Annotated in this window: 59 protein-coding genes (2 of these 59 running past the window's edge); 26 read left to right on the top strand and 33 right to left on the bottom strand. The window is 50.7% G+C overall.

Translation table 11 applies throughout. The annotated features are described in order from the left end of the window. Positions 1–147 carry the 5' end (the start) of a signal peptidase I gene (locus tag FVF72_RS04360; RefSeq protein WP_147671307.1) on the bottom strand. Its footprint begins 291 nt before the window's first position, so only the first 147 of its 438 coding nucleotides appear in the window; the start codon lies at positions 145–147; its stop codon lies beyond the left edge, outside the window. An 8-nt stretch (positions 148–155) separates the two neighbouring features. Beyond that, a complete protein-coding gene (gene ilvD / locus FVF72_RS04355) occupies positions 156–1,805 on the bottom strand; it encodes a dihydroxy-acid dehydratase (RefSeq protein WP_147671306.1) in 1,650 nt (549 codons plus the stop codon). Positions 1,806–1,889: 84 nt separating this feature from the next. On the opposite strand from ilvD, the gene FVF72_RS04350 reads away from it, so the two are divergent. Continuing rightward, positions 1,890–3,125, top strand: a complete 1,236-nt coding sequence (locus FVF72_RS04350) for an MgtC/SapB family protein (RefSeq protein WP_255503805.1) — start codon at positions 1,890–1,892, stop codon at positions 3,123–3,125. A gap of 64 nt (positions 3,126–3,189) precedes the next feature. Here the strand turns inward: FVF72_RS04350 and FVF72_RS04345 are convergent, their stop codons facing one another. Next, on the bottom strand, positions 3,190–3,507 hold the full coding sequence (locus tag FVF72_RS04345; RefSeq protein WP_147671304.1) for a cupin domain-containing protein: 318 nt from the start codon (positions 3,505–3,507) through the stop codon (positions 3,190–3,192). Positions 3,508–3,514: 7 nt separating this feature from the next. After that, positions 3,515–5,002 (bottom strand): hydroxylamine reductase, encoded by a 1,488-nt coding sequence (hcp, locus tag FVF72_RS04340; RefSeq protein ID WP_255503804.1) that lies wholly within the window; start codon positions 5,000–5,002, stop codon positions 3,515–3,517. A 75-nt stretch (positions 5,003–5,077) separates the two neighbouring features. Here hcp and FVF72_RS04335 point away from each other — a divergent pair, with 75 nt between their 5' ends. The 4 genes from FVF72_RS04335 (at position 5,078) to FVF72_RS04320 (ending at position 8,967) form a co-directional block, all read left to right on the top strand. After that, positions 5,078–5,824: a TrmB family transcriptional regulator gene (locus FVF72_RS04335; RefSeq protein WP_147671302.1), complete on the top strand. Its 747-nt coding sequence runs from the start codon at positions 5,078–5,080 to the stop codon at positions 5,822–5,824. Positions 5,825–5,974: 150 nt separating this feature from the next. After that, the gene (locus FVF72_RS04330) at positions 5,975–7,792 is read left to right on the top strand and encodes a threonine--tRNA ligase (protein WP_013294880.1); all 1,818 of its coding nucleotides are present in this window, start codon (positions 5,975–5,977) and stop codon (positions 7,790–7,792) included. 103 nt (positions 7,793–7,895) lie between these two features. Further along, complete coding sequence (locus FVF72_RS04325) at positions 7,896–8,663, top strand: ParA family protein (protein WP_013294881.1); 768 nt, start codon at positions 7,896–7,898, stop codon at positions 8,661–8,663. A gap of 4 nt (positions 8,664–8,667) precedes the next feature. Beyond that, positions 8,668–8,967: a hypothetical protein gene (locus FVF72_RS04320; protein ID WP_013294882.1), complete on the top strand. Its 300-nt coding sequence runs from the start codon at positions 8,668–8,670 to the stop codon at positions 8,965–8,967. 1 nt (position 8,968) lies between these two features. Here the strand turns inward: FVF72_RS04320 and FVF72_RS04315 are convergent, their stop codons facing one another. Then, on the bottom strand, positions 8,969–10,075 hold the full coding sequence (locus FVF72_RS04315) for a radical SAM protein (RefSeq protein ID WP_147671996.1): 1,107 nt from the start codon (positions 10,073–10,075) through the stop codon (positions 8,969–8,971). A gap of 646 nt (positions 10,076–10,721) precedes the next feature. On the opposite strand from FVF72_RS04315, the gene FVF72_RS04310 reads away from it, so the two are divergent. From FVF72_RS04310 to FVF72_RS04285, 6 genes are all read left to right on the top strand, one after another. After that, a complete protein-coding gene (locus tag FVF72_RS04310) occupies positions 10,722–11,102 on the top strand; it encodes a hypothetical protein (protein WP_147671995.1) in 381 nt (126 codons plus the stop codon). A gap of 94 nt (positions 11,103–11,196) precedes the next feature. After that, positions 11,197–12,552 (top strand): Ni-sirohydrochlorin a,c-diamide synthase, encoded by a 1,356-nt coding sequence (gene cfbB, locus FVF72_RS04305; RefSeq protein WP_147671301.1) that lies wholly within the window; start codon positions 11,197–11,199, stop codon positions 12,550–12,552. After that, entirely contained in the window at positions 12,542–13,624 is a 1,083-nt protein-coding gene (locus FVF72_RS04300) for an oligosaccharide repeat unit polymerase family protein (RefSeq protein WP_147671300.1), read from the top strand. Before cfbB ends, FVF72_RS04300 begins: the two co-directional genes overlap by 11 nt. Positions 13,625–13,655: 31 nt before the next feature. Next, on the top strand, positions 13,656–14,642 hold the full coding sequence (locus FVF72_RS04295; RefSeq protein ID WP_255503803.1) for a hypothetical protein: 987 nt from the start codon (positions 13,656–13,658) through the stop codon (positions 14,640–14,642). Between the two features lie 221 nt (positions 14,643–14,863). Next, complete coding sequence (locus FVF72_RS04290) at positions 14,864–15,277, top strand: cysteine peptidase family C39 domain-containing protein (RefSeq protein ID WP_147671299.1); 414 nt, start codon at positions 14,864–14,866, stop codon at positions 15,275–15,277. Positions 15,278–15,445: 168 nt separating this feature from the next. After that, on the top strand, positions 15,446–16,276 hold the full coding sequence (locus FVF72_RS04285) for a F420-dependent methylenetetrahydromethanopterin dehydrogenase (RefSeq protein ID WP_147671298.1): 831 nt from the start codon (positions 15,446–15,448) through the stop codon (positions 16,274–16,276). Between the two features lie 180 nt (positions 16,277–16,456). Here the strand turns inward: FVF72_RS04285 and FVF72_RS04280 are convergent, their stop codons facing one another. The 9 genes from FVF72_RS04280 to FVF72_RS04240 form a co-directional block, all read right to left on the bottom strand. Then, a complete protein-coding gene (locus FVF72_RS04280) occupies positions 16,457–17,248 on the bottom strand; it encodes a class II glutamine amidotransferase (protein WP_255503802.1) in 792 nt (263 codons plus the stop codon). Between the two features lie 231 nt (positions 17,249–17,479). Beyond that, complete coding sequence (gene hisB, locus FVF72_RS04275) at positions 17,480–18,055, bottom strand: imidazoleglycerol-phosphate dehydratase HisB (RefSeq protein ID WP_147671296.1); 576 nt, start codon at positions 18,053–18,055, stop codon at positions 17,480–17,482. Beyond that, a complete protein-coding gene (locus tag FVF72_RS04270; RefSeq protein WP_147671295.1) occupies positions 18,021–18,251 on the bottom strand; it encodes a 4Fe-4S binding protein in 231 nt (76 codons plus the stop codon). The genes hisB and FVF72_RS04270 overlap by 35 nt, the downstream gene beginning before the upstream one ends. Before the next feature lie 19 nt (positions 18,252–18,270). Then, positions 18,271–18,942 (bottom strand): TOBE domain-containing protein, encoded by a 672-nt coding sequence (locus FVF72_RS04265; RefSeq protein ID WP_147671294.1) that lies wholly within the window; start codon positions 18,940–18,942, stop codon positions 18,271–18,273. Between the two features lie 40 nt (positions 18,943–18,982). After that, on the bottom strand, positions 18,983–20,539 hold the full coding sequence (locus FVF72_RS04260; protein WP_147671293.1) for an oligosaccharide flippase family protein: 1,557 nt from the start codon (positions 20,537–20,539) through the stop codon (positions 18,983–18,985). Positions 20,540–20,615: 76 nt separating this feature from the next. Next, a complete protein-coding gene (locus tag FVF72_RS04255; protein ID WP_147671292.1) occupies positions 20,616–21,200 on the bottom strand; it encodes a flavodoxin family protein in 585 nt (194 codons plus the stop codon). 18 nt (positions 21,201–21,218) lie between these two features. Beyond that, complete coding sequence (locus FVF72_RS04250; protein WP_013294896.1) at positions 21,219–22,439, bottom strand: bifunctional 5,6,7,8-tetrahydromethanopterin hydro-lyase/3-hexulose-6-phosphate synthase; 1,221 nt, start codon at positions 22,437–22,439, stop codon at positions 21,219–21,221. A gap of 12 nt (positions 22,440–22,451) precedes the next feature. Continuing rightward, positions 22,452–22,739, bottom strand: coding sequence for a hypothetical protein (locus FVF72_RS04245; protein ID WP_013294897.1), 288 nt, complete (start codon positions 22,737–22,739; stop codon positions 22,452–22,454). A gap of 164 nt (positions 22,740–22,903) precedes the next feature. Beyond that, on the bottom strand, positions 22,904–24,190 hold the full coding sequence (locus FVF72_RS04240; protein ID WP_013294898.1) for a TrpB-like pyridoxal phosphate-dependent enzyme: 1,287 nt from the start codon (positions 24,188–24,190) through the stop codon (positions 22,904–22,906). A 147-nt stretch (positions 24,191–24,337) separates the two neighbouring features. On the opposite strand from FVF72_RS04240, the gene FVF72_RS04235 reads away from it, so the two are divergent. The 7 genes from FVF72_RS04235 (at position 24,338) to FVF72_RS04205 (ending at position 32,310) form a co-directional block, all read left to right on the top strand. After that, entirely contained in the window at positions 24,338–25,357 is a 1,020-nt protein-coding gene (locus FVF72_RS04235; protein ID WP_048901250.1) for a DUF1786 domain-containing protein, read from the top strand. A 40-nt stretch (positions 25,358–25,397) separates the two neighbouring features. Next, positions 25,398–26,060: a PHP domain-containing protein gene (locus tag FVF72_RS04230; RefSeq protein ID WP_013294900.1), complete on the top strand. Its 663-nt coding sequence runs from the start codon at positions 25,398–25,400 to the stop codon at positions 26,058–26,060. Further along, the gene (locus FVF72_RS04225; RefSeq protein WP_013294901.1) at positions 26,050–26,841 is read left to right on the top strand and encodes a DUF63 family protein; all 792 of its coding nucleotides are present in this window, start codon (positions 26,050–26,052) and stop codon (positions 26,839–26,841) included. The genes FVF72_RS04230 and FVF72_RS04225 overlap by 11 nt, the downstream gene beginning before the upstream one ends. 149 nt (positions 26,842–26,990) lie before the next feature. Then, on the top strand, positions 26,991–28,508 hold the full coding sequence (locus FVF72_RS04220) for a 2-isopropylmalate synthase (RefSeq protein WP_013294902.1): 1,518 nt from the start codon (positions 26,991–26,993) through the stop codon (positions 28,506–28,508). 8 nt (positions 28,509–28,516) lie between these two features. Then, on the top strand, positions 28,517–29,701 hold the full coding sequence (locus tag FVF72_RS04215) for a nitrogenase component 1 (protein ID WP_147671291.1): 1,185 nt from the start codon (positions 28,517–28,519) through the stop codon (positions 29,699–29,701). A 79-nt stretch (positions 29,702–29,780) separates the two neighbouring features. Next, positions 29,781–30,056: a DNA-binding protein Alba gene (gene albA / locus FVF72_RS04210; RefSeq protein ID WP_013294904.1), complete on the top strand. Its 276-nt coding sequence runs from the start codon at positions 29,781–29,783 to the stop codon at positions 30,054–30,056. A gap of 367 nt (positions 30,057–30,423) precedes the next feature. Further along, a complete protein-coding gene (locus tag FVF72_RS04205; protein ID WP_013294905.1) occupies positions 30,424–32,310 on the top strand; it encodes a hypothetical protein in 1,887 nt (628 codons plus the stop codon). 50 nt (positions 32,311–32,360) lie between these two features. Here FVF72_RS04205 and FVF72_RS04200 read toward each other — a convergent pair whose 3' ends face one another. From FVF72_RS04200 to FVF72_RS04180, 6 genes are read right to left on the bottom strand one after another with little or no spacing between them, the layout of a single operon-like run. Beyond that, entirely contained in the window at positions 32,361–33,305 is a 945-nt protein-coding gene (locus FVF72_RS04200) for a pyridoxamine 5'-phosphate oxidase family protein (protein WP_147671290.1), read from the bottom strand. Positions 33,306–33,341: 36 nt separating this feature from the next. Then, entirely contained in the window at positions 33,342–33,902 is a 561-nt protein-coding gene (locus FVF72_RS09405) for a PQQ-binding-like beta-propeller repeat protein (protein WP_255503813.1), read from the bottom strand. Positions 33,903–33,909: 7 nt separating this feature from the next. Next, a complete protein-coding gene (locus tag FVF72_RS09400; protein WP_255503801.1) occupies positions 33,910–34,551 on the bottom strand; it encodes a PQQ-binding-like beta-propeller repeat protein in 642 nt (213 codons plus the stop codon). Positions 34,552–34,579: 28 nt separating this feature from the next. Continuing rightward, on the bottom strand, positions 34,580–35,737 hold the full coding sequence (locus FVF72_RS04190; protein WP_013294908.1) for an ABC transporter permease: 1,158 nt from the start codon (positions 35,735–35,737) through the stop codon (positions 34,580–34,582). Positions 35,738–35,742: 5 nt separating this feature from the next. Then, complete coding sequence (locus FVF72_RS04185; protein WP_147671289.1) at positions 35,743–36,792, bottom strand: ATP-binding cassette domain-containing protein; 1,050 nt, start codon at positions 36,790–36,792, stop codon at positions 35,743–35,745. After that, positions 36,789–37,211, bottom strand: a complete 423-nt coding sequence (locus FVF72_RS04180; protein ID WP_147671288.1) for a PadR family transcriptional regulator — start codon at positions 37,209–37,211, stop codon at positions 36,789–36,791. Before FVF72_RS04180 ends, FVF72_RS04185 begins: the two co-directional genes overlap by 4 nt. A gap of 291 nt (positions 37,212–37,502) precedes the next feature. On the opposite strand from FVF72_RS04180, the gene FVF72_RS04175 reads away from it, so the two are divergent. From FVF72_RS04175 to FVF72_RS04165, 3 genes are all read left to right on the top strand, one after another. Then, a complete protein-coding gene (locus FVF72_RS04175) occupies positions 37,503–38,249 on the top strand; it encodes a sugar phosphate isomerase/epimerase (protein ID WP_147671287.1) in 747 nt (248 codons plus the stop codon). Positions 38,250–38,275: 26 nt separating this feature from the next. After that, a complete protein-coding gene (locus tag FVF72_RS04170; RefSeq protein WP_147671286.1) occupies positions 38,276–38,446 on the top strand; it encodes a TMEM175 family protein in 171 nt (56 codons plus the stop codon). Between the two features lie 73 nt (positions 38,447–38,519). Next, on the top strand, positions 38,520–38,717 hold the full coding sequence (locus tag FVF72_RS04165; RefSeq protein WP_147671285.1) for a hypothetical protein: 198 nt from the start codon (positions 38,520–38,522) through the stop codon (positions 38,715–38,717). Between the two features lie 167 nt (positions 38,718–38,884). On the opposite strand, the gene FVF72_RS04160 is transcribed toward FVF72_RS04165, so the two are convergent. From FVF72_RS04160 to ala, 6 genes are all read right to left on the bottom strand, one after another. Beyond that, entirely contained in the window at positions 38,885–39,235 is a 351-nt protein-coding gene (locus FVF72_RS04160) for a DsrE family protein (protein ID WP_147671284.1), read from the bottom strand. A gap of 101 nt (positions 39,236–39,336) precedes the next feature. Continuing rightward, positions 39,337–40,761, bottom strand: a complete 1,425-nt coding sequence (locus FVF72_RS04155) for a bifunctional UDP-sugar hydrolase/5'-nucleotidase (RefSeq protein ID WP_255503800.1) — start codon at positions 40,759–40,761, stop codon at positions 39,337–39,339. 46 nt (positions 40,762–40,807) lie between these two features. Next, on the bottom strand, positions 40,808–41,599 hold the full coding sequence (locus tag FVF72_RS04150) for an HAD family hydrolase (protein WP_147671283.1): 792 nt from the start codon (positions 41,597–41,599) through the stop codon (positions 40,808–40,810). A gap of 50 nt (positions 41,600–41,649) precedes the next feature. After that, positions 41,650–42,267, bottom strand: coding sequence for a LysE family transporter (locus FVF72_RS04145; protein ID WP_147671282.1), 618 nt, complete (start codon positions 42,265–42,267; stop codon positions 41,650–41,652). Between the two features lie 9 nt (positions 42,268–42,276). Beyond that, entirely contained in the window at positions 42,277–42,477 is a 201-nt protein-coding gene (locus FVF72_RS04140; protein ID WP_147671281.1) for a hypothetical protein, read from the bottom strand. 72 nt (positions 42,478–42,549) lie between these two features. Further along, positions 42,550–43,542, bottom strand: a complete 993-nt coding sequence (ala, locus tag FVF72_RS04135; protein ID WP_013294919.1) for an alanine dehydrogenase — start codon at positions 43,540–43,542, stop codon at positions 42,550–42,552. Positions 43,543–43,747: 205 nt separating this feature from the next. Here ala and gatA point away from each other — a divergent pair, with 205 nt between their 5' ends. Together gatA and FVF72_RS04125 are read left to right on the top strand one after the other, a co-directional pair. Continuing rightward, a complete protein-coding gene (gatA, locus tag FVF72_RS04130; protein WP_147671280.1) occupies positions 43,748–45,100 on the top strand; it encodes an Asp-tRNA(Asn)/Glu-tRNA(Gln) amidotransferase subunit GatA in 1,353 nt (450 codons plus the stop codon). Positions 45,101–45,111: 11 nt separating this feature from the next. Beyond that, positions 45,112–46,581 (top strand): AAA family ATPase, encoded by a 1,470-nt coding sequence (locus FVF72_RS04125; protein WP_147671279.1) that lies wholly within the window; start codon positions 45,112–45,114, stop codon positions 46,579–46,581. A 176-nt stretch (positions 46,582–46,757) separates the two neighbouring features. On the opposite strand, the gene FVF72_RS04120 is transcribed toward FVF72_RS04125, so the two are convergent. The 4 genes from FVF72_RS04120 to sepS are packed head-to-tail and all read right to left on the bottom strand — an operon-like array spanning position 46,758 to position 50,187. Next, positions 46,758–47,486 (bottom strand): ATPase domain-containing protein, encoded by a 729-nt coding sequence (locus FVF72_RS04120; RefSeq protein ID WP_013294922.1) that lies wholly within the window; start codon positions 47,484–47,486, stop codon positions 46,758–46,760. 11 nt (positions 47,487–47,497) lie between these two features. Then, entirely contained in the window at positions 47,498–48,172 is a 675-nt protein-coding gene (ribB, locus tag FVF72_RS04115; RefSeq protein ID WP_013294923.1) for a 3,4-dihydroxy-2-butanone-4-phosphate synthase, read from the bottom strand. A 28-nt stretch (positions 48,173–48,200) separates the two neighbouring features. Then, positions 48,201–48,587, bottom strand: coding sequence for a DUF120 domain-containing protein (locus FVF72_RS04110; RefSeq protein ID WP_147671277.1), 387 nt, complete (start codon positions 48,585–48,587; stop codon positions 48,201–48,203). Positions 48,588–48,591: 4 nt separating this feature from the next. Continuing rightward, entirely contained in the window at positions 48,592–50,187 is a 1,596-nt protein-coding gene (gene sepS / locus FVF72_RS04105; RefSeq protein WP_147671276.1) for an O-phosphoserine--tRNA ligase, read from the bottom strand. Positions 50,188–50,410: 223 nt separating this feature from the next. Between sepS and tfrA the strand changes: the two genes are divergently transcribed. Beyond that, positions 50,411–52,054 (top strand): fumarate reductase (CoM/CoB) subunit TfrA, encoded by a 1,644-nt coding sequence (gene tfrA / locus FVF72_RS04100; RefSeq protein WP_147671275.1) that lies wholly within the window; start codon positions 50,411–50,413, stop codon positions 52,052–52,054. Positions 52,055–52,063: 9 nt separating this feature from the next. Here tfrA and FVF72_RS04095 read toward each other — a convergent pair whose 3' ends face one another. Both FVF72_RS04095 and FVF72_RS04090 read right to left on the bottom strand, forming a co-directional pair. Beyond that, entirely contained in the window at positions 52,064–52,735 is a 672-nt protein-coding gene (locus FVF72_RS04095) for an HAD family hydrolase (protein ID WP_147671274.1), read from the bottom strand. A 9-nt stretch (positions 52,736–52,744) separates the two neighbouring features. After that, entirely contained in the window at positions 52,745–54,034 is a 1,290-nt protein-coding gene (locus FVF72_RS04090; RefSeq protein ID WP_013294929.1) for an amidohydrolase family protein, read from the bottom strand. Between the two features lie 160 nt (positions 54,035–54,194). On the opposite strand from FVF72_RS04090, the gene hisG reads away from it, so the two are divergent. Both hisG and FVF72_RS04080 read left to right on the top strand, forming a co-directional pair. After that, entirely contained in the window at positions 54,195–55,058 is an 864-nt protein-coding gene (gene hisG, locus FVF72_RS04085; RefSeq protein WP_147671273.1) for an ATP phosphoribosyltransferase, read from the top strand. Positions 55,059–55,068: 10 nt separating this feature from the next. Next, positions 55,069–55,842, top strand: coding sequence for a fumarylacetoacetate hydrolase family protein (locus FVF72_RS04080; protein WP_147671272.1), 774 nt, complete (start codon positions 55,069–55,071; stop codon positions 55,840–55,842). A gap of 112 nt (positions 55,843–55,954) precedes the next feature. Here the strand turns inward: FVF72_RS04080 and leuS are convergent, their stop codons facing one another. Further along, positions 55,955–56,901, bottom strand: the final stretch of a protein-coding gene (leuS, locus tag FVF72_RS04075) for a leucine--tRNA ligase (RefSeq protein ID WP_147671271.1). The gene runs 1,903 nt beyond the window's last position; only the last 947 of its 2,850 coding nucleotides appear in the window; its start codon lies beyond the right edge, outside the window; the stop codon is at positions 55,955–55,957.

Below are 56,901 nucleotides of genomic sequence, written 5' to 3'. Positions count from 1 at the left end.
TTCGATTATCACTATGTCTCCCCTGTAGAAGACGGGCTCCATGCTTCCTGATACAACCACGTTCATGTGCTGTGATGCAACAACAGCAAGTAAGAGGAGGAGAATGTATGCTGCTGCCTCAAGCAATTCCCTCTTATCGTCACTCATACTTACACCTATCTTAGAATGGCACCTGTATCTGCTGAACCTGCGAGTTTCCTGTAGCGTGCAAGCCATCCCTTAACGTGGCGTTCCGGTTTTTCTGCAGATTCAATCCTTCTTCTGATCTCATCTTCTGCCAGATCAACCTCAAGTTTTCTTGAGGGTATATCTATCCTTATTGTGTCCCCATCCCTCACAGCTGCTATGGGTCCATCCTCCATTGCCTCAGGGGATACGTGACCCACGCATGGCCCCCTGGTACCGCCTGAGAACCTTCCATCGGTTATGAGGGCCACCCTTTCAAGCCCCATACCTGCAATTGCAGAGGTTGGGTTCAGCATCTCCCTCATCCCAGGGCCGCCCTTGGGTCCCTCGTATCTTATGACGATAACATCTCCCTCGGCTATCTCCCCACCGAATATTGCCTCAACACATTCGTCTTCACTTTCAAATACCCTGGCTGGACCCTCATGGACCAGCATATCTTCTGCAACGGCTCCCTGCTTCACCACGGAGCCCCGGGGTGCCAGGTTACCCCTGAGTATGGCGAGGCCACCCTCATGGTGGACCGGGTCATCCAGGGGCCTTATAACCGTGGCGTCCCTCACCCTGGCATCTTTCATGTTCTCAGCGACGGTTTTTCCTGTGCAGGTGATGCAGCTGGTGTTGAGGTGATCCCTGAGGGTTTTCATGACAGCCTGTATTCCCCCTGCCCTATCAAGGTCTATCATCATATGCTCACCTGCCGGTGATATTGATGCTATGTGGGGTATTCTACGGCTCAGCTCATCAAAGACGTCAAGGTCGATGCCAAGGCCCTCTATCTCAGCTGCTATGGCCGGGATGTGGAGTGCACTGTTGGTTGAACCCCCAAGTGCAAGGTCCACCATCACCGCGTTCTCAAATGCCTCCCTGCTCATTATATCTGTGGGTTTGAGGTTTTCATTCACCATTTCCACTATCCTGTGGCCTGAGAGCCTTGCAATCTGTCTCTTTTTTGAGCTTACAGCATGGGCGGTTGCGCATCCAGAGAGGCTCATACCCAGGGCCTCTGTGAGGCAGGCCATGGTGTTGGCTGTGAAGAGTCCGGCACATGAACCTGGACCTGGACAGGCGCATCTTTCGAGTTCGGCGAGTTCATCCTCACTCATTTCACCTGCACTCACTGCGCCTACACCTTCGTATACATTTATGAGGTCAACCTTCATTCCCTGGAACTCTCCGGGTAGCATGGGGCCGCCGGTGACCACTATTGATGGTATGTCAAGTCTTGCAGCGGCCATCAGCATACCAGGGACTATCTTGTCACAGGTTGGGAGAAGGACAAGTCCGTCAAGGGCGTGGGCCATTGCCATGCTCTCCACGGTATCTGCGACTATCTCCCTTGATGCGAGGGAGTACTTCATGCCCTCATGGTTCATGGCTATCCCGTCGCATATGGCCATGGTGTTGAATTCAAATGCAACTCCACCTGCAGCGTTGATTCCAGCCCTGACCTCATCTGCAAGTTCTCGAAGGTGGAGGTGGCCTGGCACGATATCCGTGTAACTGTTGGCTATCCCTATGAATGGCTTTTCAAAGTCCCGGTCTGTCAGGCCACATGCCCTGAGGAGGGAGCGGTGGGGCGCCCTCTGTATTCCCCTTTTTATGGTATCACTTTTCATGGAATCACCGTTATTATCATCACCCTGATTATTATTAATTATCATGGAATAAATAATATTAATTTAACTGTCATATATTATAACATGGATTTCCCGGTAATTAAGTTTTTGATAGCCCTTGCCATAGGGGCCCTGGTGGGTATTGAGAGGGAGAGGCGGACCCAGGGGACTGAATTTGCGGGTATAAGGACCTTCATCCTGATATCACTCATGGGGGCCCTTTCAGCGTATCTATCAGGGATTTTCCCTCTGATGCTTCCTCTTGCCTTTCTGGGGCTGGTTGCCATAGTATCCGCAAGTTACATTGTGAGCACGAGGGATGATGGGGATATCGGGATAACAGGGGAGGTCGCAGCTTTTATAACCTTCATGCTTGGGGCCATGTGTTTTTCAGGTGATTACAGACTTGCAGCAATGCTTGCCATCATTGTAACGGCGCTCCTTGCCCTCAAAAGGTACATTCACATTGCCGTAAGGAGGATAAGTGAGAGGGAGATGATAGATACAATAAAATTCCTCGTAATAGCCTTTGTGGTTCTCCCTCTTCTTCCGGATACATCACTTGGCCCGTGGGGGGTTTTCAACCCCTATCAGGTCTGGCTGATGGTTGTTTTCATATCAGCCATAAGCTATGCAGGTTACATTGCCATGAAGATAGCAGGGCCAGACAGGGGCCTTAGCGCCACCGGAATAATAGGGGGGCTTGTATCAAGTACAGCTGTGGTTACGGCAATGGCGGGGCGTGTGAGGGAATCTGGTGATCTCATGATGCCAGCGGTGTTTGCGGCGGTTGTTTCAAGTTCAATGATGTTTTTCAGAATCCTGCTGGAGGTCTCCGTTATAAACCCCTCACTGATGGGGTACGTTGCACCCCCAATGCTTGCCATGGGGGTAACCGGGATGGCCCTGGGTGTTCTGTTCATCAGGTCACCATCGAAGATTGATCAGGATATTAAAATTCAAAACCCATTCTCTGTTAAGCCTGCAATCATATTCGGGGCGATTTTCCTGGCAATTCTGTTCCTATCCAAGGCAGCGAACGTCTACCTTGGTCGTGGGGGTGTCCTGGCAGCGGCTGTGATTTCTGGGGTTGCTGATGTTGATGCAATAACTGTGAGCATGTCTTTACTGGCAGCAGGTGGTTCTGTAAGTTCATCAACAGCTGCAGCTGCCATAACCCTCGCTGGAGTCTCAAACACAATTATAAAGGGCGGAATAGCCTTTGCACTCGGCACAAAAATGTTCGGGAAAAGGGTGGGGACCCTCTTCCTTGTCATTGTGCTCACAGGTCTCGTGGCGGTTGGCCTTATGGGGATCTAGTTATTTTTGATTTGTCAGGCTTGATGGTGTTGACGCCCCTTCTTAATTTGAATCCAGCACACACTCATGACCTTATCATGGTGAGGAGCATCTTGAAGGGTTCCACCGCCATCACCGCATGGGGCTCATTGGCCGGCATTATTATCATCTCCCCTGCGGCCACACGGTTCTTCTCTCCACTTATTGTAATTTCCGCCTCACCCTCAATCACCTGGACCATGGCATCAAAGGGCGCAGTGTGTTCACTGAGACCCTGACCCCCGTCAAAGGCAAAGAGGGTCACGGTACCGGTGTCCTTTCTGATGATCTCCCTGCTCACCACTGAATCGTCCTGGTAGTCAATCAGTTCATTCAGTTTCAGAACCTTTCCCTTAATCTCCATTTGTTCATCACCCCATCATTTTCTTTATATCCTCTTCAGGGTCACCTATTGGTGTGAGTTCATATTTATCAACGAGCACATTTATGATGTCATCGTTGGCCCATCCAGGCAGTATGGGACCTATGTACATGCCCCTGAGGTTAAGTGATAGGAGGCTCCAGAGTATTGCAGCGGCCTTCTGCTCCATCCAGCTGAGGACTATGCTGAGGGGCAGCTCATTCACGTCCATACTGAAGAGGTTGCTCAGTGCCTCCACAAGCTCCACTGCCACTATGGAGTCGTTGCACTGGCCCAGGTCTATTAGCCGGGGAATTCCATCTATGTCACCCAGATCCATTGAGTTGAAACGGTACTTGCCGCAGGCCAGTGTGAGAACCACGGTATCCTCAGGGAGCTTCCTCACAAATTCGGTGTAGTACTTTGCCTGTGGCAGGGGTGAATCACAGCCACCAACAAGGAAGAACCTCCTGATTTTACCCTCCTCCACCAGTTCCTTTATTTTATCTGCAAGTGAGAGGATTGTTGAGAGCCCAAACCCTGTTGTTAGTGTCGCGGAGTCCTCCTCTTTAAGGGGTGGAAGCTCAAGGGCCCTCTCTATCACCGGGCTGAAGTCGTAGCCATCCACATGTTCAACCCCCGGGAGCCGGGCAACACCACAGGTGAACATCCTATCCCTGTAGCTGTCACGTGGAAGGAGCACACAGTTTGAGGTTCCAAGCACCGCGGCGCTGTAGCGTGAGAAGGTCTCCCTCTGGTCGAACCAGGGGCCGCCGAGCTGCCCGGCAAGGTGCGGGTACTTCCTGAGGCCAGGGTAACCATGGGCTGGGAGCAGCTCCGAGTGTGTGTACACATTCACACCGGAACCCTCAGTCTGCTTGAGCAGCTCTTCAAGCGCCTTCAGGCTGTGGCCTGTTGCTATTATGGCGGGACCATCAAGGGCCCCAACCCTAACCTCTGCGGGTTCAGGTTCCCCGTAGGTATCCATGTGGGCCTTCTTGAGGAGCTTCATGGTCCTGAGGTTCATCTCACCAGCCTCAAGGGCTAGGCTTACGAATTCCTCTGCATCGAAGTTCACGTTGGTGAGTGTTGAGTAGAATCCCCTCTCAAGGAAGGCATCCACAACTTCATCGGTGTATCCGAGTTCCCGGGCATGGTAGAGGTAAGCCGAGATACCCTTAATTGCAAATAGAAGGTTGTCCTGGAGTCTTGCCACGGTTGCTTCCTTTCCACAGACTCCCTTTACTGTGCAGGCCTTTCCACGGACGGTCTGGGAGCACTGGTAGCAGAACATGTCTATATCCTCTGGTCGCACGTGTTTTATTTCACCCTTGAGGGGTTCGAACTGGTCCTTCCCCACATTGCAGACCGGGCAGAGCCAGTCCTCTGGAAGTTCCTCGAAGGGCGTCCCTGGTTTTATACCTGATCTGGGGTCACCCACATCGGGGTCGTATATGTAGTCACATACCTTGCAGCGGTACTTCATTTCAATCACCATATTAAAAACTGACAGCAAATTATATATAATTTTTGTCACTATTTGAGTATAAAATGTAACAAAAAAGGTGTCTGGATGGAACGGAAGGTAATGAAGGCACTTAAACTCATGGGACTTACGGACTATCAGGCGGCTGCATACACTGCAATGGTGTCACTGGTATCTGCGGGGGCATCGGAGGCCGCCAAGGCATCGGGAATCCCAAGGTCAAGGATCTATGAGGTACTGAGGCAGCTTTCAGACAGGGGATTTGTGGAGGTGGAGCGCGGCAAACCCCTCAGGTATCATGTGGTTCCCCCTGCAGAGGTTTTCAGGAGGGAGAAGAGGAGAATAATGAAGGAACTGGATGAGGCCATGCACCAGCTCAGGCGAACCTACGAGGACCAGGTTGCGAGGGTACCGGCCCCGGTATGGCTCATACACGGACAGGAGAAGATAATGAAGAAGGAACTCGAGATAATATCAAGGACAAGGTCCGAACTCAAAATGAGGATGGGTTTCATATTCAGGGGTGAGCTGAGGGAGCTGCGCCCCGCAATTGAGAGGATAGTGGATAGAGGTGCTGATGTAAGGATAATGGCCCCGGAGGACCTTGATCTCCCATGTGAGGTGAGGGTCGTGAGCATGCCGCCTGTCCGGATGTTTGTGAGGGATTCGGGGGAGATGATGTGGATATTCTCCAGGTTCACACCTGAGGGGTCCCCGATACCTGAGACTGCAATGGGTATATGGAACCAGTACCCTGAGATAGCAGAGAACTATTCAAGGATATTTGACAGCATATGGTACGGGAAATCCAATGGGGGCACCGGAGGTATCTAACCACAACACCTATTACAGCAATCTGCATGTCTTCAGAACAGACTCAGAGGATATGCAGTATTGCGGAGTTTTATCACTGTTGCCATAGGCAATATTTAAAAACCTCCGCCTTAAAACAATAACATTATATTATTCTTACAAGGTGATGGCATGAGGATACTGTTAATTCACTCTGATTACCTGGAATACGAGACAAAGAACAAAACAGGGATAGCGGAGGAAATACCTGAAGATAAAATGAAGGGACACTTCACCGAGTCCCTTGTGGTCTTCACAGCGGTGGAGGCTGAGGATGAGGAGAACCCGGATTCAGTCATTGAAAATGCGGTAAATGAAATAGTAAGGGTTTTTGGCGACGTTAAGGCTGATAATGTGGTTATATATCCATATGCGCACCTCAGCTCCTCACTGAGCTCCCCAAAGACAGCCCGCAGGGTTCTTGAGGGAATGGAGGAGGCACTGAGGGAGCGGGGACTTGAGGTCTCAAGGGTCCCCTTCGGCTGGTACAAGGCGTTCAGAATATCCTGCAAGGGCCACCCGCTATCGGAGCTCTCAAGGACCATAAGGCCGGAGCCCCTCAAAGAGGAGGAGGAATCAGAGGAATCAGAGTGGTTCATACTCCATAGGGGCCAGAAAATCAGACCGGAGGAATTCGACTTCACCAGCAGGGACCTTGAAAACCTTGTGAAGTATGAACTGGGTGAGCTTGAATCATCCGGCGAGGAGCCACCACACGTTAGACTCATGAGGGAGAAGGGCCTGGCGGATTATGAGCCATCAGCCGATGTGGGACACCTCAGATGGTACCCCCGGGGAAGGCTGATAAGGGATCTTCTTGCAGACTACGTTTACATGCTCGTAACCAGTGAGGGGGCCATGCCGGTTGAGACCCCCATAATGTATGACCTTGAGGACGAGGCCATCAGGGTCCATGCAGAGAAGTTCGGTGAAAGGCAGTACAGAATGAAGAACAAGAAGGAACTCATGCTGCGATACGCATGCTGCTTTGGGGCCTTCAGGATACTCTCAGATTCCTTCCTCACATGGAAGAATCTCCCCGCCTCAATATATGAGCTCTCCACCTACAGCTTCAGGCTTGAGAAGAAGGGTGAGGTGGTTGGCCTCAAAAGGCTCAGGGGCTTTACAATGCCCGACCTTCACACTGTATGCGCCGACCTTGAACAGGCCCTCACCGAGTTTGCAGGGCAGGTGGAGATGTGCATGAAGACCGGTGAGGACCTCCAGGTGAACTATGAGGTGATATTCAGGGCCACCAGGGAGTTCTATGAGGAGTACTCTGACTGGGTGCACTCAGTGGCCGATAGGATAGGGAAACCGATACTACTTGAACTTCTGCCCTCAAGGAAGCACTACTGGATTGCCAAGATGGACTTTGCAGCCATAGATTACCTTGGAAGGCCAATAGAGAATCCAACAGTGCAGATAGATGTTGAGAGCGGGGAACGATTCGGCATAACCTATGTTAACAGTGATGAGGAGGAGGTCAACCCCATAATCCTCCACTGCAGCCCAACAGGAAGCATAGAGAGGGTTATCTGCAGTTTACTTGAAAAGACGGCCATTGAGATGGATGAGAAACCACCCATGCTACCTGTCTGGCTTTCACCGACACAGGTAAGGGTGCTTCCAATTGCCGAGCGCCACCTTGAATTTGCAGAGTCCCTTGTATCAGAGATGACTGCAAATGATGTGAGGGCGGACCTTGATGACAGGGCAGAGACCCTTGGTAAGAAGATAAGGAACGCTGCCCAGGACTGGGTACCCTATGTTGTGGTTGTGGGTGACAGCGAACTGGAGGGCAAACTCACAGTTAACATCAGGAGCACAGGTGAAAAGGTTCAGATGGATCTCCAGGAGCTCATCGAACTCGTCAGATCAGAGACCCGGGGGATGCCATTCAGAAGGCTGCCCCTCCCTGTCAGGCTTTCAGAGAGAATCAACTTCTAAAAATATTTTTTGACCCATCTTCTTATAAGTTATAACTTATAAGATATAATTTATAAGTTCTAAATTCTAAGTTCCAAGTGATCATCCTAAATCAGGTGATTAAATGGGAGAGATAATTTCAATCATAAACCAGAAGGGGGGCTGTGGCAAGACAACAACCGCAGTGAACCTCTCGGCAGCCCTTTCACTACTTGAGAGGAAGGTGCTGGTGGTTGACATGGACCCCCAGGGTAACGCAACAACAGGGTTCGGTGTGAATAAATCTGAACTGGACTCAACCATCTACACAGTACTCAGCAGAAAGGCATCCCTCACGGATGTGATACTGCCCGCCGAACTTGAGGACCTGTACCTTGCACCGAGCAACATATCCCTCAGCGGTGCAGAAATCGAACTCAGCAGCGAGATAGGATACCACGCCATCCTCAAGGAGGCCCTGGGGGATGTGAGGGATGAATTCGACTACATATTCATAGACGCCCCGCCCTCACTTGGGATCCTCACACTCAACGCCCTAGTGGCATCCGACAGCGTCATAATACCGATACAGGCAGAGTACTATGCCCTGGAGGGAATGGCCGATCTCCTAAGGACAATGAACCTTGTTGAGGAACGTCTCCAGAGCCCCTGCCCCATAAAGGGGATACTCATAACCCTCTACGACTCCAGGACACGCCTTGCAAGGGACGTGCAGAGGGAGGTTGAAAGGTTCTTTGGTGAAAGGGAGAATATCTTCAGAACAAGGATACCGAGAAACGTACGCCTTGCAGAGGCCCCCAGCCATGGAAAACCATGCATCACCTATGACCCTGAAAGCACAGGAACGGGGGCCTACATGAAACTCGCAGCCGAAATACTGGATATGGAGTGATATGATGACACAGAAGAAGGGCCTTGGAATGGGACTCGATGCACTCATCCAGTCAAGGACAAGGAAGGAATTGAAGGAGACCTCCGACTCAGTGGGTGGAGATGTGCAGGTTGAGGCTGTTATAAGGGAGGTTAAACGCAACCCCCGCATAACCCTCTGGTCTGCAAGGTCTGCAGCGGTACTCAGGTACCTGAAAAAGACACAGCCAGAGTTCAGCATAAGCAGGGAGGCATCGGACCTCATAGAAAGGGCCGTGAAGGAGAAGTACCCTGAAATATGGGAGATGTTCTCTGAACTCCAGTAATTCAATCACTCTTATTCCAGCTGCTGAGGGTTGTCTGGGATCCGTCAAGGTATATGAAGGGCTCGGCCCTGCCCAGTCTCACCCCCATTCCCTTCAGGATATCCTGGGTGAGGTTAACCTTACCCCTCAGTTCAATTATTTTTCTGGCTGACCTGGGTCCTATTCCAGGGACCCTGATGATTTCATGATAGGGGGCGGTCTTGAGGTCCACCGGGAAGATATCCATCTCCATGGCTGCGGCGTACTTTGGATCCACAGAGGTGTCCAGGTAGCCCCCACTGAACCTCAACTCATCAACACCGAAACCATAGGACTTAATGAGGGAGTCTGTCTGGTAAAGTCTGAAGACGCGCCGGGGATCTGCTTCGGCCCTTTTCTCAAGCTCAGTCCCTTCAATGGGCTGAAAACCACTGAAGTACACCCTTCTGAGGGAATATTTATCGTAGATCCACTTAACACGTTTAACTATATCCTCATCTGTTTCATCAACAGCCCCCACCATCAGCTGGGTGCTCTGGCCTGAGGTTGCAAGTTCGGGGTATCTCTTTTTGAACCTGCTGATCCACCTCATTCTCCGCAGGATGTCAACAGTGTAGTCCTTGGTGGATGAAAGTTCATCAAGACCATCCCTGGTCGCGGTCTCAAGGTTGATGCTCACACGACTTGCAAGTTCCATGGCCCTCCTTACAGTGTCCATGGATGAGCCCGGTATGATCTTGAGGTGTATGTAGCCGCCATAGCCCTCAAGCCTAAGGATTCTGAGTGTCTCCAGGAGCTTCTCCATGGTTTCATCAGGGTCCCTGCTCACCCCGGAGCTGAGGAAGAGTCCATCAACGTAGCGCCTCTCATAGTAGTCAAGGAATATCCCTGCAATTTCCTCAGGTTTCAGTTCAACAGGCTCTTTCTCTGCACTGTTTATACAGTACCTGCAGTCGTTGCAGCACCTGTTGGTGAGCAGAACCTTAAAGAGGGGCACCCTGCAGCCCCTGTAACTTGTGTAGTAGATACCCGGCACCGAGGGGTTCCTCTGGGAGGGATCTGCACTGTAGTCGCAGAGGTCAAACTGGGCACTGTCACTCAGCACCTGGACCCTTTCAGCAAGACTCATGGTGAATAGTATGTCCATGATTCTATAACTAATTTTATCAGGGGGCTCGTGGGATCCGCAGTGATTCTGATGGGGGAGATAGTATGAATGATCTGAAAGGATTATAATTGCTTTTAAGCCATAAAAAAGATTTAAATTAATTTTTAACCACAAAAAAATATTTAAAATTCAAAATAATCCATTTAGTCCCCTGATATGAAGACGGGTCTTTTTTCATGTTGCGCATCCTCTCAGGATGGCGCCTCTGCACTCCCTTAAATAAACCATCAGATCATTCAATTTAAAAAACGGTTTAATATGGCTTATTTTTTGAAAAAAGGAAATAGTAGTGTCACAGTGATTTAAAGAAGAAATTAAAAGATCACACCCATCACTTCAATTTTTAAAAAGTAATTAGAAGGCTCTGATTGAAAAAAAGAGTTCTAAAACATCTTATTTTTCAATTCTGAGGCAAAATATTTATATATGATGTCACAGTTATATTCCTAACATCCAGAGGGAGCAGCAAATATCTTTCTGGATTGGAGGCGGTAAAATTAAGAGACTTTTTATTGCATCTTTATTTCTATTCTCCATAGCTGCAGCGGGCATAACCGCTTCTGAGGTGGAGGATAGAGGAACTGAGATCAGCGCAAAACCCCTGAAGGTGGATGCGAAGAAGTATAATAAGAAGTACACCAAAAAGAGGATCCACACAAAGGCATACTATAAAAAGAGGGTCCTCAAAAGGAAACATGTGAGGGCCTACAGACGCACATCAAGGGATGTGGGAGCATCATTCCACACTGTAACTGCGGATTACGTTGAGGCCAGTGGCAGGTGTTCATGTTCACTCCATGGGGATTACAGAGAGCATAAATCACGGTTCAGGAATTACTGCCCCTTCTGTGGCAGGCACGGAACACTGAGGTATGAAGAGGGCCCCACATGTCCAGAGGGGATGTGGTTCTGCAGCAGATGCGACGCCGACTTCTGCCTTGTCCATGGAAAGTCACACACATCAAGGGCAAGATACCTTCTCAGATGAAATTTCTGACAAATCCTTTTTTTAATTTCTGGGAAAACAGAGGAAAGCTGCTATTCTCCCAAAATTTAAATAAATGTAGCATCGAGTTTCATATATGAGACTTGTACTTGCAGGGACAGGGAGCGCAGTTGGCAAGACCACCATAGCAACCGGGATAATGAGGGCACTCTCAGATAGGGGCATCCAGCCCTTCAAGGTGGGTCCGGACTACATAGACCCATCATATCACACCATGGCCACAGGCAACATCTCAAGGAACCTTGACTCCTTCTTCATGACAGATGCCCAGATAAGGGAGGCCTTCACAAGGGCAATGAAGATATCTGGAGCCAGAATGGGTATAATAGAGGGCGTCAGGGGACTTTATGAGGGTATAAGTGCAACCGGGGACACTGGAAGCACAGCTTCAGTTGCAAAGGCCCTTAAATCCCCTGTGGTTCTCATAATAAATTCAAGAAGCCTTGTTAAAAGCGCAGCGGCCATGGTGCTGGGTTTCAGGTCCCTTGACCCTGAGGTTAAAATCAGGGGGGTTATCCTGAACCAGGTTAAGAACAGGAGACACTACCTCAAGACAAAGGAGGCTGTGGAGGAACTCACAGGGACTGAGGTGGTGGGGGGGATACCAAGGAGTGCAGAACTGGAGGTTGAGCAGAGACACCTTGGACTTGTACCTGCCGTCGAAAGGGAACAGATAGCATCCTACATTGAGAGATGGGGCAGTGCAATGGAGGAGTACCTGGACCTTGAGGCCCTTGAGGATATAATGGCGTCTGCAGGGAAAATTGATGGACAAAGGGAACCCCTGTGGCAGAGAGGAAATAAAAGGAAGGTTAAAATAGGCGTGGCATTTGATGAGGCCTTTAACTTTTATTACAGGGAGAACATGGAGGCCCTTGAGGATAACGCGGCTTCGGTTGTCTACTTCAGCCCCCTCCATGATGAGGAGCTGCCTGATGTTGATGCGGTATACATAGGTGGCGGCTACCCTGAGGTCTTTGCAGGGGAACTCGAATCCAACAGATCCATGAGGATGTCGGTGAGGAAGTTTCACGCAGACGGCAGACCCATCTTTGGGGAATGCGGCGGCCTGATGTACCTGATGAAGTCCATTGATGGCCGTAAAATGTGTGGTGTGTTCCCATACAGTGCTGAGATGACTAAAAACGTCCAGGGACTGAGCTACGTGATCTCTGAGGCGGTCTCTGACAACCTTATAACAGAGGAGGGGGATGTATTCAGGGGACATGAGTTCCACTACTCAAGGGTCTCAGTCACCGGAAATGCGCAATTTGCCTTCAGGGTGCTCAGGGGAAGGGGTATAATGGATTCCATGGATGGAATAACCTCTGGATCGGCCCTTGCAAGTTACGTGCACATACATGCAGCATCATGCCCCACCTTTGCCGCAAACTTCACAAGGAATGCATGGGAGCTCCAGGATGAGGTTTGATATATTCTCCCCATATTCTGTCATCATAGCACTACTCATATACCTTGTACTTGCCCTTTCAGGGACACTGATGGGCATCAGGGGCCTGAGACTTCCATCATGGCTTTCAGTTCTCTATATGGTCCTGGGTGCCAGCATATTCATCCTTGGAGCATATATGTCTGGAAGGATACGAACAGAGAAACCTGCCAGTCCAGGAAATCCCCGGGAAACACTTCTGGTCCTTCTTGTCACATTTGGAATCATTCTACAGGCACTGAACCTTTATCTTCTGGGGGGAATTCCACTCCTCAGCGGTTACCTCAAGGCAAGGGCGGTCACGAAGATATGGCTTCTCTCATACCTCATATTTCTCCCATCAATTAACATGCTTCTTGCAGCTTATCCCAGGAGGAGGTACTGTATTCCACTTATACTTGGCGCCACACTCTTTGCCCTCACAGGCTACAGGACAACCGTTGTGGTTATACTCCTGAGCGGTATCATAACCATCTACTACTCTGCAAGGCCATCCCCCCGCCAGATGGGCCTCCTACTATCAGCTCTTGCCATTGTGGCAATATCAGTTGGCTACATTGCTGTTAAGTCAATTGAATGGCAGACCTGGACCCTCAATCCACTGGAACTCCTCCTCTACAGGGCAGGCTACACCCTAATGGTATTTGACAGGCTTCTGGACCATCAGGGGGCAACTGCAGGTAAACTCCTCTATTACACCCTTACAGGATACCTGCACTCAACGGATCCACGGGCAATCGTCGGTGAGGCCGTGCTTGGCTACAGGCACTCAACAACATCACTCATATTCGGACCCCCCCTCCTGGACTTCGGGCTTCCTGCAATGGTTATCCAGATGTTCCTCCTGGGTCTGATTCTTGGATTAATGCACAGGATTCAGATATCGCTGAATGGAATCTTCACAGGTATCTATTCAGTGATTCTGGCCCATACCCTAATCTGGGTTGAAACAGGCCCAACAGACCTTGTGGTCTGGTTGTTCTACATGGTCGCTGTCATATCAATTATATACGTCCTCTGGAGGTGTTATCCTGAAACTGGCGGTTGCGGCTGAACTTGCACCTGCAAAGACCTTCCATCCACTCATGCAGGAATCTGGACATGAGTACCACTGCCTGTGCCATGGTGGGGGGGTGGGGGATGTCCTTGGGAACCTCTGCCAGGAGTACTATTCCATGGGAACCAGCAGGAGCAGATCGGGGGGTAAGATGGAAATCGCATACCTTGTCCTGAGGGATATTGCAACTACCTGGCGCCACCTTGGAAAAATAAACCCGGATCTTGTGCTCACATGCGGGAATGCAGGGGATGTGAGGAAGGCCATCGCAGCATCATATCTCAGAGGGAAGGGTGTCCTTCATATTGAACAGGACATCTACAACCCCATTGAAATGATAGCATTTGCAGACATTGTAACGGCACCATCCACCCGCTACAGGGATTACCTTGAGGATGAGTACCTCCTTGAGAATGTTGAGGTCATAGGTGGCTACCCCCATGCCCTCTATGTGAGCCGCCTCCAGACTGAGGATCCAGGTATTGGGAATTACACGCTCCTGGTCCTTGGAGGCGACCTGCGAAGGGAGGATATACCTGGCCTCATATCGAGAGTTGAAGCACTTGGAAGACGCATTATAGTGGTACCCTTCCGCTTCAGTCCACATTATGTGAGGAGTTTCGTAGGTTCAGAGGATACGGAGGTCCTTGAGGGGTTTGTTGATCTTCCATCCCTCATGGCCTACGCTGACCTTGTTATATACGGGGCAGGAATGGGCCTCACCATCGAGGCCGCGGTGCTGGGTGTTCCGGCAATTAAGCTCAGGGGTTTCCATGAGAGACACGCGAGTGTGGACCTTGCAGGTGAGGTGGGGATACCTGTGGTTGATTCTGCTAGCCTCAGTGAGGTGGCGGATGATGTGAAACCACCTGAATCATCAGGAATTGTAGGGGATGCTGAGCGGGCCGTCAGAAAATTGATAGGGCTCATTGATGATTTCCATGAGGTCGCGGGTCCCAGGGGCGGATTGAGGTCTATGAAGCGCATCTGGGATGCCCGAAAAGGTTTCAAGTAGCTGATGGGTACCTTCAGGCCATTGATTCCTTGGGGAACCCCTATTCTTGGCGATGGTTAGGGCGTTTGCTCGCTGCTCATTCAAGCTCTTTTTTCATTTGAAGCAAGACCACCGTGCGTTATATGAGCTCATGGGTTTCTGTTTCACCTCAACCACATACATTTATTAATAATAATTAATAATTTATTATGAAAACTGGTATTAAAGTGGAGGTTTTTGATATGAAATCGTCTCTGGGTGATGAGGTTATAGTGAGGCAGAGCAGCGGATACAGCTGCGGACCCGCGGCACTTGCCACGGTTCTCAGAAACCTTGGAGTTCACTGCAGCGAGGCAGAACTGGCCGCGCTTGCAGGTACAGACGAATCAGGGACCACCATGTATGGGCTGATACTCGCAGCAACCTCGAAGGGGTTGAGGGCAAGGGGTGTCAGGATGGAGATATCAGATCTGAGAAGGAATCACATCGCATTCGTAAGGTACGGTGACACGGCACACTACACCGTTGTTCTCGCGGTTGATGATAGAAACATCACCCTGGCTGACCCTGCCATGGGGAGGATCAGGATAAGGAGGGAGATCTTCTCAAAAATATTCACAGGCAATGTTCTTGTGGTTGAAAGGGATGAGGATTAATAAACCTGATATTAAATTAAATGATTAAGATATTAACTACAATTTAAATTTTAATCATTATGATCCCAGAAAGGGTAAAAAATATACTACTGGTATAAAAGCTTAATCATAATCTTTAAATCATAAAGTACTTAATAAGGCGCAAAATAATAAGATTCTGGTGATCTAATGGTTGTAAAAATTGGTATAATAAAATGTGGTAACATCGGGACCTCACCTGTGCTGGACCTGTTACTTGATGAGAGGGCAGACAGGCCAAACATAGATGTCTGTGTCGTGGGTTCAGGTGCAAAAATGAACCCCGATGAAATCGAAAGGGCAGTACCAACCATGCTTGAAATGGAGAGGGACTTTGTTATATTCATAAGCCCAAACCCCGGTGCACCTGGCCCTGCAAAGGCAAGGGAGCTCCTTTCAGCGGCTGATGTTCCAGCCATGATCATAGGTGACGCACCAGGCCTCAGGGTCAAGGATGAAATCGAGGAGCAGGGACTTGGATACATAATAGTAAAGGCCGACCCGATGATAGGGGCAAGAAGGGAGTTCCTGGACCCAACAGAGATGGCATCCTTCAACTCCGACGTTATAAAGGTCCTTGCATTCACAGGAGCATACAGGGTTGTGCAGAACACAATCGATGCAATGATTGCAGATGTTGAAGCCGGAAAGGCACCTGAACTTCCACAGGTGGTAATAGACACAGATAAGGCGGTTGAAGCAGCAGGCTACACCAACCCATATGCAAAGGCCAAGGCAATGGCCGCATATGAGATAGCAACCAAGGTGGCTGACATAGACGTCAGGGGCTGCTTCATGGTACAGGACCCTGACCAGTACATACCAATCGTTGCCTCAGCACACGAAATGCTATCTGCAGCTGCCAGACTTGCAGTTGAAGCAAGGGAAATCGAAAAGGCCAACGACACCGTGCTGAGAACACCACACGGTAAGGAAGGCGAAACACTTAGCAAGAAGGATCTTCTGGCCAAGCCAGAATAGACCTTCAACCACTTATTTTTTCTGATATATGAGCCTTTCAATAGGGATCTAATTCTCACCTTTGCAACGTTCCAGAGCATGGTTTATATTCAGGATGCTTAATATCACTGGTCCAGCGGCCCATGCTATAAATTATAGATGGCATGGATCTTGGTTGAAATGGGCTGTCGTTTACCGTCGTCAGATACTCTCCTCACTGACCCTGAAGATTAACTTCCCATCTCTGTAGACCCTCAATTCTCCTGGAATGAAGACCTCCCATTTTTCACTGGTCAGAGGTCTGCTTGCAATGATGTAACCCTCCTGATCAGGCTTCTTCTCATGGGCGAGGTCTATCTGGTAATCGTCATCAAGGAGTTCAACAGGACCATAGGGCGCCTTTCGATGCAACTGGTAGAGACCCTTGTATCCCTCAATGTCATGATAGGAGAAAAGATGCTTACCATCGGATAGGAGGCAGTTAAAATCTCCATAGCCGTTGATATCATTCATGACACTCCAGAGCCACTTGTAATCCTCGTCATCCCTGAATTTAACGCCCTCCTCACTGATGCGGTTCATGATGTGGCAGAATGCGATCTCGGAGTCAGTTGTTCCAACGGGCTTATACCTTCCACCCTCAGGGTTATCAATATAGAGGGTACCGTTGTGGGCGAACACATAGTCCCGTCCATTCCATTCCCTCTGGAAGGGGTGTGTGTTCCTGTGGGACTCCTCCCCCCTGCTTATCCGACGTATATGGGATATTATGATCCTGGAACCTATGGGTTCATAGTTCTCCAGGAACTGGGACAGCGGACTCTCCTTTGATGGGCAGGGCTCTTTGTAAACCTGTACCGATTCATCTGGATAGAAGGCCAGCCCCCAGCCGTGAGGGTTATCCTCTGACCTCATCCTGAAACCCCTGAGGGAAAAGGATGGTTTCACCTTCCGGTTAAAACAGAACCCCAGAAGTTCACACAAACCAATCACTCCCCTTAAATTTTGTAATGAGATCCTTCTGTGATGATTGTGATGCAGCCTGAGGTCAATATCAGGTCTTAGACGGCAGATTAGATTAATTTAAGCGAAAACCTCATAAATTGCATCCATAACCTAAATGCGTATCTACAATGATATGGCATGTCCTGGACTCCCATATGCGAAAATACTAGGTCCAGTAATGAAATGACCTTAAGGTGCACGTCGCCATCCACAGATTCTCTACAATCTGCCCTTTGTGCTTGGAATCATATCGTGTTCAACCCGTACAGCGTCCCTCAGTGCCATTGCAAGTGCCTTGAAGAGTGCCTCGGCCTTATGGTGGTCGTTACTTCCCCTCACAGATGCGTGGATGTTAATGGCCGCAGAAGCCGCAAATGATTCAAAGAAATGCCCTATGTTATCTGATGATACGTCCCCAATCTTTGCACGGCTGAAATCAAGTTCAAGTACTGTGTAGGGTCTTCCACCCAGGTCCAGTGCAACGGTGGCCAGGGACTCATCCATGGGGACCATAGCATGGGCCATCCTCCTTATACCCTTTCCATCACCGAGGGCCTCCCTGAGAGCCTCGCCCAGTGTCAGCGCAACGTCCTCAACCGTGTGGTGGTCGTCAACCTCCAGATCTCCCCTTGCCTCCACCTCAAGGTCCATGAGCCCGTGACGGGCCAGTGATCCAAGCATGTGGTCAAGGAATCCAAGACCTGTATTCACATTTGACCTTCCACTACCATCAAGGTTAAGATCAACCTTCACATGGGTTTCAAGGGTTTCCCGGGTCTTCAGACTTCTTCTCATAGTTATCATCCCTTATGATCCTTATGGCGCCTTCAGGACATTTACTTGCACATATCATGCACTGGTGGCAGAATTCAAGGTTTGAGGCCCGGGCAGGATTTCTCCTGTCTATGGCCCATATCCTTCCCCCCTTGGGACAGGCCTCACGGCACTCACCGCATCCGGTGCATTTATCTGGATCCACAATGATCTTCAATTAAATCACCACCAATCCGTCATATCTTAAGAACAGTAACAGCAACAGCCTTAAAACCAGCATATACATCGGATCCAGGGTTCAGTTTCATTTTACGCTGAGATTCCCGTGTTATGCGGGTCTTGAGTTTAATGTCCCCTGCATTGATCCTGACAGTCACAGTGTCCCCATCAAGTTCAAGGCCTGTAACAGTTCCTGGAATGATGTTCCTCATGCTGGTATCGTACCTTTCACCCATGAGCACAATGTCCTCAGGGTCAACGAGGAGTATGACCTCATCTCCAGGGGATAAACCCTCAACCATTGGTGCCTCCATGAGGGAGTTCCCCACTCTTATCCTTGAACCATCCCCTGAAATCTCCTCAACAGTTCCCCTGATTTCGTTACTGGAAATCTGCCTTTCAAGGGCCCTCTTTAATTTAAGATACTCAAGGACGACCCTGATGCCTGTTTCTGTGAGCCTGCTACCTCCACCCCCACCTTTACCGCCCCTTCTGGTTTCCACGACCTCTTCACCGAGGAGTTCCTCAAGGTTCTTTATATAGGCAAGGGCGCTGCGGTAGGGGATACCAGCCTCCTCTGCTGCTCTGCTTATGGAACCCCTGCTCTGGATCAGCCTGAGAAGTCTGAACCTTCTCTCATCCACGGGGACTTCGGTTCCGTCAATGGCAATTCTGCAGCTGAAGCTCATTGTAGAACCTATGGATCTTGTTCTTTATATTCTTATGCCATCACCTTGCCCAGCGGTCCATGAGGTCAGCCACCCTGTTCATGGCTCCTGAGAGGGGACCCATCCTTGATGCAGACTTCCTCAAAAGCCTCACGTCCCTCTTCTCAACACCACCTATAAGGAGCAGGCTCGCACCGTAAACCAGGGGACTGAGGATTATTGCCAGAAGGAGCCCCATTATGGTCTGGGGAAGGAGCAGCATGAAGACACCCATAACCCCTGATGCGAATCCTATCCTGAGAAGTGAGAGGCCAGGTGGCTTCACACCGGTTATCTCTGAGGTCTTCCAGAGGATGATGATCATTATGATAAGTGCTGCGATTGTTGTTGCAAGGGCTCCCCCCTCGATTCCAAGTAATGGTACGAGGGCAACGTTCAGTGCAAGGTTTATGACAGTTCCAGCAACCAGCACGTACATTGGAAGACGGGGGTAACCTATCCCCTGGGCGATGCTTGAGGATATCATGAAGAGGGTGTAGAAGCTCATCCCAACAACCAGTATGCTCAGGGCCCCGGCACCGAAGATGAAGTTGCTCCCAAAGAGGAGTTCAAGGAGGGGTTCTGAGAAGACGGCTATGCCAACACACATGGGAAGTACAAGGAGAGTCACGACCCTGTATGACTGTACAATGTAGGTTTCAAGGAGCTTCCTGTCATTCAGGGCGAAGGCCTCTGAGGCCGCAGGAAGAACAGCAGTTGCCACAGAGAGTGATACTACAAGAGGAAGCCTTGCAACAGGATCAGCCGCAGTGTAGTACCCCACAGAGGTTGTCGCCATGAAAACCCCTATCACAAATACACTTATATCATATATTGCCATCTCAGAGAGGGCGGTGATTATAACGGGGATGGAGAATGAGAGAAGCACTTTCACAAGCCCCAGCTCCTCCCTGAGGGTCAGCCTCTTTTCTGGGGGAGCAGGCGGGAAGTAGCTGTTCATCAGCCTTTTGAATATCAGGATAGCTGATATGGCCGAGGCAAGAAAACCCATGGCGGTACCCATAACCGCCCCTGCTGCATAGAAACCAGCCATCACAAAGACAACTGCGAGGGTTATCATGAAAACCTGCTCAACCGCCCTTGTAACCACGACGTACTCCATCCGGTATATGCCCTGAAATGCGCCCCTGAAGGCACCCACTATAACACTGAAGGGTGTTATAAGTGCAACAGCCTGCAGGGGGTACTGGGCTGCTGGTTTATGGAAGAACTGGTTTGCAAGCCAGGGGGCTGTGAAGAACATTACGAGGGAAAACGTCAGACCAAGAAATATCATGACCTTCAGCGCGGTTACAACAACCTGCCTGGCCATCTCATCCTCCTTGAGGGCCCGGTGCTGGGCCACATACTTGGCTATTGCCGGCGGCAGACCCCCGGCGGCCAGTATCTGGAATATCCCCTGGAATGGGAGTGTCAGTCCCAGGAGTCCGTAGCCCTCGGGTCCGAGGAGACGTGTCATTAGAACCCGGTAGATGTATCCACCCACCCTGAAAAGGAGGTTGCCGATTATTATAAAGAAGCTGCCCTTTAGAAGTTTGGAGGTACCTGAAGATGCCATTGAATCACCGGAAAAATAAATCTGATAGCGCCTTAAATAAGCCTTTGGGTCGAAGTTGCCATGATAAAAAAATAGCTTATGGGGCCCGGGAATTCAGAATTCTCTTAAACATTTTGAGGGTTTTATCAAGGGTTTTAAACCCGTAGGAGTCCTCCTTAACGCCCTCGACGGTGTCCCTTGACCAGAGACACGCACCCAGGTTTGCTCCGAAGGACCCCCCGCTTACTGGTATTACTCCGTTGAGGATGTAGAAGGTGTGTATCTGCATGAGGGCGGGTTCCTGCCCCCCGCACCTGTCACCACCAACAGCTATACCCATGCCCACCTTTCCCCTCAGGGAGTCGTAGTCCTCTGCGCCAAGCGCCCGGCAGCGGTCCATTATGGCCTTCACCTGGGCGCTGACACCGCCATTGTAGACAGGGGTTGCAATTATGATTCCCTGGGCCCCCCTAAGGAGGTCGTAGAGTGGGTACATGTCGTCCTTCAGCACACACTCCCTGTTCCTGAGGCAGTAGTCACAGTGCCTGCAGGGTGAGATGTTCTTACCCCTTACAGTGAAGAACTCTGTTTCAAAACCTTCATCCTCCAGTGTTCCAAGAGCCCTCTCAAGCACGTAATGGGTGGCCTGTTTCCTGGGGCTTCCACATATACCCACTATCATACGCAACCCCCTTCCCGGCTAGATTGACTCGTCCTCGTCAAGGGGCAGTCTCATGGTGTCGGGGTCCTGGGGCATGTGCTCCAGGAAGTCCTCGGCGGCCCTCCTCACATCCCTTGAGCCGATTATGTACCTTCCAACCACTATTATGTCGGCGCCGCTATCAAGGGCCTCCTGCATCTTGGATGGGGTTATACCGCCTGCAACGGCCACAAGACCCCTGGGGCCAAGTATATCCTTTATTTCCCTGATGTTGCCCCATTCGCTCATTTCACCAATATCCTCTCCACGCTCTGCCCTGAGGGTTTCAAGGTCCACATTCCTGTGGAGGAGGACGATGTCTGGCTTATATCTGAGGCCCCTGAGTTTATCAACGAAGTTTTCAACATTCATCATGTCCAGTATGGAGTATATGCCCTGTTTCTGGGCCTCGTGGATGGCCTTCTCAATGGATTCAACGGTTCCAAGACCTGATATGGCCACTGCATCAGCCGTCTCATCTGCGGCCATCTTAACCTCTATTCTGCCAACGTCAAGGGTTTTGAGGTCGGCTATTATGAAGGCGTCCCTTCGAAGCTCCCTTATCCTGCTCACGACACCAACACCGAACTTCTTGACGAGGGGTGTTCCGGCCTCGAGGAGTATCCTTTCCCTGTTGGGGAGAGCGTCAATGATCCTCTCCATCTCCTCAATGCTGTCAAGGTCAAGGGCAACCTGCAGGTAGGGGGGGTTCCACAGTCTGACTGCCCTGAAACCCATGATTGGGTGGCTTCCCCGGTCCTTTTCACTGAGGACCTTCCTTGCTGAGGGGTAGTTCTCCATGGCCCTTCTGAGGGCCAGTTTGGTTGCCCCGTAGTTGTACTGGTATATCTTGCGGTAGTCCTCTGCCTCTGGGTGTATGAATACACTGACAATTACCACGAGGTCCTCAACCTTTTCCTCGGGGATTATTCCCTCCTCAACCGCATCGGCAACTGCACGGGCAACCGCTGTCTGAGCCGGCCCGAAGACCTTGTCGGCGTCCTCAAGGCAGCTCACCGTAACCTTGGGTACTATGAGGGTTGCGGGTTTTGTCATGAGGTTGGGCCTTATAACCGATAGAAGTGGTGTATGACCAAGGGAAAGGCTGGTGAGGCCATTTGCAAAGGCTGCCCCCGCGTTTCCCTCCTTATCACCTATGATGAGATCTATATGGGCAACCTCATTGCCGCTTCCTATGAGTGCTTCACCTATTCTGTACAATCTTTATCCTCCTTATGTGGTTTGATTTTGAGCCGGTGGTTCGGGTTCTTCAGGTGCTGTGGTGTTTCCTTCACCTGGTGTGATGTTTGTCCTGGTTCTCTTTGTGGTTTTTATGGTGTTGTCGGTGCTGACCGGTGCAGGGGATTCATTTGCAAAACTCATATCCGTTGTTGCGTTGTCAGCCCAGTCCAGCTGGGTCACGTTCTGTTCCTGGGCCCCCATGTACAGGGCAACATTGAAACCGACCATCAGTGCTATGATAAGGATCATGGCACCGATAACGATATTTCTGTAGTCCATCAGATCACCTTGATGAGATTGATATAAACTAATTTAGTGTAGGTGATGATGGTATTTATATGTATTGAAGAAGAAGATACGGGATTTTTCATGGCTGAAATCCAGTGGAGTTCCATGTATCATGGAGTTTCAGCCATAAATCCCCATGAATTCAATCGGGGCTATCAGATTTTGCCCTCAAGATAGTCCCCGTAACCCTTGAGGTCCAGGAGCCCGTGGCCAGAGAAGCTTACGACTATGGTTTTTTCCTCACCGGTCTCTCTGCACTTTCTGGCCTCATCCATGGCAACACTTATGGCGTGGCAGGTCTCTGGTGCAGGAACAACCCCCTCGGCCTTTGCAAATTTAACACCGCTCTCAAATATTTTATGCTGTTCTACGGCCCGGGCCTTGATGATGCCCTCCTTCACCAGCAGTGCAACCTGCGGTGACATTCCATGGTACCTCAGACCGCCTGCATGTACAGATGGGGGTACAAAGTCGTGGCCTAGTGTGTACATCTTGAGGAGTGGTGTCATACCAGCAGTGTCACCAAAGTCATACCGGTATTCTCCCTGGGTGAGGGTCGGGCAGGATCTTGGTTCAGCTGCTATGAATTCACAGTCGAGCTTACCATCAAGTTTATCCTTTATGAATGGAAAAACCGCCCCGCCAAAGTTGCTGCCCCCACCCACACATCCTATCATGACGTCAGGTGTTTCACCTGCTATTTCCAGCTGTTTCTGTGTTTCAAGACCTATCACGGTCTGGTGTAGCAGAACGTGGTTGAGGACGCTTCCAAGGGAGTAGTAAACGTTTTCATACTGGAGGGCCTCCTCCATGGCCTCTGATATGGCTATACCAAGGGAGCCCGGGTGTTCTGGGTCCTCACTGAGTATTTTCCTTCCGAATTCGGTATGGTCACTTGGTGATGGGACAACCTCGCCACCATAGAGCTGCATTATTGTTTTCCTGAAGGGCTTCTGGTTGAAGGAAACCCTGACCATGTAGACCTTGCACTGGAGGTCCATGAGTGAACATGCAAGTGAGAGGGCGGTTCCCCACTGTCCAGCGCCTGTTTCTGTTGTGAGCCTTTCAGCTCCATCTTCACGGGCATAGTATGCCTGTGCTATCGCGGTATTGAGCTTGTGGCTTCCTGTGGGTGAATAATCCTCCCTCTTGTAGTATATCCTGGCGGGGGTGTCAAGCATCTCCTCAAGGCCCTTTGCTCGAAAGAGTGGGGTGGGTCTTCCGATCATCTTGTAGACATCTCTGACCTCACGGGGGATCTTTATCCAGCGCTCCATTGACATCTCCTGCTCAAGAACCCCCCTTGAGAACACCCTTGGAAGGTTCTCTATGTTCTCTCCGCCCTCAGGGTTTCTGGGTTCTGGTAGTGGTGATGGCAGGTCCGGGTTGATGTTGTACCATTTTTTTGGTATTTCATTTTCGTCAAGAACAATCTTGTTCATGGTATCACCTTAGATTTCATGATAAGGTCATGTTATCATCAGCATTTACATGCATGATGTCTCTTTAAAGAACTATTTAAAACTTTACAGTACATATCTGTACATTTAGGAAATGGTTAATAAATGGGGGGAAGATATGATTCCCACATGAAGATACTTGCAGTTGATGTGGGGGCAGGGACCCAGGATATAATGTACCATGATACTGCAGTTGATAGAATTGAAAATTCCATAAAGATGGTACTGCCCTCACCCACAAGGATAATCGCAGAAAGGATCAGGGGAATCAGTGAGGACGTCTTCATTCATGGCCAGACAATGGGAGGGGGACCCGTGAGCAGGGCCATAATTGAGCACCTTGAGAGGGGTTACAGGGTTGTAATGACCCATGAGGCAGCAAGGACCATCAGGGATGACCTTGAAAGGGTCAGGGCGATGGGGATAGAGATATCAGACAGGGACCCTGGCCTGAGGAGGGTGAAGTTAACGGATGTTGATCTCGGGGCCATAGCAGGGGCCCTCGGACACTTTGACGTTGAACTGGAAATCGACTTCCTGGGGGTGGCTGTTCAGGACCATGGTGCGGGTGGTGATATGGGTGATAGAAACTTCCGCTTCATGAAGATCAGGGAGAAACTAAGAGAACCAGTGAAACCTCAGGAGTTCTCATACCTTGGCAATGTCCCAGATTACTTCACCAGGATGAAATCCATTGAGGGGGCAGCTGAGCACCCCCTCCTTCTGATGGATTCCAAGTTCGCCTCAATAGCAGGGGCTCTCCTTGACCCCGCAGTGAACTCAGCTGGGCCGCTAGTCGCTGTTGATGTGGGTAACGGCCACACCCTGGCAGCCAGCGTACTGGATGGCAGGATACATGGGGTCATGGAGCACCACACAAAGATGCTGTCCCCTGAAAAACTTGAGGAACTCCTCCTGAAACTCGCCCATGGGGAGATAACCCACCGGGAGGTCCATGGCGACGGAGGTCATGGTGCCCATGTCCTTGGAGGGGTGGGTGAGCCTGAGGTGGTTGTTGCAACTGGTCCACAGAGGAGTATTCTCGATGAAACATCCCTCAGGGTCCACCATGCTGCACCGGCAGGGGACGTCATGATGACAGGGCCCGTGGGGCTCATAGGAAGCATAGAATACAGGGTGATGCACTGATGGGTCCAGGGAACATGAGGGCAATTGTTAAGGTGGTTTCATGATAAGGATTGACCCCCACATACACACGGTATACTCAGGGGATGCAAGGGGAACGCCACGGGATGTGCTGAAGAGGGCATCCCTTGTGGGCCTCGATGCAGTTGCGATTGCAGACCACAATACAATGAAGGGATCCTTGATTGCAATGGAGGACTCAGCAGAGTTTGGGGTCACGGTGGTCCCTGCAGTGGAACTCAGCACATCCGCCGGTCACATAGTGGCACTGGGTGTGCAGGAGGAAATACAGAGGGGTCTCACCCCTGCAGAGACCATGGATGAGATACACTCACAGGACGCACTTGCCATAATACCACACCCATTTGTCAGGTACAGACAGGGACTCTTTGTGAACGAGAGAAACCTCCGTGTTGATGCAGTTGAAACCCTCAACTCCCGCTACATAGTTGGTTACTCCAACTGGAGGGCAAGGAAATTCGCAAGAAAGAGGGGCATCCCTGAGATAGGTGCAAGCGACGCACACTTTGTGGAGGCTGTTGGAAGTTCATTCACGTTTGTGGAGTCTGAAAATACAGCTGATGATATAATTGAAGGTATAAGAAGGGGTAGAACCAGGCCTGAGGGAAGAAGGACACCCCTTCCCCTGATTGTGAGGGAGGTAATCAACAAAAAACTCATAGGCAGGATGAGAAATGATATCTGAGCTTCAGAAGTTCCTGGAGAGCAACTTCTTCTACCTCCACCCTGGCTACACGCCCCTCAACACGGTTGTTTTTGGCCTTGTACTCGGGTTTGCCGTTCTCATCATACTCAGAATGTTCAGGTGGCTTAAAAAGGACCCCAGGGAACTCCTTGTGCCACTGCTTCCCTTCATATTTCTCGGGTCAGGTGCAAGGGCCCTTGTTGATAATGGGATCTATCCACTCACCCATCTCCTTGTGACCCCTGGCATATATGTCCTTGTGGGACTCACGGCAATAGCAACGCTCCTCGTCTCGGTTAAACTTGAGAAACTTTATGGATGGGATTACAGAAAGCTTGTATTTGCTACAGGGGCGGTTCTTTCCATTCCAAACATCATAAGCATGCAGAAAATTAATCCCGTACCCTTTTTCTCTGTACTGGGAGTATTCATGGCATCTGCATTCCTTTTCTATATAATAGGTCTTAAATGGGAACTTCTAAGGGAGAGGATGAATCTCTACGTGGTGTACGCGCACCTTTTTGATGCATCCTCAACCTATGTTGCGGTTGACCTCTATGGCTATGCTGAGCAGCATGTCCTGCCATCGGCATTCACGGCCCTGACTGGCACGGCCCTTGTGATGTTCCCCCTAAAGATAGCGGTCATACTGTTGGGTCTATATGCCATTGACAGGTACGTTGAGGACCCGGGGGACTCGGCTCTACTTAAACTTGTTATATTCATACTTGGCCTAGCACCGGGCCTCAGGAACTTTCTGAGTCTCAGCATGGCGGTTTAAAGTATATCCGGGACCCCTCGTCTCTTGGCAGCAGAACGCTTCTTCTGACTTTTAAGTTATAACTTATAACTTATAAGTCTGCTGTGTAAAAGCTTTTAATTGTGGCAGCATATAGATCATGATAAAAGGCCAGACCACGGGGAATTTAAATGTACATAGAAGAGGTTAAACCGGAAATGAAGCTACCTGAGACGGTGAGAATATTTGACACAACACTCAGGGACGGTGAGCAGACACCTGGAGTGGCGCTCACGGTGGATGAGAAGATATGCATAGCAAGGAAACTGGACTCCCTTGGAGTTGACACAATAGAGGCAGGGTTTCCTGCAGCCTCCCCAGGGGAGATGGACTCAGTAAGGAGGATAGCTGACCTTGATCTTGATGCGAATACTTGTGGTTTGGCAAGGGTGCTAAGGGAGGACATAGACGCTGTTATTGACTGCGGCGCTGACTACATACACACCTTCATAGGGACATCACCCCTCCACAGGAAGTACAAGCTCAAAATGTCCCCTGAGGAGATAATAGACAGGGCGGTATTTGGGGTGGAATATGCGGTTGAACATGGGCTCAGGGTGGAATTCTCTGCCGAGGACGCCACGAGGACAGAATTTGATTACCTTGTGGGGGTATACAGGGCCGCAGAGGATGCAGGGGCCGACATGATAAATGTGCCGGACACTGTGGGGGTGATGATACCCCGGGCCATGAACCGCCTCATAAGGGGTCTCAGGGATGAGGTCAGGACACCCATCAGCGTCCACTGCCACAATGACTTTGGACTGGCCGTTGCAAACTCCCTTGCAGCGGTGGAGGCAGGCGCATCACAGGTGCATGCAACCATCAACGGGCTCGGTGAAAGGGCAGGGAATGCAGCCCTTGAGGAGGTTGTGATGGCCCTCATAACCCGCTATGACCTCCCCCTCACCATAAAGACAACGGAACTTGTGAACATCTCGGAATTCGTATCAAAGATAACGGGGGTAAGGATGCCCCCCAACAAGGCAATCGTGGGTGAAAACGCCTTTGCACATGAGGCAGGCATACACGTCCATGGGGTTCTTGAGAAGGCAGAGACCTATGAACCCATAACCCCCGAGATGGTTGGCCACAAGAGGAGGATAGTCCTCGGCAAGCACACAGGGGCCAACGCCCTCAGATCAAAGCTTCAGGAATATGGCATAGATATGAACGAGGACCAGTTCTGCACCCTCTATGAACAGGTCAAAAGACTAGGAGATAAGGGGAAAAGGATCACCGACGCAGATCTTCGGGCAATGGCCGTCACGATACTTGGAAAGGCAACAAGGGAGATTGTGAAGCTTGAGGGCATAGCGGTGATGACAGGTGAGAGTGTGATGCCAACGGCCACAGTGAAGCTGAGGATCGGAGATGAGATCAAGACAACATCAATGACCGGGGTGGGGCCTGTTGATGCGGCCATAAACGCCATACAGAGCCTAGTAAGTGAAACAGCAGATATAGAACTTGATGAGTACAACATAGAGGCAATAACAGGCGGTACCAACGCCCTTGCAGAGGTCTTCGTTGTCATGAGCGACGCCGACGGCAACAAGGCAACAGGAAGATCCACCAGGGAGGATATAGTGATGGCGAGTGTGGAGGCGGTCCTCGATGCAATCAACAAGATCCTGAGCCTCAAATAGGTGTGCCGATGGAGCCAGTATCAACATGTAAACTCTTCGGGGCTGTAAGGGCTGTTTCAGGCATCTGCAATGCTGTACCACTCATCCATGGCCCCAGGGGCTGCGCATACCACATCGGATACCTTCTGACGGCAAGGGGAGGTAAGAGAATAAGGGTTCTATCAACAGAACTCACTGAATCAGATGTGGTATTTGGGGCAGCCGATAAACTCAAAAAGGCCATAATTGATGCCGACAGAACCCTTAAACCGGAACTCATAGCTGTTATGAGCTCCTGTGCAACAAGCATAATAGGTGAGGATATAGGGAGGGCTGCAGAGGAGGTTAAGGGGGAAATCGACTCTAAAATCATAACCATCAGTGCAGGGGGCTTTGAGTCAAACCAGGGCGAAGGATACCTTGAGGTCATGATGACACTCATTGAGTCCATTGCAGCTGATGCAAAACCATCAGATGAGCCATCAATCAACATCATAGGGGAGTTCAGGGGCGGCCCCGACCTCAACCATATTGTGGATACCCTTGGCAGGATGGGTGTTTCTGTGAACTGTGTGCTCACATCCGGGAGCACAGTCGGTGACATTGAGGGAATCGCGTCAGCCCATCTGAACTATTCCTTCTGTGATGTATCAGGAATAGGGCCCTGCAGGTTTCTCGAGGAGGAATTCGGGATTCCATTCATCCACCACCCAATTCCCCTCGGATTTTCAAACACCCTGAGGTTCTATGAGGTGATACTTGAACACCTCAGCATTGATTACACCCTTCAGGATGAAGTCAGTGAATACGCTGAGGAAAGGGATCGTCTGAGATCGGAACTGGAGGGTGTGAGGGTCGGTATAGTTTCAGGGCCCACAAGGGCCGTTGCACTGGCTGGATTTGTAACTGAACTTGGAATGAAACCTGCTGTGGTGGCAATGGACATGATTGGTGAGTACACACTTGAGAACCTCTCTGGAACTGGTGTGAGGTCTGAGGTCCTGGTTGGGGCTGATCTCTCTGAGCTGGAGGATGCGCTTATCAGGAATGAACCTGAGGTCATACTCGGTGGAGTTGCAGAGACAAGGTTTTCAGAATCACTGGGGGCGCCGCTAATCGATGTTATGCATGGCTCTGCCCTCACTGCAGGGTTCAGGGGTGCATGTGTAACCGGTGGAAGGATACTTGAAGCTGTTAAGTCCAGAAGTTATTAAATTTTTTAATTAGCATATCACAAACTTTATATAATCAGGGGTTTCTATCTTTATTACAGACACTCTTGGAGGTTAAGTGATGTCAGAGGAGAATGTAGTATACATCGGAAACAAGCCTGTAATGAACTATGTTCTGGCCGTAGTGACTCAGATGAACGGTGGAACCAGTGAAGTGATCCTTAAAGCCCGTGGAAGAGCTATAAGCAGGGCTGTTGACGTTGCGGAGATTGTCAGGAACCGTTTCATACCAGACATACAGATAGAGAACATTGACATATGTACAGAGGAGATCATTGGTAACGAGGGAACCGCTACCAATGTTTCAGCAATAGAAATCCAGCTCAGAAAGGATTAGGGATATAAAAGATGGAAGCCACAGGTTTCCATTCTTTTATATTTTATATGCACTGAATTTTCAGGAACTTTACTCTTTATCAGGGGATTCAGAACAGTCATTGACTTCTCACTTAACCCCAGCACAATACTTTATCAGAAATTAAGAGGGTCTTCATACCATTTCAGCTGACCTCAATGTAATATCTAATTTTCACAGGATTGTAATAGTTTATTCACATATTCTGAAGATTATGATTATTTTTTCAAGGTTTTTCAGTATTTTACTAAACTATTTATGGCAGTGTGGACATACAGAGAATCACTCCTCAATACTTTATAATTGAGGGGACTGAAAATTATTTTTCCTGAAAAAGGAGGGGGGATGAATGAATAGGAAATTCAGGGCCTCCCGGTCCATTGGACCGGTAGGTCTAGGTCTGGTGGCACTTCTTTTAGTGTTGGCCCTCACAGGCACATCCTCTGCGGAAAGCGGAGGTCAGGCCGGAACAACACTCACAGCAAGTGTCACTGCAAACACAAGCTATGTGAAGGAATACACATGGCAGATCCACAAGAACGTCACACCCGATAGCTGGGACATCTTTAAGGGAGACTCAGCCACCTCAGAGTACACAGTAGGTGTTGAGAGGGAAAACCCGACAGAGAGGGCATGGATTGAGGGCAACGTGACTGTACACAATGGTGGGGGTGTTTCCACAGAGAACCTCTCGGTTATACTGGAGCTGAGGGATGGTGTACCACCACCAGATGACCTTTTAGGGATTTATCCACTGGATATATCAGCGAATCCTGTTCTTGATCCAGGAGAAACAGGGACATACCCCTACAGGATTTACCTCACACCGGCACAGGTACACGCAGGGGGTAACTACAAGGTGACTGCGAATGTTACAATCACAAACCATTCAGGGCGCCTCGGAACACCCTTTGGACCGGGACCATCAGCAACGGCAACACTCCCTGCATCACCGGTGACGGTGAATGAGTGCATACATGTTGATGACACAAGTGGAGAGTCATGGCTCTTTAACGACTCAGGATCAGTTACATACACCAGGCGGTTCACCGGGGCTGGAACATACAACAACACGGCCACGATAAGGGAAACCGGTCAGAGTGCCAGTGCATCTGTCCAGGTTAACGTATATGAACTGATGGTCTCCAAGAATGCCACAACTTCCTACACAAGGACCTACACCTGGAACATCAGCAAGGAGGCCGACTTAAGAGAGGTCACCGTGAACATGGGGGACACTGCAACCGTGAACTACACGGTTAACATTTCAGTTGATACAGGAAAAGACAGTGACTGGATGGTGGGGGGCACCATCACAGTGTTCAACCCTGCACCCATCGCCGCTGTAATAAACTCCATCTCTGATACCGTATCACCGGGACTTCTGATGAATTTAACCGGCGCAACGTTCCCCCATGTACTTGAGCCAGGCGGGACACTTGTCCTCAACTACATGGGACGTCTACCTGATGGTTCTTCAAGGGTTAACACTGCAACGGTGGTTCAGCAGAACCATGACCGCTACCTGGACAGTTCAGATATGGCCGGATCTACAGAGTACACTGCAATGGCTGATGTGGAATTCGGTGAACCTTCAGAACTTGTTGATGAATCTGTAACTGTATCCGACGACAGATGGGGCTACCTGGGAGTCATCACTGTGGGCAGTGACATAATGCCTGGAGAAACCTACACCTTCAACTATTCTGTGACCTATGGACCCTACAATGCACCTGGACTTTACACAGAGGTTAACGAGGCATCATTTGTGACCTGTGATACCAGCACCGGGGGATCAGACTCATGGCTGGTTGATGTATATGTGAGGAGCCCCTACGGCACACTGACAATAGGTTACTGGAAGACACACGCCGGTTTCAATGGAAACAACCAGGATGCTGTCACACCACTCCTTGGCACGGGTCTATGGCTTGGAACTGCCGGTGGAGATAGGAGTGTACTTGTCACCACCGCTGAACAGGCTGTGAGAATCCTAAGCTTTAATGGCTCAGCATCCAATGGAATAAACAAGCTATATGCACAGCTACTTGCAGCAAAACTGAATATACTCAACGGAGCCTATGCTTCCCCACAGGTTCTCAGCGTGATTGCCCAGGCAGATGCTTTCCTCGCAATCCATGACACATCAAGCTGGAGCAGCCTCAGCAAAAAGGATCAGCAGAAAGTCCTCCAGTGGATGAGTATGCTGGATAAATACAACAATGGAATGCTCTAGGCATTCCATAAAACTTTTTTTAGAGTGCATAATTCTAGGATTTCATAAATTTAGACCTTCTCTTTAAACCAGAACACCTGTTTTGCGCCCGATGAGGCCTCCCTGAACCTGCTGTTTAGGAACTCAACCCTGTGGATGGAGATCCTTATGACGTTCATATCCACGGGGAGGTTTCTCATGGACTCAGGATTGAGACCCCTTAGATTATAGATCCTCTCTGATTCATCTTCATCCAGTATATCCACAGCACCGGTTATCTGCATCCCTGCCAGGTTGCTCATGGATGTGTAGTCCTCGTAAACTGCAACAGAGGCGTTGCTGTTCTCAAGGATACCGGCAAATTTCTCCCCACCCTCGGTGATCACGTATATGGACTCACCGTCATACACGTATTCAAGGGGTGTTGCCCTTGGTCGGTTACCATGGCAGGTTGCAAGGACACATGTGTTATGGGACCTCAGAAATTCATCAATGGATTCACGGAGTTTATCCTCATCAATGTCAGTCATAAGTGAGTCCCTGATCTCTTTAAGGTCAAGGGCAACTTCAATCACCTCTGAGATATCAAAGAGGTCAGAATCCTTAATTTCAATTCCAGCAACCTCGGAGAACCTCCTGAGATCCTCAAGATCACCATCAGAGAGTCTGTCAAGGATCATGCGCCCACCAAGGGTGGCTGAATGGACAGCACCCCCAAGAAGTTTTTCAGCCTCACTGAGGGCCCTTCTACCATCATCCGGGCTCAGGGAAACTGAGAATATCGCCACGGGTTTATCACGAAGCCAGGGGTTTTTCTTTATAAAATCGGTTATTCTGTCGTGTAAACGGCCCCTGTAAACCCCGGAACCAATAACGAAGAAGTCAAATTCCCTGCAGTCTTCCTGAAACTCTTCTGTGGTGCAGCACCTTGAGGGCCCGAGTATTCTCCCGATTGCTGATGCGGCCTCCTCTGTGGAGCCGTAGGTGCTCTCATAGATTATGAGTGTCCTGAACATACCTTCACCTTCAGTTTTTAAATAAAAAAGAAGAGTTTATTTCCTTGCAACCCTTCTTATCACAGCCCCGGCCCCTATGATGGCTATGATTATCACAGCCACATAGTATGCGAATGGTGATGTTGGGCCCTCCTTCTTCTTGGAGTCAAGGGCGTAGATGTAGCCGTTTTCGGTTGCAAAGTAGATGGTTTTGCCGTAGACTACGGGTGATGAACTTGCCGGTGAGCTGAAAAGGTAGTAGCCCGGTGAGTAGCTCCACTCCTCCTTCCCTGTGTACTTGTTGAGGATGTGGAGTGTCCCGTCATCTGAGCCCACAGCCACCATGTTCTCGAAGATGGCTGGCGCTGATCTCACGGCCCCTCCTGTTTTGAATGACCATTTCAGGGTACCTGTCCTTGTGTCAAGTGAGGTCACGTTGCCATCATCACATCCAGCAAAGAGGCTGTTCTCCTCTGTGTCAATGGCTGGTGTTGACCTGACTCTATCACCGAGGCTGTACCTCCAGACCGCGCTTCCATCGGACTCAGATAGGGCATACATGTTCCCGTCATCTGACCCCACGTAGATGGTCCCGTTCCAGAAGGCCGGTGATGAGATGACCTGGTCACCGGTTGTGTAGCTCCACTTCTCCTTCCCGTCGGACTCTGATTAGGGCATAGACATTACCGTTGCATGATCCAAAGTAGACGGTTCCGTTCACTACAAGTGGTGATGATTTAACAGCCTCCCCGGCATAGAACTCCCACTTTTTTGACCCGTCATCTGCATCAACTGCGTAGAGCCTGCAGTCGTCTGACCCCACATATACGGTGCCTCCGCTAACTGCAGGAGATGACTCTATCCGGTTGCCTGTTTTAAATTTCCATTCGAGGTCACCGGTGTCTGTGTCTATGGCGTAGAGGTATCCGTCCCCTGAACCCACATAAAGGGTGCCATTGACCACAGCGGGGGATGATACAACCGCACCCCCTGTCAGGTAACTCCAGACAACTGAACCGGTCTCGAGGTTCACTGCATATACCTTCCCATCGACTGAGCCGATGTAGGCAACCTTGTTGAATATTGCGGGTGATGACTTTATCCCGCCGATGGAGAGATACCATGTCCTTGCTGAGAAGTCGCTTGGCTCCTCAGAGAAACCTGTGCGCTGCTGGTCCCCATGGAAGAGAGGCCAGTCTGCAGCTGATACAGGGCTTAAAACCATCCCAATGATTATAAGTGCCGCAATTAAACCTTTCCTCATCATATTACCACCTGAAATTTAGTCTTACCACCTAAATGTCCCTGTTAAACCTGGTAACCCCCATTGCAAAGAACAGGAGTGTGAATCCCACAAGCACGGCCAGGTCAAGCCAGATGTCCCCGACACCCGCACCCTTCAGCATCACTGACCTCAGAGCGTCGTTGGCATAGGTGAGGGGCACCACGTAGGCCAGCTTCTGGAACACCCATGGCATGGTCTCGATGGGGTAGAAGACCCCTGATACAAACATCATGGGCATTGCAAAGGGCATAACCATCTGCATGTAGTCCTCTTGGGTCCCCACCCTCGCCGATATCATTATTCCGAATCCCACAAAGCACAGTGCTGTGAGTACAAGTAGAAGGACCGTAAGGAGCATGCTGCCGTTGATCTTTATTCCGAAGAGCAGTATGGCCACACAGAGCAGGAGGAATGCTCTTCCACTTTCTATAACCAGTTTTGAGATTATTTTACCCCCAACAACTGTTGATACGCTTGTGGGGGTCATGAAGAGACGTGCGAGTTCTCCCCTCTCCCTTTCACCTGCAATTGACTGTCCCATACCGAACATGCAGGAGAACATTATGGTCATTGCAAGTACCGCGGGCACAAGGAAATCCATGTACTTGACGTCCCCGTAGATTCTGTCAACCTGGAAGTTTATCGTGCTCACGATGCTCTGAAAGCCCGTTTCCCCGGGGGTTGAATTCTGGTTCTGAATATTCACAGCGGGGCTCTGCATCTTCTGAACCGCTATTTCACCTGAAAGCCTGCTGAACAGTGCCTGGGTTGCAGGTACCAGGGCCTGACTTGCCAGCTGGTCAGAGGAGTCAAGGTACATGACCACTGTTGGCTCGTCTGTGAGATTGTCATAGTTGGGGGGCAGTATTATGGCCGCCTTGACCTCCCCTGCATCCACCATGTCCCTTGCGGTTTCAGGGTCCTTCATGATATCCTTAATATCGTAGAGGCTCATGTTCCTCATTGCAGCGACGGTCTGGTCTGTGAGGGGGCCACTGCTCTGCTCAACTATAACCACCGGTATGTTCTCCAGCGTACCGCCCATACCGTAACCGAAGAGGGTTATCATGAGTATGGGGAACAGTATGATTGATATGAGGCGGGGTTTGTGCCTCCAGAGGACTATGAGGTCCTTCTTGAGCATCCACATTACCTTCTTCATTTCCATAACGGTTACCTCCCTGTAACCTTCATAAATACATCCTCAAGTGAGGGGTCCTTGGTTGAAATTGAGCTGATCCTGGCATTGTTCCTTATAACTGCCCCGAGCACATCATTTATGGCAGTGTCACAGCTCTCATCCAGTTCAAGTATTATCCTGCCGGTGTGGTGCCTTTTAACCTCCAAGGTAACCGGGAGGGATTCAAGTTCAGCTATGAGTTCATCACTGAGGTCGGTGATCAGCATGCTGAGCTCCTTACCGGCGCAGGTCCCGGATTTTTTCATTTCCTCAATGACCCTTTTTTCGGATTCAGGGGTCTCCTCCTGTATCCTGTCGAGTATGGTGCCAATCTCCCGTGCCCTGAGGGATTCCTCCTCCCTTATAACGGTGTCCTTGAGGCCCTGGGGCGTGTCAAAGGCCGCAAGGACACCCTGATTTATTATACCCACGTAGTCGCAGAGGAGTTCAACCTCGTACATGTCATGGGAGCAGAGTATGATGGTGTGGCCGCTGCTGTTCAGTTCCTCGATGAGGTCCCACAGCACCCTCTTTGTTGTCGGGTCCAGACCTATGGTTGGTTCGTCGAGAAAGAGTATGTCTGGCTGGTGTATCAGGCTTGCAACCAGTGAAACCTTCTGCTGCTGTCCCCCTGACATCTGTCCAACGGGTTTATCTGCCGCGTACTTTATGTCAACCAGCTCCATGAGTTCATCGATCCTTGTTTCCTTGAGGTCCTCTGGCATCCCGTAGAAGTCTGTGCACATCTCCACGTTCTCCCTTGCTGTGAGGTCCTCGTAGAGGCTGACCTTCTGGGGGACCATACCTATCTGCTGTCTCACCTCGTCGGGGTTCTCCAGTATATCGTATCCGGCGACACGGGCTGTACCTGAAGTTGGTGGTATGAGGCAGGTGAGCATCTTTATGGTTGTGGTCTTACCTGCCCCGTTGGGCCCCAGGAACCCGAAGATGGAGTTCTTCTCTATCTTCATGTTGAGGCTGTCAACTGCTTTGAAGTCCCCGTAGACCTTTGTGAGGTCGTAGGTCTCTATGGCGTATTTCATTCTTCTTCCTCCCTCTCACATGGGAACATGTCGTTCCAGAAGTCCTCCCATATCCTTGAGATGTGGTTTTTCATTATATCACGGATCCTCTCTATTGTTTCATTGCCCAGTGGGGTTATCTCGTAGTACTTGACCCTCTTCTCCCCGTGCATCTCCCATGAACCCCTTATGAGTCCCTTCTTCTCCAGGTCGTGGAGTACTGGGTAGATGACGCTTGGACCGGGCGGTTTGATCTCCTGGCAGTGCATCCCCTTGATCGAGTAGAACTTCTCAAGTCGTCGCATTATCTCGTATCCATGGATCCTTTCCCTGCTTATCATCCAGAGGATCATTGTTTTTCCGAATCCCCTCATGAAACTCTTTATTATCTTCTCATCGAACTGTCCCCCCTCTCCATGGGGGCCATTTTCTGCACACATCAGGACATCTCCAGAATGATATATCAATTTTCTGATATATCCTGTTTTATATATACTTTTTGGTGGTGTGATGGAAGTAAGTCAGGATAACACTAAAACAGTGGTGATCACCACAGATTGTCACTGTGAACGGGAATGCACTTACCATTCATTCTATAGTGCAGGGGCACTCTAAACGCCTTTCACACCGCAGGGACCCTGCAGATCCAGGCACCTATAAGTATCTTTCATTTTCAGAGGGAATGGAAACACTCATAAGGCCGGCTGAATAGAAAACCAACCGGGATCTATATGAGGCTCGGATTTTCAACCCTGGCACTTTTCATGGAACCAATGGAGAACATCCTGGAGAAAGCAGAGGAGGACGGCTTTCAGCTTCTTGAAATACTCTGCGAGGGACCCTACTGGCCCCGGAGGCTCCTTGAAGATGGGGCAGCACTGGAGGTATTTGAATCCTTTGACCTTGAGATACTCCTCCACGCCCCCACCATAGACCTGAACCCTGGCAGCATGAACCAGGGCGTAAGGGAGGAAACAGAAAGACAGATGATTGAGACGGTGGAACTCGCATCAAGGATAGGGGCAACAACCGTAACAACCCATCCCGGTCTTGTGCACAGGAGGGAGGAGAGGATAAGGAACGCGGCCCTTAAATTCGCAGCTGAAACACTTAGAAACTGCGTGGCCCATGCAGAGGATTCATCGGTAAGGTTCTCAGTTGAGAACATGCCGGGAAGGTTCTCATACCTCTGCAACAGCCCCAGTGAGCTTGAGGAATTCTCAGAGGAATGCGGATCATATGTGACTGTGGATGTGGGCCATGCAAACACCACAGGTTTCCTTGAGGATTTCCTCAGGATGGAGAGAATAGCCCACCACCATCTGAGCGACAACAACGGTGAAAGGGACCAGCACCTCCCCCTTGGGGAGGGTACGGTTGACCTTGAACTCCTTAGGGGGATAGACCGTGGGGTGATAGAACTGAATAACTATGAGGGAGTCATAAAGAGCAGGAGACTCCTGGAATCCTTTTATTGAGGCATGAAAGATGAAGAAGAACAGAATTGAGGGGCCTTGTGGATGGAATATTTGCCATTGCAATGACGCTCCTTGTTCTCGATATTGAAGTGCCAGAGGGGATCATAACAGAGTCCTCAATGGCTTCATACCTCACACTCCTCGCCCCCAGGATCCACATCTACTGCCTCAGCTTCCTCCTCCTCTGGATTTTCTAGCGGTTAACCACATGCAATTTGAAAACCTGAAGGAGGTTGACACGGTTTCCTGTGGATAAACATATTCTGGCTGATGTTCGTGGCCATGGTGCCCTTCTCAACGGAACTCACAGGAGACTATGGCGGACTTGTAACATCCAATGTCATATTCCATGTTAACATGCTGATGATAGGCCTCCTACTATCTGCAAGCCGGTTCTATGCATATAGAAATGGACTCATGGATGTTGAAAGGGACCAGTACCTTAGGTCACTTAAGAGGAACTTCTGATGCCATTTGCAGCAATCGTGGCGCTCCTGATAACATCATTCACACCCGAGTACAGCTCTATTGCCTATACACTCATGTTCTTCAAGAGGTTCCTCTAGATATCAGGGCCTTATATAGGCATGAAATCGGTGAGGCGCACCACGGCGATATTTGAGTTCCTCTAGATATCAGGGCCTTATATAGGCCCATCCATCGCACTGTTTTCTGACAATCTCACCCACACCCGAGGATACGGTATCAACACCATCAACAAGGTCCCCTGAGGTTATACCCCACGCCTTCAGGGTGTTGGAACAGGCAGCAAATCTGACACCATCATCAAGGAGCTCACCGATCATATCTGAGTACCTTGAGTCCCTCATGAGGGCGCTGACACCCTTTGAGTACACCACAACCTCAATCTCAACATTCTGAATGTCGGCCATCAGGTTCCTCGCATTGGCAAAAAGCAGCAAACCCCTCTCATCGTCATCCTCATCAAGGTGGAAGACCACACGGTAAATCCTCTCATCATCCATCACGATCACCCTGGTTCACAATTACAGTTGAAGACAGTCATATAGTGCTATCCCTAATGACTTCAGTACAAATTCACAGGGTATTCATCGCGTGAGGACAATCATATAGGTGTTATCCTACCATCGAGCTCGGCGTCAATAGGGCTGTTCTTCTCAACGTACTCTCTCAGGGCTTCAATAGCCCTCATGTCCATCTCCTCGTGGTTATCACCGTACCGTGATGGCACACCCTGACTGGTTACATAGACTGCACTGTAGGTTCTATCCGGCTCAAGGGGCTTCCCGTTCACGAATACCTTCTGTATCCTGCTACCCGGCGGGTTCTCTATCTTGAAGTAGATCTCGAGGCCCATGCACCTCTTTAGGTAGCCCCCCATCTGCCTGTAGGGGTCCCTGGAGAATGTGAGCTCAATGTTCTCCTCCATCATCTCCAGGATCTCCCTCCCCAGAAGTTCAACACGGGATACCGGGGGATTAACAGGGATCATGTTCCAGAGGTCCTCAACCCGGATATCCCCTGGGGGTAGCGGGGCACCGTAGCGCCATCCATTGGAGAATGCAACTTCAGAGTCACCCACATCCATTATTGCCCTGAGGAGAAGGTTGTCCATGGTTGACTCCAGTATTGTGTACCTGTTGAGGTGCGTCCTGGTTGAACCCACGGTGGCCTCAAGGTAGTCCCTGTCCACCTCAGCCGCCCTCATGACCATCTCCTCAACATCCTCATTTGACGGCCCCCTGACCCTTACAAGTTCGTGTTTGAATTTCCGGACACCACCATCAACCTCAAGGTCAAGGCGTCCAATGAATGAGCCGTGGCACCCTGACTGTATTATGATGGTGTCATTGACAATGAAGGGTCTCTCGAGCCTGTTGTGGGTGTGGGCGCTCAGAAGCACGTCTATGCCATCAACATCCGCTGCCAGCTGGCACTCCTGGGGGAACCCAAGATGTGATATGACCACCACCAGGTCGACCCTCTCCTCATCACGGAGCATCTCTATCCAGTATGGGAGTTCATCACGTCCAAGGGTGAACTCAAGGCCCTCACTGAACCGTGGAGGCATCACCTTATCCACTATATTGGATGCTATCCCCACAACTCCCACCTGGAGGTCGCCCCTCTCCACTATCTCATATGGTCTAAAAGCAAGGCGTTCTGTACCCTCATGGTAGCAGTTTATTGCAAGAACCGGATGATTCAGTTTTTCAGATATTTCCATGAATCTTCTGGGTCCATAGGCAAACTCCCAGTGGGCTGTCATTGCATCAAAGCGCATTTCATTGAGGATGGGTATAAGGGCGGCGCCCTCACTCTTCACGGCATGGTATGTGCCGTGGATGGTGTCACCACAGTCAAATAGTAGTGTGGGTCCCTCTTCACGTATACCATCCACAAGGCCTGCTATGTGGTGGTAGCCCCCCAGGGTCTCATATCTTATATTTCTGCCCTCCCAGAAGAGTTCCGGGTGGGATTTGAGGTAGCCGTGGGTGTCATTCACCTGCACGATGCAAAGTTCACTCAATATCAGCCCCCCATATTTCAGAATTCTATATCCAGAACCTAGAACCTCAAAATTCTATATCCAGAACCTCCCTTATGTTATCAACAACGTGGTCAGCAGCATCAATCAATCTCTGAGGAACAGGTTCCCTCTGCTGTAGTGTTAAAACCCCCACGTCAGCCTCCCTCAATGCAAGAATGTCATTGAGGCCGTTACCCACCATCATGACCCTGCTGTACCTTCGCTTCAGGTCCTGGATTATCTCTGCCTTCCTCTCGGTGTCGGCGGTGTCAAAGACGTTTTCCTGGGGTATCCTGATGATCCTTGCAAGTTCCCTCAGTGACCCCCTCCGGTCTCCTGATGCAATGTATATGTGTATGTTTCTTTTCCTGAGTTCCTCCACAACCTCCGGGACCTCCGGGAAGAGCTTTCCACCTGCGGTTATTGTGAAGTCAACCATATTTCTGTCAATGTTGACTATGAAGCCGGATCCACTGCATATCTGTATGTTGTAGTTCTTACTGGAAACGGCATCTATGGTGTCCTGTATGTCCCTGACAGTTGCTGGGTCATCCCTGAGGATATCCATGATCTCATCAGAGGTAACCGCGGTGTTGGCGTAGCTGACATCGAAGTCTATGCGGTTCCTCTTTATGAACTCATATATGGTCTGGTCGGGTTTTGCGTTTACAATACAGGTTGCGGGGTCGGTCTGAAGCACAACAAGGGCCCTTCTATCCCTGTAATCCACAATATCAAGTGAGTTCATCCTGTCACATATCTTACCTGTTTTAAGGTTCTTGAGGGCCCTGTACCTTCTTATGAGTGTCCCTGAGTTATCAAAAACAGCTGCCTTCATCACCTGATATTATGTTTTTCACGGTATTAATGATTTGAGGCATGATTGTATTATATCCCAGTTAAAGCATTTACAAAAAAGTAGGCTCCCACCATAATCAGAAACCCGTTACATACTGCCATAACTGCCCTGTAGACCTTCCCGGACGTATCAAATGCCCCTCTGGATGATAGAAAGGATACCAGGCTGTACCAGGCAAGGTCGGATGACCAGTGACCCACAAGGAAACCTGCAAGTCCAGCAGCACCTGCAAGTTCAACTCCACTGTACATGAGGGCGGCCCCAACAGCACCCCACCATATAAAGAAGTAGGGGTTGGAAAAACTTATCACTGCACCCCTGAGTACTGATCCTCCTGCTGGAATATCCCCTGAGGATTCGCCCCCAGACCTCAGACCCCTGATGCCGGTCCAGATGAGGACTGAGCCACCTGCAATCCCAATGAATGAGGATGCGGACTCTGATGAGAGGAGGTAGCCCATACCCATGAATATCAGAACAACCAGGATGGTCTCACTCAGGATGTGGCCGGTGACAAGGAGGGGCCCTGCCCTGAAACCCCCCTGAATGGAGTCCGAGACCGTGACAGTGAGAAGGGGGCCAGGGGCCATTGCCCCTGAGAGGCCTATTATGAAGGATGTTACGGTAAATAGGATGACACTGAGCATTCTTTCAGCCTAATTGTACCTGTTAAGTATCTTCATGATCTCAGTGAGGTGACGATCAATCTCCTCTATCTCATCCTTCCTGAGGGCCCGGGTCCTCCCGAGTATCCTTATCCTCTCAAACACATGGTCCATCCTTACGAGGAGTTCATGCATTGATGTCCTGGTGGGGTACATGATATCACAGCTCCGGTAACTAACTGTGTTCACCATCCTATATAGCATCTTTTCCTGGGGGCAGTGAAGGACCAAACCCCGCGGATCAGAGTTTTGCAGTATCTTTTCTCACCCCTGCAGGTCAACCTCCAGGCCCTTGCCTGACTCAGCAGCCCTCTCATAGACCATCCAGGCTGTTGTAACGTCCTGCAGGGAGAGTCCGGTTGAATCAAATACTGTTATATCCTTACCTGATCTTCTACCCTCAATTTTACCTGTTATTACATCCCCTATTGTCCCCTGGAGGTCCTCTTCTGTGATAAGGCCCTCACTGAGGGGTACGTTTATCTCTCCGCTGTGGGATGCCTGTTCCCAGCTGTCATAGAAGACCCTCCCCTTTTTGAGTATGAGGGGGTCCAGTTCCTGCTTTCCAGGGGCATCTGCCCCCATGGCACATATGTGGGTCCCGGGTGTTATCCAGTCAGCCTTCACCAGGGGCTTCCTTGAGGGGGTGGCAGTTACAACTATGTCCCTCCCCTCCACAGCCTCCCTGATATCCAGGGCAGGTTTGACCCTGAACCCATAGACCTCAGAGGCCTTCCTTGCGAATTTTTCTCGCTGGGAAGGTGTCCTGCAGTAAACGCAGGCCTCCTCAAGGTCTGCGACCCTGCTGATGGCCATCAGCTGTGTCCAGGCCTGTCTCCCGGCACCCACCATCCCCAGTGTTGAGGCCTCCCGATCTGCAAGGTACTTCACGGAGACCCCGCCGGCTGCCCCGGTCCTCATATCGGTTATATATGTTCCATCCATGAGTGCAAGGGGGAACCCGGTCCTTGGGTCGACAAGCTCTATGACAGCCATGACCGTTGGGAGGGAATGTTCACGGGGATTTGAGGGGTGGACATTCACGCACTTAACACCCGCCATTTCAAGTTCCTCAAGGTAGGAGGGCATCACCCTGAGGTCCCCATCGTGTTTCCTGAAGAATAGGTACATCTTGGGGGGCATCTGGACACGGCCAAGGGCATCCTGGACAAAGGCGTTCTCAACAGCCTTCAGACAGTCATCCATGGTCAGAAGACCCTCAACATCACTTTTTTTGAGTATAATGGTTTTCTCCATCACTTCACCCTTTCCATCCATTCCATATCCTAGATCTTGGTCATCTTCACATTTATTAATGTTGAAAATGAAATTAAACCCAGATAATAGGGTGACCGGGCACCTGCAGATACCTCAGGATAACCATCATGGAAAGCCAGGGGCCCTCAAATGCAGCTCTTCAGGATAATAGGTTTACTCAATGATAGGATACGGGTGTTTGGAAATGGAAATCATGGATAAGGTTGAAATGATTAAGGATCATGGCATGACCGCATCAGAGAACCTTGAAAGGTTCATCAGGACAATAAGGGCAAAAAATGATGACGTAAACGCATTTATAGAGGTCAGGGAGGAGGCCTTCCAGAGGGCTGAGGAGATAGACTCAAGGATAGCCTCGGGGGAGAGGACAGGTAAACTCGCAGGTCTGGTTATAGGTGTTAAGAGCAACATCAACGTGGAGGGATTCACGGTATCCGCAGCATCCAGGACCCTTGAGAACTACACTGGAAGCTACGATGCAACCGTCATAAGGCGCATAAAGGAAGAGGATGGGATAATAATCGGCATGACCAATATGGACGAATTCGCAGCTGGAAGTTCAACAGAGACCTCATTCTTCGGCCCCACAGACAACCCCTCTGCACCTGGAAGGATACCCGGTGGTTCCAGTGGGGGAAGCGCCGCTGCCGTTGCAGCCGGGATGTGCGACATTGCACTGGGATCAGATACAGGGGGATCCATAAGGAACCCGGCCTCTCACTGTGGTGTCATGGGGTTCAAGCCGACCTATGGGCTGGTTTCAAGGCAGGGGCTCCTTGACCTTGCCATGAGCTTCGACCAGATAGGGCCCCTTGCAGCTGACGTATCCGGCCTTCAGCTGACCCTTGAGGTGATATCAGGCCAGGACCCCACCGACCCAACAACCATTGCAGAGGACCAGGAACTCGGCGTGGATCGGGAACTCAAGGATATTCGCTTCGGTGTCGTGAAGGAGTTCCTTGAGGTCACCGATGACTCAATAGATGCTGCCATCCAGAGGAAACTTGACCTGATAGGGGATGAGGGGGCTGAGATAGTGGAACTTGATTTTGGCTACATCGACCTCTGCCTCCCAACCTATTACCTCATAAACTATGTTGAGTTCTTCTCAGCCACAAGGAAGTACGATGGCAGGAAGTATGGCCACAGGATAGAGGACGTATGCGGCCCTGAGGTGCTCAGGAGGATACACATGGGCTCCTACATCAGCCAGAAGGAACTATCTGGTAAATACTACAGGAGGGCCCTCCAGGCAAGGTCACTCATAAGGAGGGAGATAGAGGGGCTCCTGAAGGACGTGGACATCATACTGGGCCCCACAGTCCCTAAACTCCCCCACAGGCTTGGAGAGGAACTTGAACCAATGGAGATGTATGCATACGATGTCCTCACGGTCATAGCCAACCTTGCAGGTATACCCGCTGCAAGCATGCCTGCAGGTGACGTGGATGGGGTTCCTGTGGGCCTGCAGCTCCAGGCAAAGCCAGGGGACGATGGAATGATACTCTCTGCAATGAGGGGTATAGCCTCCCTTTAGAGTGAGTTTACATGAGGATTGGACTCGCATACCTGAGGGGCTCTGTACCGGCCTTTGAGGATTTTGGATTTCTACCCACCGACCTGGTTAAGGAGAATGGCCTAGTGAATGGTGAGAGGGCCCACAGGGTCCTGGATGGCATCATAATACCCGGTGGGAGCATAGTTGAGTCAGGGAGTCTATCAGCGGACCTTGGATCAGAGATAAGGAGGATGGCTGCTGAGGGAAAATTTGTCCTTGGCATCTGCTCAGGGTTCCAGGCACTGGCAGAGAGGACGGATATAGGGAGAAAATCGCCCTGCCCCATATACAGGGAGGGTCTGGGGCTCCTGAATGTATCATTCCACCCCATGATAAGCAACGACCGTGTGGAGGCCCTTGTCACAGGGGAGTCATTCCTCACCGCAGGTTTAACCGGTGAGAGGGTAACCGGTTTTCACTGCCACACCTACGGTGAGATAAGGGGGGACGCTCCTGAGATAATGCGCTCCATAATAAGGAGGGCCGATTACAGGGACAGGAGGCTTGAGGTAACCTCGGGTGTCTGCAGTGACGATGGAAACGTCGCAGGTACCATGGTCCACGGGGCACTGGATGAGAACCCCGCCCTTGTGGAGAACATACTGGAGTTTCTGGGCGCCGGTGAGGATTCAAGGGAGAGGATAATGGAGAAGAACCGGGAACTCAGAAAAACCCTGAGGTCAGAGATAGGTGTGGAAACAGGTATAAACGTTGAGGAAAGAGGAAGCGAGACCAGGAATACCCCGCCGGCAATCATGATAGCATCCACGGGCTCGGATGCAGGGAAGACCTTCATAGTCACCGGCCTTGCAGGCGCCCTCAGGAGGCGGGGTCTCAGGGTGGGGGTCATGAAGGTGGGCCCTGATGTCAGGGACATAGTACCGGCCCTCTACCTCATAAAGGAGCCAATGGAGGAGCACTCCTCCATAAGAATAGGGCACCTGGGCTGGATGGACCTTGAGGATGCCCTGGAATCGGTGAGGGGAAGGTATGATATAATACTGATCGAGGGTGTTATGAGCATATTAACAGGACTCCTCAATGAAACCGTACCCTACTCAGGGGCCGAAATCGCACTTGCAGCTGGGATACCTGTTATAATGGTGGCCGGCTGCAGCAGGGGAGGGGTGGAGTCAGCGGCCGTTGACCTGGACGCCCATATAAGTGTCCTTGAGAGGCTTGGGGTTGAGGTCCCCCACGCCATCCTCAACAGGGTCTATGACATGGATATATTTGAGAGGGCCTCAGGGGGGAGGTACCTGGCTCTGCCCCGGGTTAAGATGAGCATGAGGGGCGGCACCCCTGAGGTTGAGATAAAACTTGAGGACTTCTGCATGAGGGCCATGGAGGCCGTTGAGGAGAACCTTGACGTGGATCTTCTCATATCTGAAGCAGCAGAACCAGAATTCAGGGGATACACTGACCTTGAGGAGATAATGAGAAGATTCAGGAAAAATTAGGTTATTTTTTCAGGTGATAAAAAATAGTGGTGGTGGGGTTAAATTTCAAGATCCTCCTCAAAAAATTAGGTTATTTTTTCAGGTGATAAAAAATAGTGGTGGTGGGGTTAAATTTCAAGATCCTCCTCAAAAAATTAGGTTATTTTTTCAGGTGATAAAAAATAGTGGTGGTGGGGTTAAATTTCAAGATCCTCCTCAGGGATCTCCTCCCCCTCTGTTATGGTTATACCCTCCTCTCCGCCTATCTCATAGGTGAGGAACTGGAGGGGTGTCTTGGTGCTTCTCATCTTAACTATGTCCATTATACGCTCCCTTCGACCTGTGTAGGGGTTCTCCCTCCTGCCGAGCTTTATGGCACCATAGACCGAGAAGAGGGCAAGTTCATTGAATTCCTTGGAGGTTGCGCTGTCAAGTATGATAACAGATGTTATACCCCTCTGCTTGAGCTCATATACCAGGAGGTCAAACTGGTTCCTGAACTCATATGCTGTTAACTTGGCTGTGTAGCCCCCCAGACTGTCTATCACAACTACCTCAGCCTCAGGGGGGATGTCATGTATTATCTTGGTGAAGTTACCCTTCATGGGGTCCATGTCCATGCTGAGCTCGGCCTCTGTTATCCTGGCCCTTATGCCGGTCAGTTCAATGAAGTTGAGGAGTCCCCTCTCCTCAAGTTCCTGGGTGTTCCAGCCAAAGGAGTTTGCCTGGATGTGGAGGTCGTTGGCGTCCTCCTCGGCTGTGATATAGACCGTGTTGTATCCCTCCATGCAGCTGCTTATTGCAAAACGCAATCCAAAGATTGTCTTCCCGCATCCTGGTTCCCCGGTTATGAGGACGGATCTGCCCATGGGGAAGCCGCCTATTGTGTCATCAAGTCCACTGATTCCTATCTTCAGCCTATCCATAAGAAACACCTCTAAGATCTGAATTCCATGTATGAGTCAATGAGGTCTGCTCCGCTCATGAATATGAGGTCGTGTTCCTCCGCATATTTCATGGCATCATCCGTTGAAAGCGCATTACCGGTCCTGTCATCCATCATCTCACAGCAGACCGCAACTCCCTCAAGTCCAGCCATCTCCATGAGTGCTATGCTCATCTCGGTGTGGCCCCTCCTCCTGGTCACATGGCCATCAGCGGCCCTCAGGAGGGTGACATGGCCCGGTGACCTGAAAAGATCCCCGAACTCATGGTGTTTTTTGTTTTTACAGAGCTCTGCAAGCTCCCTTATGGTCAGGGCCCTGTCATTGTCAGTTATTCCTGTAAATGTCCTCCGGTGGTTCACTGTTATGGAAAAAGCCGACTTTTCATCGTAGGGTATATCGTGGGGTGAGAGCCTGCTGAGTACCGGGTAGCGGCCTGAGGCCTCATTCATTATATCGGTCATGTAGGGTATCCCGAGACTTTCTGAGTTCTCCCAGGATACAGGTACACAGATGAGGCCACCTGCATCGTTCCTCATGACCCTGATATGGTCAGGGGTTGTTTTTTCAGCAGCAACAATCATATCTGTTTCCCGTTCACGGTTGTCCGCGTCGAATACAAGAACCATTTCTCCCTTTCTGAGTGCTTTAAGGGCTTCCTGAATCATATGATCACGACTCTGTTGTATCACTCAATTAATCTGATGATTCATCATCCATTATCTTTAGGCTAACAGTATCTCCATCTCTTAATTTAAGGGTTTTTCTGAGGTTTACAGGGGCAACAAATTCAAGGCACACATCCCTGTGATGGGTTTTAACAGGGAACAGAAGGGCGCCATCAACCTCATCGTTCAGGACTGCCCTCACATAGAGCACATCCCCGAAACCACCCCCACCATGTATTTTATCAGCCTTAAGCCGCAGTTCTCTGACGATTTCAGGGTTACCGGTTTCTATGTTGAGGGTGCCGGGGAATGGCTCGAAACCCAGTTTCTCCCTGAACTGTTCAAGGTAGACGTCCCTTGTCATGAAGTATGCGCCCTCACCGAAACCTGAACTGACCCTTCCGGTTATGATCATCCTCTCACTCCACTCTGCCCCTTACAGTTGAGAAGAGGGGACCCCTCAGGTCTATCTCACGGTTCCTGCCTGTTATGTACCTCATGGCCACATCATCCAGGATGAGGTTCAGGTCAGAGAGGGACCTTGCTATCGTGCTCCTCACCTCAACCTCATCGGCGCCACTCACAGCCATCTCCTCCACCCTGTAGGCTGCCTCGGCTGCAAGGGCATCCATGTAGGTTATCCCTGTGTTGAGGCCATCCCGCCGGGCGCTGGCTATGAGTTCGTTGTCCAGTTCCGTTCCGGGTGGAACACCCAGTATGTTGCCATCGTGGATGTAGATGGTGTTCCAGACCGCAGGTCCGAGGAGCCGTGTGTTGTCCTCATCCTCAACTGCCTCCACCCTGATCCTCCTGCCAAGGAATTCCCCACTGTAAACCTCAAAGCTGCAGGGTGACTCTGCGTCTGCATGGGCCCTCCAGGTTTCAATTATCCTCTCCATGAGCATCCTGCCATCTGAGGTTACCGGGTGGAGGTTTATCCTGAGCATGCCGGCGATGTCCCTGTCGGTGAGCCTCCAGGGTCCATGGATCTGGGGGTAGACCATCTCCCGGACGTCATCCACCTGGTTGAGTATCATGGCCACACGCTCAACACCCACCCCAAGGTTCATGACCTCCTCGTCTATACCGTACATTGAGAGTGCTATGGGGGAGTATAACCCGAAGGTTGCAATCTCAACCCAGTCCCTGAGGCCCGGGTGGTAGGCGTAGACCTCTGTCTGGGTCCCGGGAATGTAGTACTTGGATTTCTTCTCATCAGGCAGGAACTTGAACCTTGAGAAGCCGAAGTGCTCAAGTAGGCCCTCGGCCACTGCCTTCCCAACGTCGAGGGGAACCTCGTCATCCACAACGACGCATGAGGCTGAGTGATAGGTCATGAGGTGACTTGAATCCTCCCTCTGCTCCCTCCTGAAGCAGCGGTCAATTGAGAATAGTTTCAGGGGGAGGGGGTACCTGTCATGTATGTTCTGCAGGGATATGAACCACCCGGAGGTCATATGGGACCTCAGGGTTGTCCTACCTGCAACTGGTTTGAGGTCCCTTATCTCAGGGAACACCCTCTCGATGATCCTGAGGGCGTCATGGCTTTCAACCTCAAGGGCCCCGGATACCTCAAGGACGAGGTCGTCCCCTGAGATGTCACCCTTCTTGTAGGACCTGAAGACCTCCTTGAGGCCCTGGATCCTGTCCTCTGTCACCTCAACTCCCATTTCCTCTATCATCCGGATCTTATCAAGGCCAAGGCCTATGTCTGGCCTTGGAAGCCCCCCCAGGTAGAAGCACCTGTCGAGGACCGCCGGGGCCTCGGGGCCAAACTGCCTGTATATGTGCTCCTCGTCTATGAATACCGGGTTCACCATCTCACTGAAACCCAGCCTGAGGTAGGCCTCCCTTATCATCCAGATGGTGTCATAGAGGACGTGGGATTTTCCCACACCAAACCTCAGGCGTGGATACTGCAGGTCATGGTGGGGCTTTTTAAGGAGCTTCCCGCTCTCAAGCCATGCCCTCTCAAAGTCCCTCCTTGATAGTTTAACAATATCTTTCTTCTTCAAATGGAACCCCCGTGATCTTTATGTATATGTAATCGGGATCATCAGTGTGATGAGCCGGGTTATCACCCCTCAGGAGATTCTTCTGTTAAATTAGCCAGTTGAAGGCGCCTTCAGTTTTCCCATCACACCTTCAACAGGAAGGGTGATCTTTCACTTCCCATATTCATCACCTTAACATATTGACTGCCAAACCTTATAATAATGAATGTTGAAAATAATCTCCATGGAAAGCGAGCTTTACGAATGTGATGTTCTCATAATAGGCTCAGGCGGAGCCGGCTGCAGGGCAGCAATTGAGGTTTCTGAACACAAACTGACACCAATCATAGTTTCAAAGGGTTTATCATTTAAATCAGGATGCACAGGAATGGCTGAGGGCGGATACAACGCCGCATTCGCATGTGTTGATCCAGAGGACAGTCCCGATGTCCACTTTGAGGATACAATGAGGGGCGGCGGATTCATCAACGACCCCAGACTTGTCCGTATACTTGTGGACGAGGCCCCTGACAGGCTGAGGGACCTTGAAGAATATGGCGCACTCTTTGACCGCCAGGAGTCAGGCCTCCTGGATCAGAGGCCCTTCGGAGGCCAGACCTACAGGAGGACCTGCTACCATGGGGACAGGACAGGCCATGAGATGATCACGGCCCTCAAGGAGGAGGTTATAAGGAGGGACATAGAGACCATCGATGAGGTGATGATAACCTCACTACTTGTTGAGGATGGCAGCGTTCTTGGCGCCATGGGCGTATCCATCAGGAATTCAGAGCCTGTGGCCTTCAGGGCCTCCTCCACCATACTGGCATCAGGAGGGGCAGGCCACATATACCCTGTGACCTCCAACACCATGCAAAAGGGTGGTGATGGCTTTGCAATAGCCTGGAAGGCGGGGGCTGACCTCATAGACATGGAACAGGTCCAGTTCCACCCCACAGGCATGGTCTACCCTGAGTCACGGAGGGGGGTCCTTGTGACGGAGGCCGTGAGGGGTGAGGGCGGCATACTCCTCAACAGTGAGGGCGAACGGTTCATGAGCCGCTATGACCCCCGCGGGGAACTTGCAACAAGGGACGTTGTTGCAAGGGCCATCTACACCGAGATAATGGAGGGCCGGGGGACAGAGAACGGCGGCGTCTACCTCGATGTGAGCCACCTCCCTGATGAGGTTATAGAGGAGAAACTTGAGACCATGCTACTCCAGTTCCTGGATGTGGGTGTGGATATAAGGTCCGAGCCAATGGAGGTTGCACCCACAGCACACCACTTCATGGGGGGTGTAAGGATAGATGAGTGGGGCAGGACCAATCTCAAGAACCTCTTCGCAGCAGGTGAGGTTTCAGGAGGCGTACATGGTGCCAACAGGCTCGGAGGAAATGCCCTGGCCGATACCCAGGTATTCGGAAGGAGGGCGGGCATATCGGCTGCAAAAAACGCCATGAGTTCATCCAGGAGACAGGTCAGGTCACTCATTGAGGAGGAGGAGCAGCGGATAAAGGGCCTGGTCCGCGATGGATCCATAAGGCCGGCTGAGATAAGGGATGAACTCCACGAGGCGATGTGGAGTGATGTTGCAATTGTGAGGAGCCGGAGGTCACTTGAATCTGCAATGTCCAGGATTTCCACGCTGATGGATAAACTGGGGGACCTTGATGTCCCTGAAACAGGAGGATTTAACAGCAACCTCCTGGAGGCCCTTGAACTTGAGAACATGCTCATAACAGCCTCACTGGTGACCCGCTCAGCCCTTATAAGGGAGGAGAGCAGGGGATCCCACTACCGGGAGGATTTCCCGGAAACACGCCCGGAATGGAAAAGGAGCATATTACTAAACAGGAAAGGGGAGCCTCAGTTCATAGAGAGATGAGCAGGTAACTTAAAACTGCTCACAAGTAATTATATCCATTATCTCAGGGCTGCGGTAATCCCTGAAGACATGGTCAGCCCCGGCCCGTCTGAGCTCTGCCTCCCCGTACCTTCCGGCTGCTATTCCAATCTTAAGGGCACCCACATGGGCCCCGGCCATCATATCGTAGGGTGTGTCACCAAAGAGGACGATTCTTCCTGAGGCCCCCATCTCAAGTCCCCTTTTAACCGCGATTTCTGTGAGCTCCTCCCTTATGCTGCTGTCACTCCCAAAGCCCCCGAATGAGAAGTAACCTGCAATTCCAGCCCTCTCAAGCTTCATGAAGGCTATATCCTCCAGGTTACCTGTGACAACTCCCATGCAGGCACTGCTGGATCTTAGAGCCTCAAGGAACCCCATAACACCATCTATGAGCCTTATATCATCGTACCGGATGTTTTTTCCCACATAAACTACGAGTTCATGGAGGAAGTCGTCCATCCCATCATCTATATCCCCTGATTCCAGGCCCAGGAGGCTGAGGACCTCCCTGGCTATTGCTGGGTCTGTTTTTCCATGGTAGTCTATGAGGTCAACGGTGGCCTCAACACCGTAGACCTCCCTGAAAGCATAGCTGAATGCCTCTTCATGGACCTCTGAGCGGTGTATGAGGGTTTTGTCGATGTCGAATAGTGCGATCATCTTCCCAACCTACTGTTTTGAGGTAAGCTCCTCTGCAGCACCCTCTGCAAGTTCCATGACGTATTCCTCGTCCAGCACCTTCAATTCACCCTCCAGTAGCAGAATCCTCCCGTCACATATCACCGTATCAACATCCGCGCCACTGGCAGAGTAGACGAGGTGTGAGGCCGGCTTCCTCCAGGGTGTGAGGTGGGGTCTGCGGGTGTTTAAGACCACAATATCCGCCAACCCGCCCTCCTCTATGAGGCCAGAATTGACTCCCAGGGCCTTGGCACCATTCACTGTCGCCATCCGGAATACATCCATTGCCGGGAGTGCCGTCGGGTCATGGAGGCTGACCTTCTGGAGCAGCGAGGCGGTCTTCATCTCCTCAAACATATCCAGGTTATTGTTTGAGGCGGCCCCGTCTGTCCCGATGGAGACGTTGACGCCCCGCCCCATGAGTTCAGGTACAGGTGAGATGCCTGATGCCAGTTTCATATTGCTTGAGGGGTTGTGTGAGACCTTCACCCCTCTCTCTGAGAGGATCTCCATTTCATTTTCTTTCAGCCAGACGCAGTGGGCTGCCACGGTCCCCGGCCCAAGGACACCTGTCGAATCCAGGTACTCAACAGGGGACATTCCGTGGGCCTCTGAGACCTCCCTGACCTCATTTTCTGTTTCAGATACGTGGATATGGATACCAACACCGTGTTCAGCTGCCAGTCGAGCGGTTTCTCGGAGGAGTTCCTCTGAGCAGGTGTAGGGGCTGTGGGGCCCAAGGGCAACCTTTATGCGTCCATCTGCCATTCCGTGGCATTCACGGATTATCCTGAGGCTCTCCCTGATTTCAGCCCGCATTTTATCATCATCCCCAAGGTCTATCATCCCGTGACTTAGAACGCATCTCAGTCCAGCCTCATCCACTGCACGGGCCACGTCATCCATGTAGAAGTACATGTCATTGAAGGCTGTTGTACCTGACCTTATCATCTCCACACATCCAAGGAGTGCCCCTGCATGGCAGTACTCCCCGTTGAGGTGGGCCTCGGCTGGCCATATGTGGTCATTCAGCCACCTGTCAAGGGGGAGGTCATCTGCCATACCCCTGAACAGTGTCATTGAGAGGTGGGTGTGTGTATTCACAAGACCCGGGATTAGGAGTTTTCCGTGGCCATCAATGACGGTGTCAGCGTCACCGGGACTCAGGGCGTCTGAAACCTCCTCTATGGTGTTACCCTCAATCAGAACCGATCCCCTGCGGGGGCCTGCTGCGTCGAGGACCTGGGCGCCATGTATCAGTATGCTCTCATTCTCCATAGGATCACCTTATAACTTATAAGTTTTAACTTATAATCTGGGATGAATCTAAAGCTATTATATAGGTTCCTTAAAAAGAGATATAAGTGATGTGATTCTGCAGATGAGATACTGATGTGTACGGCATTCACAGTAAATATTTGAGTCATCGAGGGATTGAATGAAGATAAGAATAGCGGTTCCCTCAAAGGGAAGGATAAGCGAACCTGCAATAAGGCTACTTGAAAATGCAGGTGTGGGGCTGAAGGATACAATTAACAGGAAGCTATTTTCAAAGACGCAGCACCCCCAGATCGATGTCATGTTCAGCAGGGCAGCCGATATACCCGAATTCGTTGCAGATGGGGCGGCTGACCTTGGTATCACAGGGTACGACCTCATAGTGGAGAGGGGGAGTGAGGTTGAAATCCTCGAGGACCTCAACTATGGGAGGGCCAGCCTGGTCCTGGCAGCCCCTGAGGACTCCCCCATCGAGAAACCAGAGGACATACCCGACGGTGCGGTCATAGCAACAGAGTTTCCCAGGATAACAGAGGACTACGTCAGGAAAAGGAACATAGGGGCCGAGATAGTTGAACTCACAGGTTCCACAGAGATAGCACCCTTCATAGGGGTGGCGGACCTCATAACCGACCTCAGCAGCACCGGCACCACACTCCGGATGAACCACCTCAAGGTCATTGACACACTCCTTGAGAGTTCAGTGAAACTCATAGCAAACCCTGAAAGTTACAGAAGCAAGGGGCAGCTGATAGAGGAGCTCAGAACAGGTATAAGGGGAGTTATAGATGCAGAGGGCCGCAGGCTCGTAATGCTGAACATAGACCGGAAAAACCTGGATCGTGTGAGGGCACTCATGCCAGGGATGACGGGACCCACGGTCTCTGAGGTGCTCTCGGATAACGGTGTTGTGGCTGTCCACGCGGTTGTGGATGAGAAGGAGGTCTTCAACCTGGTGAACAGGCTCAAGTCCGTGGGGGCAAGGGACATACTGGTTGTGCCAATTGAGAGGATAATCCCCTGAGGTGTTATCAATGAAGTTCCTCCGGTTTTCAGATGGCGGAAGGGTTCTCTGCGGCTTTACAGATGGAGAGAAGGTATTTCAGGTTGAAAGTGATCGCTACCTCCTTGAAGACCCTGAGGTCATCTCGGAATATCATATGGGGGAAGTGAGGATCCTCCCACCGGTTTCACCCTCAAAGGTTATATGTGTGGGTCTCAACTACAGGGACCACGCAGCTGAACTTGGAATGGACATACCTGATGAACCCGTTATATTCCTCAAGCCACCAACAGCGGTCATAGGCCATGGAGATGCAATAGTCTACCCTGCAATGTCCTCGGAGGTTGACCATGAGGTTGAACTTGCAGCGGTTATATCAGAAAGGGCGAGGTGCGTTGATTCAGATGAGGCGGATGAATTCATAGCAGGTTACACGGTCCTCAATGATGTAACTGCAAGGGACCTACAGAGGCGTGACGGCCAGTGGACCCGTGCAAAAAGCTTTGACACCTTCTGCCCCATAGGGCCATTCATAGAAACTGATATCAGACCCAGCAACCTTGATATATCCCTTGAACTCAATGGGGTACTCAGGCAGTCATCCAGCACATCCAACATGATATTCACCGTCCAGGAACTGGTTGAGTTCATATCAGAGATCATGACACTGGAGCCCGGCGATATCATTGCAACCGGCACACCACCCGGCGTTGGAGAGATGAAACCAGGAGACACCGTAAGGGCCACCGTTGAGGGCGTGGGGACACTTGAAAACAGGGTTGAATCTTCAGATAACATCCAGTGAAAGCCAGCATCTGATAAAATAAGCGTTATAATCCCCAAGCCAGTATATTAATTTTTTCAATAAAAGGGTCAGGTATTGAATAAACAAAAAAATTAAAATGTCCCCTTTAACCTCATGTCTCAAGATATATTGCGGGTTTAAGGGGAACAGCATTTTTGGCCTTGTTTTCAGGGTCGTAGTCCGCATCACGGTGGATCACCACATCGGCCCCCACCTCTGATTTTATGTAGTCACTGGCATCAACCAGTACACTGTACTCGTCCACCTCAACAACCTCAGATTTACCCGCATCCCGGAGGATCCTCCTCACGAATTCTGAGACCTCCTTCATGTTGCTGTGGACTCCGGAGGCTGAAACCCTCCCCATTATGGCACCCATATCCGGCTTTCCAACCTCAGATGCTATTCTCAGGACATCCCACTTCCAGGGTGGCGATATGTAGAGGTGCACCCTCTCAGGCCGGGCGTCCAGTATCTTCATGATCTCCTGAATATCCCTGACGGTGTTCTGGACCATCTCCTCTGCAACCTGGACCTCCCTGCTTATGGCGTCCTCCCTGAACCTGGGCCAGGGAGCCTCCGATACGAAACCCTCACCACCGTATCTCTCCCACATCTCCTCGGCTGTGTAGGGAGTGAATGGTGCCATGAGCCTTATCCAGGCGCTCAGAACATGTGCAAGCACCATTTTAACCTCCATGTCGGCACGGCCATCAACACGGGCCATGTAGTGGTCCACATCCTTTTTGAGGAGATATAGTGCCTCCTGCACTGCCTTACGGGTCTGGAATGACTCAAGGGCATCTGTGGCCTCGCGTATCCTGTGGTTAAGCTGGCAGATCATCCACTTACCAGCGAAACTTTCAGGCTCAAATTCAGGAAGCTCAGACAGGGCCAGTTTGCCATCCCAGATCTCAGAGACCCTTTCACCGAATTCCCTGAACCACTCGATGCGCCTCCTGGTTCCTATAACCTCCTTCTCCCTCCAGTCAAAGTCCTGCCAGGGCTCTGCAGATGACATGAGGAACAGGCGCACAACATCTGCTCCGTGCCTCTCTA

It is taken from the genome of Methanothermobacter sp. KEPCO-1 (assembly GCF_008033705.1).
In the GTDB taxonomy this organism is placed as follows: domain Archaea; phylum Methanobacteriota; class Methanobacteria; order Methanobacteriales; family Methanothermobacteraceae; genus Methanothermobacter; species Methanothermobacter marburgensis.
Note: the sequence above shows the minus strand (reverse complement) of the source record. Positions and strands in the feature narration are given on the sequence as shown.

Excerpts from the sequence above, each read along its gene's own strand:
- ilvD (WP_147671306.1), bottom strand. The coding sequence starts at position 1,805 with ATGAAAAGTGATACCATAAAAAGGGGAATACAGAGGGCGCCCCACCGC.
- FVF72_RS04350 (WP_255503805.1), top strand. The coding sequence starts at position 1,890 with ATGGATTTCCCGGTAATTAAGTTTTTGATAGCCCTTGCCATAGGGGCC.
- FVF72_RS04345 (WP_147671304.1), bottom strand. The coding sequence starts at position 3,507 with ATGGAGATTAAGGGAAAGGTTCTGAAACTGAATGAACTGATTGACTAC.
- hcp (WP_255503804.1), bottom strand. The coding sequence starts at position 5,002 with ATGGTGATTGAAATGAAGTACCGCTGCAAGGTATGTGACTACATATAC.
- FVF72_RS04335 (WP_147671302.1), top strand. The coding sequence starts at position 5,078 with ATGGAACGGAAGGTAATGAAGGCACTTAAACTCATGGGACTTACGGAC.
- FVF72_RS04330 (WP_013294880.1), top strand. The coding sequence starts at position 5,975 with ATGAGGATACTGTTAATTCACTCTGATTACCTGGAATACGAGACAAAG.
- FVF72_RS04325 (WP_013294881.1), top strand. The coding sequence starts at position 7,896 with ATGGGAGAGATAATTTCAATCATAAACCAGAAGGGGGGCTGTGGCAAG.
- FVF72_RS04320 (WP_013294882.1), top strand. The coding sequence starts at position 8,668 with ATGACACAGAAGAAGGGCCTTGGAATGGGACTCGATGCACTCATCCAG.
- FVF72_RS04315 (WP_147671996.1), bottom strand. The coding sequence starts at position 10,075 with ATGAGTCTTGCTGAAAGGGTCCAGGTGCTGAGTGACAGTGCCCAGTTT.
- cfbB (WP_147671301.1), top strand. The coding sequence starts at position 11,197 with ATGAGACTTGTACTTGCAGGGACAGGGAGCGCAGTTGGCAAGACCACC.
- FVF72_RS04300 (WP_147671300.1), top strand. The coding sequence starts at position 12,542 with ATGAGGTTTGATATATTCTCCCCATATTCTGTCATCATAGCACTACTC.
- FVF72_RS04295 (WP_255503803.1), top strand. The coding sequence starts at position 13,656 with ATGCAGGAATCTGGACATGAGTACCACTGCCTGTGCCATGGTGGGGGG.
- FVF72_RS04290 (WP_147671299.1), top strand. The coding sequence starts at position 14,864 with ATGAAATCGTCTCTGGGTGATGAGGTTATAGTGAGGCAGAGCAGCGGA.
- FVF72_RS04285 (WP_147671298.1), top strand. The coding sequence starts at position 15,446 with ATGGTTGTAAAAATTGGTATAATAAAATGTGGTAACATCGGGACCTCA.
- hisB (WP_147671296.1), bottom strand. The coding sequence starts at position 18,055 with ATGAGAAGAAGTCTGAAGACCCGGGAAACCCTTGAAACCCATGTGAAG.
- FVF72_RS04265 (WP_147671294.1), bottom strand. The coding sequence starts at position 18,942 with ATGAGCTTCAGCTGCAGAATTGCCATTGACGGAACCGAAGTCCCCGTG.
- FVF72_RS04260 (WP_147671293.1), bottom strand. The coding sequence starts at position 20,539 with ATGGCATCTTCAGGTACCTCCAAACTTCTAAAGGGCAGCTTCTTTATA.
- FVF72_RS04255 (WP_147671292.1), bottom strand. The coding sequence starts at position 21,200 with ATGATAGTGGGTATATGTGGAAGCCCCAGGAAACAGGCCACCCATTAC.
- FVF72_RS04245 (WP_013294897.1), bottom strand. The coding sequence starts at position 22,739 with ATGGACTACAGAAATATCGTTATCGGTGCCATGATCCTTATCATAGCA.
- FVF72_RS04240 (WP_013294898.1), bottom strand. The coding sequence starts at position 24,190 with ATGAACAAGATTGTTCTTGACGAAAATGAAATACCAAAAAAATGGTAC.
- FVF72_RS04235 (WP_048901250.1), top strand. The coding sequence starts at position 24,338 with ATGAAGATACTTGCAGTTGATGTGGGGGCAGGGACCCAGGATATAATG.
- FVF72_RS04230 (WP_013294900.1), top strand. The coding sequence starts at position 25,398 with ATGATAAGGATTGACCCCCACATACACACGGTATACTCAGGGGATGCA.
- FVF72_RS04225 (WP_013294901.1), top strand. The coding sequence starts at position 26,050 with ATGATATCTGAGCTTCAGAAGTTCCTGGAGAGCAACTTCTTCTACCTC.
- FVF72_RS04220 (WP_013294902.1), top strand. The coding sequence starts at position 26,991 with ATGTACATAGAAGAGGTTAAACCGGAAATGAAGCTACCTGAGACGGTG.
- FVF72_RS04215 (WP_147671291.1), top strand. The coding sequence starts at position 28,517 with ATGGAGCCAGTATCAACATGTAAACTCTTCGGGGCTGTAAGGGCTGTT.
- albA (WP_013294904.1), top strand. The coding sequence starts at position 29,781 with ATGTCAGAGGAGAATGTAGTATACATCGGAAACAAGCCTGTAATGAAC.
- FVF72_RS04205 (WP_013294905.1), top strand. The coding sequence starts at position 30,424 with ATGAATAGGAAATTCAGGGCCTCCCGGTCCATTGGACCGGTAGGTCTA.
- FVF72_RS04200 (WP_147671290.1), bottom strand. The coding sequence starts at position 33,305 with ATGTTCAGGACACTCATAATCTATGAGAGCACCTACGGCTCCACAGAG.
- FVF72_RS09400 (WP_255503801.1), bottom strand. The coding sequence starts at position 34,551 with ATGATGAGGAAAGGTTTAATTGCGGCACTTATAATCATTGGGATGGTT.
- FVF72_RS04190 (WP_013294908.1), bottom strand. The coding sequence starts at position 35,737 with ATGGAAATGAAGAAGGTAATGTGGATGCTCAAGAAGGACCTCATAGTC.
- FVF72_RS04185 (WP_147671289.1), bottom strand. The coding sequence starts at position 36,792 with ATGAAATACGCCATAGAGACCTACGACCTCACAAAGGTCTACGGGGAC.
- FVF72_RS04180 (WP_147671288.1), bottom strand. The coding sequence starts at position 37,211 with ATGTGTGCAGAAAATGGCCCCCATGGAGAGGGGGGACAGTTCGATGAG.
- FVF72_RS04175 (WP_147671287.1), top strand. The coding sequence starts at position 37,503 with ATGAGGCTCGGATTTTCAACCCTGGCACTTTTCATGGAACCAATGGAG.
- FVF72_RS04165 (WP_147671285.1), top strand. The coding sequence starts at position 38,520 with ATGTTCGTGGCCATGGTGCCCTTCTCAACGGAACTCACAGGAGACTAT.
- FVF72_RS04160 (WP_147671284.1), bottom strand. The coding sequence starts at position 39,235 with ATGGATGATGAGAGGATTTACCGTGTGGTCTTCCACCTTGATGAGGAT.
- FVF72_RS04150 (WP_147671283.1), bottom strand. The coding sequence starts at position 41,599 with ATGAAGGCAGCTGTTTTTGATAACTCAGGGACACTCATAAGAAGGTAC.
- FVF72_RS04145 (WP_147671282.1), bottom strand. The coding sequence starts at position 42,267 with ATGCTCAGTGTCATCCTATTTACCGTAACATCCTTCATAATAGGCCTC.
- FVF72_RS04140 (WP_147671281.1), bottom strand. The coding sequence starts at position 42,477 with ATGGTGAACACAGTTAGTTACCGGAGCTGTGATATCATGTACCCCACC.
- ala (WP_013294919.1), bottom strand. The coding sequence starts at position 43,542 with ATGGAGAAAACCATTATACTCAAAAAAAGTGATGTTGAGGGTCTTCTG.
- gatA (WP_147671280.1), top strand. The coding sequence starts at position 43,748 with ATGGAAATCATGGATAAGGTTGAAATGATTAAGGATCATGGCATGACC.
- FVF72_RS04125 (WP_147671279.1), top strand. The coding sequence starts at position 45,112 with ATGAGGATTGGACTCGCATACCTGAGGGGCTCTGTACCGGCCTTTGAG.
- FVF72_RS04120 (WP_013294922.1), bottom strand. The coding sequence starts at position 47,486 with ATGGATAGGCTGAAGATAGGAATCAGTGGACTTGATGACACAATAGGC.
- ribB (WP_013294923.1), bottom strand. The coding sequence starts at position 48,172 with ATGATTCAGGAAGCCCTTAAAGCACTCAGAAAGGGAGAAATGGTTCTT.
- FVF72_RS04110 (WP_147671277.1), bottom strand. The coding sequence starts at position 48,587 with ATGATCATAACCGGAAGGGTCAGTTCAGGTTTCGGTGAGGGCGCATAC.
- tfrA (WP_147671275.1), top strand. The coding sequence starts at position 50,411 with ATGGAAAGCGAGCTTTACGAATGTGATGTTCTCATAATAGGCTCAGGC.
- FVF72_RS04095 (WP_147671274.1), bottom strand. The coding sequence starts at position 52,735 with ATGATCGCACTATTCGACATCGACAAAACCCTCATACACCGCTCAGAG.
- FVF72_RS04090 (WP_013294929.1), bottom strand. The coding sequence starts at position 54,034 with ATGGAGAATGAGAGCATACTGATACATGGCGCCCAGGTCCTCGACGCA.
- hisG (WP_147671273.1), top strand. The coding sequence starts at position 54,195 with ATGAAGATAAGAATAGCGGTTCCCTCAAAGGGAAGGATAAGCGAACCT.
- FVF72_RS04080 (WP_147671272.1), top strand. The coding sequence starts at position 55,069 with ATGAAGTTCCTCCGGTTTTCAGATGGCGGAAGGGTTCTCTGCGGCTTT.